At 40.9% G+C, this 57,671-nt stretch carries 60 protein-coding genes (1 of these 60 running past the window's edge); 34 read left to right on the top strand and 26 right to left on the bottom strand.

Features of this window, described 5'->3' with window-relative positions; genetic code table 11:
- Window positions 1–426 carry the 3' portion of a Uma2 family endonuclease gene (locus tag H6G69_RS18205; RefSeq protein ID WP_190690234.1) on the top strand. 153 nt of this gene lie to the left of the window's left edge, so the window shows 426 of its 579 coding nt (coding positions 154–579); the start codon falls outside the window, past its left edge; its stop codon occupies window positions 424–426.
- Between the two features lie 129 nt (window positions 427–555).
- Here H6G69_RS18205 and H6G69_RS18200 read toward each other — a convergent pair whose 3' ends face one another.
- Window positions 556–1,944, bottom strand: coding sequence for a 1-acyl-sn-glycerol-3-phosphate acyltransferase (locus tag H6G69_RS18200; RefSeq protein ID WP_190690232.1), 1,389 nt, complete (start codon window positions 1,942–1,944; stop codon window positions 556–558).
- Between the two features lie 309 nt (window positions 1,945–2,253).
- On the opposite strand from H6G69_RS18200, the gene H6G69_RS18195 reads away from it, so the two are divergent.
- A complete protein-coding gene (locus tag H6G69_RS18195) occupies window positions 2,254–4,068 on the top strand; it encodes a proline--tRNA ligase (protein ID WP_190690229.1) in 1,815 nt (604 codons plus the stop codon).
- 461 nt (window positions 4,069–4,529) lie between these two features.
- Entirely contained in the window at window positions 4,530–5,150 is a 621-nt protein-coding gene (locus tag H6G69_RS18190) for a GerMN domain-containing protein (protein ID WP_190690226.1), read from the top strand.
- Between the two features lie 150 nt (window positions 5,151–5,300).
- Here H6G69_RS18190 and H6G69_RS18185 read toward each other — a convergent pair whose 3' ends face one another.
- The 3 genes from H6G69_RS18185 to efp all read right to left on the bottom strand — a co-directional run bounded on the left by H6G69_RS18185 (window position 5,301) and on the right by efp (window position 7,004).
- Window positions 5,301–5,648 (bottom strand): helix-turn-helix transcriptional regulator, encoded by a 348-nt coding sequence (locus tag H6G69_RS18185; protein WP_190690223.1) that lies wholly within the window; start codon window positions 5,646–5,648, stop codon window positions 5,301–5,303.
- 62 nt (window positions 5,649–5,710) lie between these two features.
- Window positions 5,711–6,232, bottom strand: a complete 522-nt coding sequence (accB, locus tag H6G69_RS18180; RefSeq protein WP_190690218.1) for an acetyl-CoA carboxylase biotin carboxyl carrier protein — start codon at window positions 6,230–6,232, stop codon at window positions 5,711–5,713.
- Window positions 6,233–6,446: 214 nt separating this feature from the next.
- Window positions 6,447–7,004 (bottom strand): elongation factor P, encoded by a 558-nt coding sequence (efp, locus tag H6G69_RS18175; protein ID WP_190690215.1) that lies wholly within the window; start codon window positions 7,002–7,004, stop codon window positions 6,447–6,449.
- 302 nt (window positions 7,005–7,306) lie between these two features.
- On the opposite strand from efp, the gene H6G69_RS18170 reads away from it, so the two are divergent.
- Window positions 7,307–8,413 (top strand): peptidylprolyl isomerase, encoded by a 1,107-nt coding sequence (locus H6G69_RS18170; RefSeq protein ID WP_190690213.1) that lies wholly within the window; start codon window positions 7,307–7,309, stop codon window positions 8,411–8,413.
- 43 nt (window positions 8,414–8,456) lie between these two features.
- On the opposite strand, the gene H6G69_RS18165 is transcribed toward H6G69_RS18170, so the two are convergent.
- On the bottom strand, window positions 8,457–9,026 hold the full coding sequence (locus tag H6G69_RS18165; RefSeq protein WP_190690210.1) for a Uma2 family endonuclease: 570 nt from the start codon (window positions 9,024–9,026) through the stop codon (window positions 8,457–8,459).
- Window positions 9,027–9,195: 169 nt separating this feature from the next.
- On the opposite strand from H6G69_RS18165, the gene thiL reads away from it, so the two are divergent.
- Window positions 9,196–10,194, top strand: a complete 999-nt coding sequence (thiL, locus tag H6G69_RS18160; RefSeq protein ID WP_190690206.1) for a thiamine-phosphate kinase — start codon at window positions 9,196–9,198, stop codon at window positions 10,192–10,194.
- A 30-nt stretch (window positions 10,195–10,224) separates the two neighbouring features.
- Here thiL and H6G69_RS18155 read toward each other — a convergent pair whose 3' ends face one another.
- Window positions 10,225–11,238 (bottom strand): type I glyceraldehyde-3-phosphate dehydrogenase, encoded by a 1,014-nt coding sequence (locus H6G69_RS18155; RefSeq protein ID WP_190690203.1) that lies wholly within the window; start codon window positions 11,236–11,238, stop codon window positions 10,225–10,227.
- Between the two features lie 117 nt (window positions 11,239–11,355).
- A complete protein-coding gene (gene nadD / locus H6G69_RS18150; RefSeq protein ID WP_190690200.1) occupies window positions 11,356–11,979 on the bottom strand; it encodes a nicotinate (nicotinamide) nucleotide adenylyltransferase in 624 nt (207 codons plus the stop codon).
- A 397-nt stretch (window positions 11,980–12,376) separates the two neighbouring features.
- On the opposite strand from nadD, the gene murC reads away from it, so the two are divergent.
- The 4 genes from murC (at window position 12,377) to H6G69_RS18130 (ending at window position 16,109) form a co-directional block, all read left to right on the top strand.
- Window positions 12,377–13,837 carry a UDP-N-acetylmuramate--L-alanine ligase gene (gene murC / locus H6G69_RS18145; protein ID WP_190690197.1) on the top strand — a complete coding sequence of 487 codons (1,461 nt, stop codon included), beginning with the start codon at window positions 12,377–12,379 and terminating at the stop codon, window positions 13,835–13,837.
- An 89-nt stretch (window positions 13,838–13,926) separates the two neighbouring features.
- On the top strand, window positions 13,927–14,928 hold the full coding sequence (gene murB / locus H6G69_RS18140; protein ID WP_190690194.1) for a UDP-N-acetylmuramate dehydrogenase: 1,002 nt from the start codon (window positions 13,927–13,929) through the stop codon (window positions 14,926–14,928).
- A gap of 193 nt (window positions 14,929–15,121) precedes the next feature.
- Window positions 15,122–15,469 carry a YbaB/EbfC family nucleoid-associated protein gene (locus H6G69_RS18135; RefSeq protein WP_190690192.1) on the top strand — a complete coding sequence of 116 codons (348 nt, stop codon included), beginning with the start codon at window positions 15,122–15,124 and terminating at the stop codon, window positions 15,467–15,469.
- Window positions 15,470–15,623: 154 nt separating this feature from the next.
- On the top strand, window positions 15,624–16,109 hold the full coding sequence (locus H6G69_RS18130; protein ID WP_190690189.1) for a low molecular weight protein-tyrosine-phosphatase: 486 nt from the start codon (window positions 15,624–15,626) through the stop codon (window positions 16,107–16,109).
- A gap of 17 nt (window positions 16,110–16,126) precedes the next feature.
- Here the strand turns inward: H6G69_RS18130 and H6G69_RS18125 are convergent, their stop codons facing one another.
- Window positions 16,127–16,810: a response regulator transcription factor gene (locus H6G69_RS18125; RefSeq protein WP_190690186.1), complete on the bottom strand. Its 684-nt coding sequence runs from the start codon at window positions 16,808–16,810 to the stop codon at window positions 16,127–16,129.
- A gap of 481 nt (window positions 16,811–17,291) precedes the next feature.
- Between H6G69_RS18125 and smpB the strand changes: the two genes are divergently transcribed.
- The gene (gene smpB / locus H6G69_RS18120; RefSeq protein ID WP_190690183.1) at window positions 17,292–17,759 is read left to right on the top strand and encodes an SsrA-binding protein SmpB; all 468 of its coding nucleotides are present in this window, start codon (window positions 17,292–17,294) and stop codon (window positions 17,757–17,759) included.
- A 284-nt stretch (window positions 17,760–18,043) separates the two neighbouring features.
- Window positions 18,044–18,325, top strand: a complete 282-nt coding sequence (locus tag H6G69_RS18115; RefSeq protein WP_190690172.1) for a WGxxGxxG family protein — start codon at window positions 18,044–18,046, stop codon at window positions 18,323–18,325.
- 79 nt (window positions 18,326–18,404) lie between these two features.
- On the opposite strand, the gene H6G69_RS18110 is transcribed toward H6G69_RS18115, so the two are convergent.
- Together H6G69_RS18110 and H6G69_RS18105 are read right to left on the bottom strand one after the other, a co-directional pair.
- A complete protein-coding gene (locus H6G69_RS18110; protein WP_190690169.1) occupies window positions 18,405–19,832 on the bottom strand; it encodes an IctB family putative bicarbonate transporter in 1,428 nt (475 codons plus the stop codon).
- 342 nt (window positions 19,833–20,174) lie between these two features.
- Entirely contained in the window at window positions 20,175–21,725 is a 1,551-nt protein-coding gene (locus tag H6G69_RS18105) for a GAF domain-containing sensor histidine kinase (protein WP_190690166.1), read from the bottom strand.
- A gap of 527 nt (window positions 21,726–22,252) precedes the next feature.
- On the opposite strand from H6G69_RS18105, the gene H6G69_RS18100 reads away from it, so the two are divergent.
- From H6G69_RS18100 to H6G69_RS18080, 5 genes are all read left to right on the top strand, one after another.
- On the top strand, window positions 22,253–23,389 hold the full coding sequence (locus tag H6G69_RS18100) for a DegT/DnrJ/EryC1/StrS aminotransferase family protein (protein WP_190690163.1): 1,137 nt from the start codon (window positions 22,253–22,255) through the stop codon (window positions 23,387–23,389).
- 83 nt (window positions 23,390–23,472) lie between these two features.
- Window positions 23,473–24,375 (top strand): cyanoexosortase B, encoded by a 903-nt coding sequence (gene crtB, locus H6G69_RS18095; RefSeq protein ID WP_190690160.1) that lies wholly within the window; start codon window positions 23,473–23,475, stop codon window positions 24,373–24,375.
- 196 nt (window positions 24,376–24,571) lie between these two features.
- Window positions 24,572–25,291 (top strand): cyanoexosortase B system-associated protein, encoded by a 720-nt coding sequence (locus H6G69_RS18090; RefSeq protein WP_190690157.1) that lies wholly within the window; start codon window positions 24,572–24,574, stop codon window positions 25,289–25,291.
- Window positions 25,292–25,417: 126 nt separating this feature from the next.
- Window positions 25,418–26,821: a polysaccharide biosynthesis/export family protein gene (locus tag H6G69_RS18085; protein ID WP_190690154.1), complete on the top strand. Its 1,404-nt coding sequence runs from the start codon at window positions 25,418–25,420 to the stop codon at window positions 26,819–26,821.
- Between the two features lie 324 nt (window positions 26,822–27,145).
- Window positions 27,146–29,302, top strand: a complete 2,157-nt coding sequence (locus H6G69_RS18080) for a polysaccharide biosynthesis tyrosine autokinase (RefSeq protein ID WP_190690151.1) — start codon at window positions 27,146–27,148, stop codon at window positions 29,300–29,302.
- 260 nt (window positions 29,303–29,562) lie between these two features.
- Here H6G69_RS18080 and H6G69_RS18075 read toward each other — a convergent pair whose 3' ends face one another.
- From H6G69_RS18075 to miaB, 4 genes are all read right to left on the bottom strand, one after another.
- Window positions 29,563–29,865, bottom strand: coding sequence for a type II toxin-antitoxin system RelE/ParE family toxin (locus H6G69_RS18075; RefSeq protein WP_190690149.1), 303 nt, complete (start codon window positions 29,863–29,865; stop codon window positions 29,563–29,565).
- Complete coding sequence (locus H6G69_RS18070; protein ID WP_190690147.1) at window positions 29,862–30,131, bottom strand: type II toxin-antitoxin system ParD family antitoxin; 270 nt, start codon at window positions 30,129–30,131, stop codon at window positions 29,862–29,864. The genes H6G69_RS18075 and H6G69_RS18070 overlap by 4 nt, the downstream gene beginning before the upstream one ends.
- Window positions 30,132–30,226: 95 nt before the next feature.
- Window positions 30,227–30,619: a restriction endonuclease gene (locus H6G69_RS18065; RefSeq protein WP_190690143.1), complete on the bottom strand. Its 393-nt coding sequence runs from the start codon at window positions 30,617–30,619 to the stop codon at window positions 30,227–30,229.
- Between the two features lie 69 nt (window positions 30,620–30,688).
- Window positions 30,689–32,053: a tRNA (N6-isopentenyl adenosine(37)-C2)-methylthiotransferase MiaB gene (miaB, locus tag H6G69_RS18060; protein ID WP_190690140.1), complete on the bottom strand. Its 1,365-nt coding sequence runs from the start codon at window positions 32,051–32,053 to the stop codon at window positions 30,689–30,691.
- Window positions 32,054–32,154: 101 nt separating this feature from the next.
- On the opposite strand from miaB, the gene H6G69_RS18055 reads away from it, so the two are divergent.
- The 6 genes from H6G69_RS18055 (at window position 32,155) to H6G69_RS18030 (ending at window position 36,182) form a co-directional block, all read left to right on the top strand.
- Complete coding sequence (locus H6G69_RS18055) at window positions 32,155–32,769, top strand: Uma2 family endonuclease (RefSeq protein WP_190690138.1); 615 nt, start codon at window positions 32,155–32,157, stop codon at window positions 32,767–32,769.
- 43 nt (window positions 32,770–32,812) lie between these two features.
- The gene (locus H6G69_RS18050; protein WP_190690135.1) at window positions 32,813–33,067 is read left to right on the top strand and encodes a hypothetical protein; all 255 of its coding nucleotides are present in this window, start codon (window positions 32,813–32,815) and stop codon (window positions 33,065–33,067) included.
- A gap of 175 nt (window positions 33,068–33,242) precedes the next feature.
- Window positions 33,243–34,367, top strand: a complete 1,125-nt coding sequence (bchI, locus tag H6G69_RS18045; protein WP_190690133.1) for a magnesium chelatase ATPase subunit I — start codon at window positions 33,243–33,245, stop codon at window positions 34,365–34,367.
- Between the two features lie 84 nt (window positions 34,368–34,451).
- Entirely contained in the window at window positions 34,452–34,739 is a 288-nt protein-coding gene (locus H6G69_RS18040; RefSeq protein WP_190690130.1) for a hypothetical protein, read from the top strand.
- A gap of 254 nt (window positions 34,740–34,993) precedes the next feature.
- Window positions 34,994–35,263, top strand: a complete 270-nt coding sequence (locus H6G69_RS18035) for a YciI family protein (protein ID WP_190690127.1) — start codon at window positions 34,994–34,996, stop codon at window positions 35,261–35,263.
- A gap of 493 nt (window positions 35,264–35,756) precedes the next feature.
- Entirely contained in the window at window positions 35,757–36,182 is a 426-nt protein-coding gene (locus tag H6G69_RS18030; RefSeq protein WP_190690124.1) for a hypothetical protein, read from the top strand.
- 209 nt (window positions 36,183–36,391) lie between these two features.
- On the opposite strand, the gene egtD is transcribed toward H6G69_RS18030, so the two are convergent.
- From egtD to egtC, 3 genes are all read right to left on the bottom strand, one after another.
- Window positions 36,392–37,426 carry an L-histidine N(alpha)-methyltransferase gene (gene egtD, locus H6G69_RS18025; protein WP_190690121.1) on the bottom strand — a complete coding sequence of 345 codons (1,035 nt, stop codon included), beginning with the start codon at window positions 37,424–37,426 and terminating at the stop codon, window positions 36,392–36,394.
- A gap of 153 nt (window positions 37,427–37,579) precedes the next feature.
- On the bottom strand, window positions 37,580–38,833 hold the full coding sequence (gene egtB / locus H6G69_RS18020; protein ID WP_190690117.1) for an ergothioneine biosynthesis protein EgtB: 1,254 nt from the start codon (window positions 38,831–38,833) through the stop codon (window positions 37,580–37,582).
- The gene (gene egtC / locus H6G69_RS18015; RefSeq protein WP_190690392.1) at window positions 38,808–39,596 is read right to left on the bottom strand and encodes an ergothioneine biosynthesis protein EgtC; all 789 of its coding nucleotides are present in this window, start codon (window positions 39,594–39,596) and stop codon (window positions 38,808–38,810) included. Before egtC ends, egtB begins: the two co-directional genes overlap by 26 nt.
- Window positions 39,597–39,883: 287 nt before the next feature.
- Here egtC and H6G69_RS18010 point away from each other — a divergent pair, with 287 nt between their 5' ends.
- Entirely contained in the window at window positions 39,884–40,234 is a 351-nt protein-coding gene (locus H6G69_RS18010) for a DUF6717 family protein (protein WP_190690115.1), read from the top strand.
- Between the two features lie 32 nt (window positions 40,235–40,266).
- Here the strand turns inward: H6G69_RS18010 and H6G69_RS18005 are convergent, their stop codons facing one another.
- Both H6G69_RS18005 and H6G69_RS18000 read right to left on the bottom strand, forming a co-directional pair.
- On the bottom strand, window positions 40,267–41,274 hold the full coding sequence (locus tag H6G69_RS18005; protein WP_190690112.1) for an LD-carboxypeptidase: 1,008 nt from the start codon (window positions 41,272–41,274) through the stop codon (window positions 40,267–40,269).
- Window positions 41,275–41,304: 30 nt separating this feature from the next.
- Window positions 41,305–41,691 carry a nuclear transport factor 2 family protein gene (locus tag H6G69_RS18000; protein ID WP_190690109.1) on the bottom strand — a complete coding sequence of 129 codons (387 nt, stop codon included), beginning with the start codon at window positions 41,689–41,691 and terminating at the stop codon, window positions 41,305–41,307.
- A 350-nt stretch (window positions 41,692–42,041) separates the two neighbouring features.
- Here H6G69_RS18000 and H6G69_RS17995 point away from each other — a divergent pair, with 350 nt between their 5' ends.
- The 4 genes from H6G69_RS17995 to H6G69_RS17980 all read left to right on the top strand — a co-directional run bounded on the left by H6G69_RS17995 (window position 42,042) and on the right by H6G69_RS17980 (window position 46,811).
- Entirely contained in the window at window positions 42,042–44,264 is a 2,223-nt protein-coding gene (locus H6G69_RS17995) for a CHASE2 domain-containing protein (RefSeq protein ID WP_190690107.1), read from the top strand.
- A 162-nt stretch (window positions 44,265–44,426) separates the two neighbouring features.
- Window positions 44,427–45,455, top strand: coding sequence for a VOC family protein (locus H6G69_RS17990; protein WP_190690104.1), 1,029 nt, complete (start codon window positions 44,427–44,429; stop codon window positions 45,453–45,455).
- Window positions 45,456–45,516: 61 nt separating this feature from the next.
- A complete protein-coding gene (locus H6G69_RS17985) occupies window positions 45,517–46,122 on the top strand; it encodes a YdcF family protein (protein WP_190690101.1) in 606 nt (201 codons plus the stop codon).
- Window positions 46,123–46,235: 113 nt separating this feature from the next.
- Window positions 46,236–46,811 (top strand): hypothetical protein, encoded by a 576-nt coding sequence (locus tag H6G69_RS17980; protein ID WP_190690097.1) that lies wholly within the window; start codon window positions 46,236–46,238, stop codon window positions 46,809–46,811.
- 343 nt (window positions 46,812–47,154) lie between these two features.
- On the opposite strand, the gene H6G69_RS17975 is transcribed toward H6G69_RS17980, so the two are convergent.
- Window positions 47,155–47,595, bottom strand: coding sequence for a molybdopterin-binding protein (locus H6G69_RS17975; protein ID WP_190690094.1), 441 nt, complete (start codon window positions 47,593–47,595; stop codon window positions 47,155–47,157).
- Window positions 47,596–47,695: 100 nt separating this feature from the next.
- Here H6G69_RS17975 and modA point away from each other — a divergent pair, with 100 nt between their 5' ends.
- Complete coding sequence (modA, locus tag H6G69_RS17970; RefSeq protein ID WP_190690091.1) at window positions 47,696–48,490, top strand: molybdate ABC transporter substrate-binding protein; 795 nt, start codon at window positions 47,696–47,698, stop codon at window positions 48,488–48,490.
- A 290-nt stretch (window positions 48,491–48,780) separates the two neighbouring features.
- Here the strand turns inward: modA and H6G69_RS17965 are convergent, their stop codons facing one another.
- Together H6G69_RS17965 and H6G69_RS17960 are read right to left on the bottom strand one after the other, a co-directional pair.
- Window positions 48,781–49,389 carry a hypothetical protein gene (locus tag H6G69_RS17965; protein WP_190690088.1) on the bottom strand — a complete coding sequence of 203 codons (609 nt, stop codon included), beginning with the start codon at window positions 49,387–49,389 and terminating at the stop codon, window positions 48,781–48,783.
- Window positions 49,390–49,570: 181 nt separating this feature from the next.
- Window positions 49,571–50,158, bottom strand: coding sequence for a thylakoid membrane photosystem I accumulation factor (locus tag H6G69_RS17960; protein WP_190690085.1), 588 nt, complete (start codon window positions 50,156–50,158; stop codon window positions 49,571–49,573).
- A 328-nt stretch (window positions 50,159–50,486) separates the two neighbouring features.
- Between H6G69_RS17960 and H6G69_RS17955 the strand changes: the two genes are divergently transcribed.
- Window positions 50,487–51,824, top strand: a complete 1,338-nt coding sequence (locus tag H6G69_RS17955; protein ID WP_190690082.1) for a MurT ligase domain-containing protein — start codon at window positions 50,487–50,489, stop codon at window positions 51,822–51,824.
- 402 nt (window positions 51,825–52,226) lie between these two features.
- Here the strand turns inward: H6G69_RS17955 and H6G69_RS17950 are convergent, their stop codons facing one another.
- Entirely contained in the window at window positions 52,227–53,006 is a 780-nt protein-coding gene (locus tag H6G69_RS17950; protein ID WP_190690079.1) for a hypothetical protein, read from the bottom strand.
- A gap of 348 nt (window positions 53,007–53,354) precedes the next feature.
- Between H6G69_RS17950 and H6G69_RS17945 the strand changes: the two genes are divergently transcribed.
- The 4 genes from H6G69_RS17945 to H6G69_RS17930 all read left to right on the top strand — a co-directional run bounded on the left by H6G69_RS17945 (window position 53,355) and on the right by H6G69_RS17930 (window position 55,913).
- The gene (locus tag H6G69_RS17945) at window positions 53,355–54,158 is read left to right on the top strand and encodes a type 1 glutamine amidotransferase (RefSeq protein ID WP_190690077.1); all 804 of its coding nucleotides are present in this window, start codon (window positions 53,355–53,357) and stop codon (window positions 54,156–54,158) included.
- A 304-nt stretch (window positions 54,159–54,462) separates the two neighbouring features.
- The gene (locus H6G69_RS17940) at window positions 54,463–55,071 is read left to right on the top strand and encodes a hypothetical protein (protein WP_190690072.1); all 609 of its coding nucleotides are present in this window, start codon (window positions 54,463–54,465) and stop codon (window positions 55,069–55,071) included.
- A gap of 121 nt (window positions 55,072–55,192) precedes the next feature.
- Window positions 55,193–55,447, top strand: a complete 255-nt coding sequence (locus H6G69_RS17935) for a UPF0175 family protein (RefSeq protein ID WP_190690069.1) — start codon at window positions 55,193–55,195, stop codon at window positions 55,445–55,447.
- A complete protein-coding gene (locus H6G69_RS17930) occupies window positions 55,431–55,913 on the top strand; it encodes a DUF3368 domain-containing protein (RefSeq protein ID WP_190690066.1) in 483 nt (160 codons plus the stop codon). The genes H6G69_RS17935 and H6G69_RS17930 overlap by 17 nt, the downstream gene beginning before the upstream one ends.
- A gap of 191 nt (window positions 55,914–56,104) precedes the next feature.
- On the opposite strand, the gene H6G69_RS17925 is transcribed toward H6G69_RS17930, so the two are convergent.
- The gene (locus H6G69_RS17925) at window positions 56,105–56,599 is read right to left on the bottom strand and encodes a DUF3368 domain-containing protein (RefSeq protein WP_190690063.1); all 495 of its coding nucleotides are present in this window, start codon (window positions 56,597–56,599) and stop codon (window positions 56,105–56,107) included.
- A complete protein-coding gene (locus H6G69_RS17920) occupies window positions 56,596–56,844 on the bottom strand; it encodes a UPF0175 family protein (protein ID WP_190690060.1) in 249 nt (82 codons plus the stop codon). Before H6G69_RS17920 ends, H6G69_RS17925 begins: the two co-directional genes overlap by 4 nt.
- Before the next feature lie 266 nt (window positions 56,845–57,110).
- Between H6G69_RS17920 and H6G69_RS17915 the strand changes: the two genes are divergently transcribed.
- Window positions 57,111–57,260, top strand: a complete 150-nt coding sequence (locus H6G69_RS17915) for a hypothetical protein (RefSeq protein ID WP_190690057.1) — start codon at window positions 57,111–57,113, stop codon at window positions 57,258–57,260.
- Between the two features lie 72 nt (window positions 57,261–57,332).
- Here the strand turns inward: H6G69_RS17915 and H6G69_RS17910 are convergent.
- On the bottom strand, window positions 57,333–57,671 hold a 339-nt coding region (locus tag H6G69_RS17910), incomplete at its 5' end, for a DUF58 domain-containing protein (RefSeq protein ID WP_242072100.1).

Raw genomic sequence — 57,671 nt, 5'->3', positions numbered from 1 at the left:
CGCTTGTCTAGAGAATTATTTAAAATAATTGCCGGAAAGGCAACACTGAGAGGACAAGAGCCGATAATTCTGTCTAATAGAAGTGAACCAGAACCAGATTTGGTAATTGTACACAATCGTCCTGATGATTATTTACAAGAACATCCTCTGCCATCAGATGTGTTACTGTTAATTGAAATTTCAGATTCTTCTTTGAAATATGACCAAGAAGAAAAAATATCAGTTTATGCCGAAGCGGGTATTTCAGATTATTGGATATTTAATTTAGTAGATAATTTTTTAGAGTGTTATAGCGAGCCTTATCAAAATCTACAAGGTAAATTTGGTTATCGCCGTAAACTCATATTTCTACCAAATGAATCAGTCAATCTGCCATACTTCAATGATTTAGTTTTAGATTTATCTAAAGTATTCCCAAGTGTGTAATTTATTTAAAATTTAAATAAATTATGAGTGCAGAGCCAGTTTAGTGCTTGTTTAGAATAGAGCCTTTAGATGTAATAAAGCTCACTCAATAATTCTCCGCGCCTCCGCGTGAAAAAAATATTCCCCTCATCAAATCAGACTTTGTATCGCCTGTTGTAAATCATTCGTAAAATTACTAACCGCTTGCTTCGCACCTAAACGACTTTCTTTATATGCAGAATAACGCTCAGATATAGATAGCGGCTGACCGATAGTAATCTTCACTTTTTGCTTACCCAATTGCGGACGTTGAAAAGATTTATCACCTTTGATTTTGGCAATCATCTGCGATAAAATTAAAGTGGTTTCAGCAAATCTTTCAACTGATGGTTTCTCTTTAATATAATTGCCAGAAACTGCCACAAAACTTTCTACTAATCTCATGTGCCACATTCTCGCAGTCGCTTCTTCTGCAACGCGATCGCCTAAAGCTATCTCCACAGAAGATAATGCTTTAATATCCTTAAAATCTTCTCTAAATATATAATTCCAACCAGCTTGTTCTACGCGCCGACAACGGTCAGTTAAAGTGCCTTTGGGTTGCAAGTTAAAATACTGCTCAGATATTTGTAAAGCTGCATTTAATAAAGCTTGTAATCTTAATGCTAAGGCTTCATTTCTATCTTTAATTTCCGCAATAGTTTGAGCATCTGCTAACTTTTGATGATAAAATCGCGTGTAAAATTGCTCCATCAAAGTTAATAAATGCTCTGCTAAACCTAACAATCGCGGATACAGTAACTCCATTGAAGCAATATTATGGGTTTTTCCCGCATTTACAGGCAAACCACTAGCCGCTTCTAAATCACTCAATAATTGCGCGATCGCACTCCAAGGTGCAGCAGTATAACTATATTTAATTCCAACTGGTACAATTAAAACCTGTTCCGAGCGTCCGGCTTTTTGCAAGTCTTCCGCACACCAAAAGCCTAATTGGGCAATACCTGGTTCTAATGGACTCACAATTTCTGATAGTCCATTTGTCGCACCTTCTGGCGCAGCAGCCATCGGGAATTTGCCATTGGCGAACAAATCCCGCGCCGAACGCAACCCTGTCCAGTCAGCCTTACCGCGCTGGATAGGAGTTCCACCCAAGCGCGAAGCCACCCAACCTGCATATTCACCCGCCCACAGAGGAATGCCGCGATCGTAGATAAAATGAGCATGAACGCTTGACTGTAATGTTATACCTTGTTCTCGTGCTACCTTCGGCACAAGTTGAGACAACAAGTAACCCAAACAAAAAGGATCATCTGTTTTAGGATGACGAAACGCCAACAAAAAGCGCACCTTTCCCCCTTGAAACTGACGATAAAGATCCGCCAAAATCTCAACGTTGTCTGCTTCTATCTGGGAAATAGCCGTTCGCCATTGTATCCAACTAGGTAGAAACGTGTGAACAACTCGCAAAAATAAAGGATTAAATGCTGGCTGAATAAATTCTAGGGGTGGCTGCGCTTGATAAATTACGTCTGACAAGGTAAGTTTCTCCTGAAGTATGAAGTGTGAAGTATGAAGTATGAAGTATGTTTGCCTTTGGCGTTCCTGCAGGGTAGTCTGAAAGTTCAGACTTTAGCCTTCTGCCTCTTGCCTTGTGATAAATGACTATTAATCGGCAAAAGAATCAAGGATGAAGAAAGATATTTTTTCTTATTTCAAACCCCATACCTTGATGACTAGGGTAATTTCAGACTTTATACTTTATACTTCAGCCTTTAGTTGACCAACCACTTTTATACTTCATACTTCAGACTTCATACTTTAAAAGATTTGGAAAGGGATTAAACGATGCGACTGTCACAAATGTTATTCGTTACACTCAGGGATGATCCTGCTGATGCGGAAATTCCTAGCCATAAGTTATTACTCCGTGCAGGGTATATTCGTCGCATCGGTAGCGGTATTTATGCTTATCTCCCGTTTATGTGGCGAGTGTTGCAAAAGGTTTCTCAAATTGTGCGGGAAGAAATGAACGCCACAGGCGCACAAGAATGTTTGTTACCCCAGTTACAACCTTCTGAGTTGTGGAAGGAATCAGGACGTTGGGATACTTACACCAAAGCTGAGGGAATTATGTTTTCCCTAATTGATCGCCGTGAGCAACAATTAGGATTAGGGCCGACTCATGAAGAAGTGATTACAGCGATCGCTCGTGATATGATTCGCTCTTATCGTCAGTTACCGTTACATCTCTACCAACTGCAAACCAAGTTCCGTGATGAAATTCGCCCCCGCTTTGGTTTAATGCGCGGCCGAGAATTCATCATGAAAGATGGCTACTCCTTCCACGTCGATGAAGAAAGCCTGAAAAAAACCTACCAAGATATGTACCAAGCCTACAGCAATATGCTGCGGCGTGCTGGTTTAGCTTTTCGTCCTGTAGAGGCTGACTCTGGTGCAATTGGTGGTTCCGGTTCTACCGAATTTATGGTGTTGGCGGAAGCTGGGGAAGACGAAGTTCTCTACACCGAAGATGGTAAATACGCCGCCAACGTCGAAAAAGCTGTGTCTTTACCTGCGGATGCGGAAACTTCACCGTTTACTAGTTATGAAAAGCGGGAAACACCAGGAACAGATACGATTGAAAAACTCTCTTCATTCCTCAAATGTTCTCCCACCCAAATAGTTAAAAGCGTTTTGTATCAAACAGTCTACGATAATGGCGTGACTGTGTTGGTACTGGTAAGTATTCGTGGAGATCAGGAAGTCAACGAAGTTAAATTACAAAATGAATTGACGCGGTTAGCAGCTAACTACGGCGCGAAAGCCGTCATCGCCTTAAATGTACCCAGTGCAGAAACACAACAAACCTGGGCGGCGAAATCTCTACCTTTGGGTTACATTGCACCAGATATTAGCGATGAATATATTGCAGGTAACAAACAAGTCCACGCCAAATTTGTACGGTTAGTAGATAAAACAGCCGTTGATTTACAAAACTTTGTGACTGGTGCAAATGAAACTGGTTATCACGTCGTTGGCGCAAATTGGAATGAGCAATTTAAGCTACCAGAAAGCATAGTAGATTTGCGTAAAGCCAGACCAGGCGATCGCGCCTTGCACAACCCCGAACAAACTCTCTCTAGCGCTAGAGGTATCGAAGTCGGTCACATCTTCCAATTAGGCACAAAATATTCCCAAGCCTTGGGTGCAACTTATACCAACGAACAAGGTGAAGAAAAACCCTTGGTGATGGGTTGCTATGGTGTGGGTGTTTCCCGCTTGGCACAGTCAGCAGTTGAGCAATCTTACGATAAAGATGGGATTATTTGGCCTGTAGCGATCGCACCTTATCACGCCATTGTGACAATTCCTAACATTAATGATGCCCAACAAGTACAAATAGCTGAAAAACTTTACACCGAACTCAATCAAGCCGGGATTGAAACATTATTAGATGACCGTGATGAACGCGCCGGAGTTAAATTTAAAGATGCTGATTTAATTGGCATACCTTATAGAATTGTTACGGGACGCGCAATCGCTAACGGCAAAGTTGAAGTAGTAGAAAGAGCAACTCGTCAATCTCAAGAAATTGCCATTGATGAAGTTATAACTACATTGAAACAATGGGTTACAGCAGCAATAGAAGGTAAAAATTAAATAATAATTCAGGAGTCAGAATGCTAGCAAACTTAGTCAAATTATACTGCTTTGCTTTAAAATTCTGGCTTCTGAGTACTGACTGCTGACAAAATTAACAGCTAAAATGCTCAAATAAACCAGCTTGAGAGTTGTTTACAGTTGAAAAAAATTTAACTTTTAAACTCAGACAAACAGGTACAGGTAATAGAGAAAAATTCTGTTCCCTGTTCCCTAATTCTGAATAATTTCCTAAATCTCACGAAACAATGAGATTTAAAGAATTTGATAGATGACGGATTTAAAGTACAAATTCTAGAATAAAAGAAGGACTATTTTAGTGTCAGCGATCGCATTATTTCAATGTATCGAGTCCTTCAGCAAATCTCGGGAAACTCTTAACTTATTAGTATCGTCCTTAACCAGGCTGCTCTTCACATAAAAATTATTTCAGCCCTCAGTCAGTCAAGAAGGTTTTTAATATGAATGATGAACCAAGAACTAATCGTGTATCTTCGAGTGTAGTTGCAGCCGTTTCCGCAGCGGTGATTGCAGTTAGTGGTGGTGTAGCTTGGTTAACTACCCAGTCCCAAAAAGCACCTATTACAACTAACCCAGCTAACCCCAATCAAACTATTCAACATCAGCCCACACAGCCATCAACTACCCAACAAAACGAACAAACTGCTCAAGTTTACTGGCTAAAACCAAAAGAAAAAAATATTGCTTTAGTACCTAAATCAGTAGAAGTCGCAGCTAATCAGCCTAACCAAGCCCTAGAAAAAGCTTTCCAGGCTTTATTAGAAGGGCCAAGTGACAGTACAGACTCCACCACCATTCCCAAAGGCACAAAGCTGCTAGGCTTGAAAATCGACGGTGATGAAGTCCACGTCAATTTATCTGATAGCTTTACCAGTGGCGGCGGTAGTACCTCAATGATAGGTCGTGTAGGGCAAGTTGTTTACACAGCCTCTAGTATTAACCCCAAAGCCAAAATTTACATTGACGTAAACGGCAAACCTTTAGATGTGTTAGGTGGCGAAGGCGTAGAATTGCAACAACCCCTGACTCGTGAAAGCTTTGATAAAAATTATCCTCTCTAGTCAAAAGGAGCCAGTGCGTTGCTCCCGAGAACTTGCGTGCGCGGGGAACCCGCGTTGAGCAAAGTTCGGGAGATAACCTCCGTTGTAGCAACTAGCGTTCAAAAGTCAAAAGTCAAAATTAACATTGACTATTGACCTTTGACAAATGACCTAAAGTTTTGTGTTCAGAATGCGAAAGTTACGAGCTTGCTGTTCTAACCTTGAAGCGAGGCGATCGCATACCTGATTACATAATTCAAAAATCATTTCGTCTTCCACCCGATAGTAAGCGCAAGTGCCTTCACTGCGACGGCTGAGGATTCCGGCTTGCCACATTACTTTCAGGTGTTTCGAGACATTTGCCTGCGAAGTTTGTGTTGCCTCTACCAATTCTTGTACACATTTTTCTTCATCCCGTAGTAAGTGCAACAGCCGCAGACGCATCGGCTCACTTAACAGGCTGAAATATTCGGCTACTTGTTGCACCACTTCCGGCGGTACAGGCAACGCTTGTTTCATCAGGAATGACCCGTAAAAACAGACAAGGTTAACAATCACTCATTTCATATATAGATTAATACTTAATCAGGGTTAATTCGCATCAAAGGTTGACCATATTCTACAGGTTCTCCATTTTGCACCAAAATTTCCATCACTTGACCGGAAATTTCCGCTTCAATTTCGTTCATCAGCTTCATTGCTTCAATAATACACACCGTTTGTCCCTGACGGACGCGATCGCCAACTTCCACAAATGGTGCTTCCCCTGGCGCAGGTGCGCGATAAAAAGTCCCCACCATTGGCGAAGCAACTTCCACTAATCTTTTGTCAATAGTTGAAGGCGCGTTTCCTGACACCTGTACACCTGCACCAGCCACAGCAGCATCTATACGTTCTGTGGAAAGCGTTGGCACAGTTCCTGCTGCAACTGTCGTTACTGCTGCCACACCACCAACGGCAGCTTGTGGTAAAGCGTGATTGCTAATACTCACAGCTTTACGTACCGTTAGCTCAAAATCATCACTTTTAAGAGTTACTTCTGCAATATCTGTTTGTGCAATAGTTACCAGCAGTTGGCGGATTTCATTAAAGTCCAATGGCACAGCTTTTATTACCTCAACCTGTCCGTAAAATGATTATTTTATGTGATACCAATTGAATCAATGATTGAGACTGATGGATTGACAGAACTAAAACACGAGACAGTTATTCCCAATCCAAAATCTAAAACCTCAAATTCAAAATGGTATGAAGGCAGGGATTTAAACCCTATATAGGGATTTAAATCACAACTAACTCTAAAATTTAAGAGAAAATTTATTCCCTGCCTAAATATTTATCTTCACGCGTATCAATCCGAATCCGTTCTCCTTGAGAAATAAACAAGGGAACCATTACAGTTGCACCAGTTTCTACTTTGGCTGGTTTAGTACCACCTGTAGCTGTATCACCCTTGACACCAGGATCAGTTTCGATAACTTCTAGCACCACAGAGTTAGGTAATTCCACTTCTAGAACTACATCGTCCCAACGAATCACGTTCACTTCCATACCTTCCTTGAGGTATTTGACGCGATCGCCAATTTGTGCAGCACTGAGTCGTCCTTCGTCATAACTTTCCATATCCATAAAGACGAACTCCTCGCCCTCTTTATAGGTATGCTGCATTGTGCTTTTTTCCAAAGTTGCTTGCGGTACAGTTTCCCCAGCCCGGAAAGTTCTTTCGAGAACCTTGCCACTTTGGACGTTTTTCAGCGTAGTGCGGACAAACGCCGAACCTTTACCGGGTTTAACGTGGAGAAAATCAACCACCCGCCATACAGACCCGTCTAATACAATTGAGACACCGGGTCGAAAGTCGTTACTAGAGATCATGAAGCTTTCAAATGTTGGAAGACAATCGGCATTTATTGTACCCTTCTAGCGGAGTAATTGGTTAGTTAGTCAACTGAAGTCTGAAGTCTGAAGTCTGAAGTCTGAAATGTTAAGAATGGTGCAGAAGGTAGAAACAAGGCTTGTACTGATTTGTTGAGCCAAATTTTTATTTTCCAGTCCGAATGACGAAATTTCATCCTTCACACTTCACACTTCACACTTTCTCCGCACTCCTACTATGGGAAGATTATTGATGGGTTCCGCCCAGTCAACAATATTCATGCTGCATTTGAGCCATACTCATGCTTAAGTTAATAAAATCCTGGCTAAAGTCCAGCCTAGTAACAATACTGTTGGTGATTATATTTTTAGGCATCAATACAGCTGGCTGGACTCCCTCCAGTAGTGCCGCCTTGCCCTCTGGCAATGCAATTACCGACGGCAAAGCTTTATTGCGTTATGCACTCCCAATAAAAAATCAACCTGTACGCCAACTGCAAGCCAGTCTAGAAGACATATCAAACCAGTTGCGGGCTAATCGGCGCTGGGGTGCTATCTCCAAAGACCTGAGTAAAGCATCTCGCGTGCTTGATAAGCCTTCACAAATCTTAGCAAGCGTTCCCGAAGAAAGCCAAGCTCAAGCCCAAGCATGGATTGATGAGTTAAAATCTGGTGTAGTGCAACTCCAAGAATTGACACAATCCAAAGATAAAGAACAAATTCTGCAAGGGCGAAACAAATTGCTGAATTTAGTTTCTTTGCTGGAAGAGTCAATGGTCAAGGAATTTCCCTTTGAAGTCCCGCAAGAGTACAGTAATTTACCTCAACTTAAAGGTCGTGCCACCATTGAAATTAAAACCAACAAAGGTGAGTTAACCCTTGTAGTCGATGGTTACAGCGCACCTGTGACGGCTGGGAACTTTGTCGATTTAGTCCAAAGGGGTTTTTATAACGGGTTAGAATTTACTCGTTCTGAAGAATCCTACGTCTTGCAAACAGGCGATCCCCCAGGCAAAGAACAAGGCTTTATTGACCCAACAACAGGCAAATACCGGGCAATTCCGTTAGAAATTTTGGCGGAAGGAGATAAAGCACCAACCTACGGCATTACGTTAGAAGATGCTGGTCGTTATTTGGATATGCCAGTGTTACCTTTTTCTTCCTTTGGTGCATTAGCAATGGCGCGTCCCGAAAGCGAAGTTAATGGCGGTTCATCGCAAGTGTTCTTTTTCTTATTTGAACCAGAACTCACCCCCGCCGGACGTAACTTGCTGGATGGGCGTTACTCAGTATTTGGTTATCTCACAGAAGGCAAAGATATTTTAGATAAACTCAAAGCTGGTGACAAAATCGAATCTGCAACAGTAACTCAAGGCATAGAAAACCTAGTCCAACCCCAAGCAGCCTAAATCAAGTATGAAGTATGAAATTTAACACTTCATACTTCATACTTCACAAATTTCCCGCCGCGAATATTTGATGAGGAGCGATCGCTAATTCGGGAAACGTCTGCGATACAATTTTCTGGTCAGCCGTAAACACTGTCTCTTCGTAAAATCCTTCTTCCAGCAGCAACACAGTAACTTTTAATTCTAAAGGGTCTACAATCCAATATTCCGGCACGCCAACCGCCGCATACTCAGAACGCTTATGGCGATAGTCCCGCTTGATAGAATCTGGACTGACTACTTCTATAACCAGTAATGGTGGTGTCTCAAATACAGCTGAAGCCTTTAGTAAATCTCTTGCTTGCTCCTGTGTTACCACACACAAATCAGTTAACCTAGACTTATTTCTTCCGGTTCTCATCCCAGTTTCCCGAAAAGTTAGCCAAGGTAAACTTAAACGTGCGATTTCTGCATCTAGTGTTTGCTCAAGAAATTTAGATATTAGGAAATGTTCAATAGTCGGAGGGTTCATTAATTCCAACCTTCCATCCACTAACTCGTAGTGAAAACCACTGCCATCATCATAGGTTAAATACTCTTCAAATGTGAGTTTTGTTACTGGTGTAGCGACCATCCCCACAATCTCCTGAACTATACCATTATCGTAACTTGAGGAAGTAGAGAATAGGGAGTAGAAAGTAGGGGAGGTAAAGGTGCAAGGGTGTATGGAAGACAAGGAGAAGGGACAAAACAAAGGATAATTGACAATTAACTATGGACAAATGACAAATGACAAATGACAAATGACCACAGTTAAAGACATTGGCGAACAAGGACTATTAAAAAAATTACAAAGCTTTTGTCCCCCAGAAATTATTGGGGATGACGCAGCAGTTCTAGTAACTGCGCCAGGAAAATCTTTAGTAGTAACAACAGATGTCTTAATTGACGGCGTACATTTTAGTGATGCTACCACATCTCCAGAAGATGCTGGTTGGCGCGCAGCCGCAGCCAATTTATCAGATTTAGCTGCAATGGGGGCTTCACCTGTAGGTATTACTGTTGGTTTGGGGCTACCTGGCGATTTACAGGTAAGTTGGGTGGAGCGACTGTACCAAGGAATGACAGAATGCCTGCAAAAATACCATACCCCAATTGTCGGTGGTGATGTGGTGCGATCGCCAACTGCAACCATCTCTATTACCGCCTTTGGTGAAGTTGATCCTCAGCGAGTTATCCGCCGTTCTGCTGCTAAAGTAGGAATGGCGATCGTGGTTACAGGTGTTCATGGAGCCTCCCACGCTGGCTTAGAACTACTCTTGCATCCCCAATTAGGACAGAACCTCTCTCCAGCAGAAAAGACCCCCCTTATCAAAGCTCACCAACGCCCTCAACCACGCTTAGATGTATTACCCATCCTCTGGGAAATTGTAACTCCCCCATTCCCCGTTGCCGGAATGGACAGTAGCGATGGTTTAGCAGATGCAGTTTTACAAATTTGTCGCGCCAGTAATGTAGGTGCAGTTATAGACAGCCAAAAAATTCCTGTTCCAGGCACTTTTACCAATTGGCTCAAACCAGAACAAGCAATAGAATACGCCCTCTATGGTGGTGAAGACTTTGAATTAGTACTTTGCCTACCATCAACACAGGCAAATACTTTAGTACAGCAACTCAGCCTAGGTGCAGCAATTATCGGTACTATTACATCTGGTTCACAAGTTTTACTCCGTGACCAAAGTCAAAAAAACCCTGACCAAGTTCTCAGCCTTAGCCAGGGATTTCAACATTTTGGTCAATAGTTAACCGTATTTATTATTGGCTATGATAAATTATTGCCACTTCTCGGCTACTAGTTCAGCCAAATCTAGAACGCGTTGGCTGTAGCCCCACTCGTTGTCATACCAAGCCATGACTTTTACCAAGTCACTACCCATGACTAAAGTCAAGCTAGCATCAACAATCGAAGAAGCATCAGTACCTTGGTAGTCAGAAGATACTAATTGGAGTTCACTGTAGTCTAAGATACCTTTGAGTGAACCTTCTGAGGCATCCTTGAGGGCTTGGTTGACTTCTTCAGTAATAGTACGCTTCTCAACCTGAACAACGAAATCTACCATTGAGACGTTCGGGGTTGGTACACGCAAGGCAACACCATTCAGTTTACCTTTAAGTTCTGGAATTACAAGCGCCACAGCTTTTGCTGCACCTGTAGAGGTGGGGACAATGTTGATGGCTGCTGCTCTTGCCCGACGTACATCGCGGTGAGAAGCGTCTAGCAAACGCTGGTCTCCGGTGTAGCTGTGGGTTGTGGTCATTGTGCCTTTAATGATGCCAAATCTATCATTCAGCACCTTGGCAATGGGAGCCAAACAGTTGGTAGTACAGCTGGCATTACTAATAACGTGATGTGTATTGTGATCGTAATCGTGATGATTCACACCGATGACAAAAGTACCATCTTCATTTTTACCAGGGGCGGTAATTAGAACCTTTTTGGCTCCAGCATTTACGTGCTTTAACGCTCCCTCTTTGCTAGTAAATACCCCAGTTGCTTCGATAATTAGGTCAATTTCCCATTCTCTCCAGGGCAAGTTTTCTGGATTGCGATCAGATACGCATTTAATGGTTTTACCGTTAACGATGATAGAGTTATCATCGGCGGAAATGTCAACATCCTTTAACTTCCCAAGCATTGAGTCATACTTCAGGAGGTGAGCATTTGTTCTAGGATCTGATGTGTCGTTGATAGCTACAAGGTCGATATTGCTATTTTGCCGACCTAACCAACAACGTGCAAAGTTACGCCCGATGCGCCCGAAACCGTTGATTGCGACTCTAATCACAGTGTCTTGCCCTCTGTATTTATGCCTATAAGTTGATATCTTTGAACCCAATCATATCGCAAAGGAGGGGAGTATTAATAACTATAAAGTGTTAGATCCAAAAAAAATATATATATTTTATTCAGGTTTTTCTGAATAGAGCTTGTGAGTCGTGATGTAAAATTTAACCGACTCTGGGACTAAATGCTTAATAGATTTGCTTTCACAACAAAGTTTACGAATAAGACTTGACGAAACTCCTACTAAGGGTATATTCAAGAATTGCCAGTGAATGGTGAGTGACTGCTGTCTGAGTTGTTGCTCAACTTGTTGGCAGATAATATCGCTTTGAACTTGATCATTACCTAGCTGCCTAGGCGCAATCAACCAATCACACATTTGTGCTAGTTCGTGTCCTCGATACCAACGAGGTAAGGTTTGGAAGGTATCTAAACCTACAATCCAGTACCAGCGAGCATTTGGATAAATAGTAGATAAGTCAATCAAAGTGTTGATGGCATAGGAAGTTCCAGAGCGACTGGATTCTACTAAGGAGACAGTAAAAGCTGGGTTTTCTTTTGTAGCTAGTTGTAGCATCTGAACTCGATGTTCAAACGCTGCTGCTTGTTTATGAGGAGGATTAAGCGATGGTACCCAAATTATTTGATCTAGGGGTAGTTGATCCAAAGCCTTTTCGGCTATGAGTAAGTGTCCCCGATGAATTGGATCAAATGTGCCACCGAAAATTGCTAGTTGCTGCATCTGATCGGGCCTAGGCTTTATACATTTGAAGCACAATTTCACTATCAATGTATTATTGTACTCAATTCATGCCTTAGCTTGATGAAATTTAAAAGTAATTTGGTTACGAATGTATTATCGTAGCCCTTACCAGTCAGGAATCTAAAAATATGTATTTGTCATTACATGAATTTCTTTCCCGATGCAGTGTAAATTTTCAGAATATTCTTAAAAACAGTTCAGAAATAGCAAAAACCTCCTACAAAGGTAAAATCATTCTCAATCCGCATAACGCAATTGGAAAAGCTCTCAGACAGTAAGCCTAAAAAAGGTGTAGAAAAATTTACGGTAAAAAACAAATTCCTGTTATGATACGCGTGTCATTTGTGAATATGGTGTGGTGTAAGAGGAGTAATCAATGAGTAATGCTGTGGATTTTGGCGGTAGACCATTTCATTTCATTGGAATTGGTGGCATAGGTATGTCTGCTCTGGCATACGTTTTAGCAAAGCGTAAATTGCCAGTATCAGGTTCAGATGTGAGACCAAATCATATTACGCGGAAATTAGAATCTATCGGCACACATATTTTTGGTAAGCAAGAAGCAAGTAATCTTGAATTCTTTCGTCCTCAGCTAATGACGAATGAAACAACATTAAGTTCTCCAGAATCATTAACTGCTGCCAAGTTCTCACTACCTCAAGTAATTTGTTCAACTGCAATTAACACTAATAATTTAGAATACAAAGCAGCTTTGGAATTGGGTTGTCCAATATTACATCGTTCAGATGTACTAGCTGCTTTAATTGCTGATTATAAAAGTATTGCTGTAGCAGGTACGCATGGTAAAACTACAACTAGTAGCATGATTGGTTATATGCTGCTACAAGCTGGTTTAGACCCGACAATTTTGGTTGGTGGTGAAGTTAATGCCTGGGAAGGTAATGCTCGTTTAGGTCAAAGCGAATATCTAGTAGCAGAAGCGGATGAATCTGATGGTTCTTTGGTGAAACACGCGCCTGAGATTGGCATCATCACTAATATTGAACTAGATCACCCTGACCACTACGAAACATTAGATGAAGTAGTTGAGACCTTCCAAACATTTGCACGGGGTTGTAAGACTTTAATCGGCAGTATTGATTGTGCCACAGTACGCGATCGCCTAAAACCCACCATCAGTTATAGTCTGCATCAAGATACAAATGCTGACTATAGTGTGACAAATATTGATTATCGTCACGATGGCACTACAGCCTTAGTTTGGGAACGCGGTAAAGCTTTAGGTGTCTTAAATTTACGTTTACTTGGTCGGCATAACTTGAGTAATGCTTTAGCTGCAGTTGCAGTGGGACGAGGATTAAATTTAGAATTTGGGGAAATTGCTAAAGCGATTGCTACTTTTGAAGGAGCAAGACGACGTTTTGAGTTTCGCGGCGAAGTTGACGGGATTACTTTTATAGATGATTATGCCCATCACCCCAGTGAAATTCGTGCTACTCTTGCAGCTGCACGCCTTCAGGCGAGACCTGGACAAAGGGTAGTAGCTATATTTCAACCTCATCGCTATAGTCGCACACTGACATTTTTAGAAGAATTTTCTGAGTCCTTTGCTCATGCTGATTTGGTTGTACTGACTGATATTTACAGCGCAGGAGAACCCAACTTAGGACAAATTAGTGGTGAACAGTTAGCAACAGAAGTTGGCAAGTTTCATTCACAAGTAGTGTATCAACCAACTTTATCCCAAGTAGGTGAGTTTTTACTCAAAACACTGCGTCCTGGAGACTTAGCATTATTCCTGGGTGCAGGAAATTTAAATCAAATCATTCCTGAAATCATTACCACACTTTGTGAGGCTGCTACAGCCACATCTTGAAACTGTTGAATTAATCGTGTGAGCGATTCATACTGACTGCTGTATTTGTACGGCAGAAAAATGTAAAAATTTCACAAATTGATGTCAAAATGAAAACTTCTCCGGCAGCTGGAAACATCTGCACAGTTTCTGCTACACCTGCACAGAAACACGAAACAGATAAATCATCAGATAGCAAACTAATTTACTTACCTGGTACAGATTGTATTATCAAGCCTCAGGCTGCTCTCTCAGCTTTTACTTCATACCGAGTCGGGGGAGCCGCAGAATGGTATGTTGCACCCCAAAACATAGAAGCATTAAAAGCTAGCTTGAATTACGCAAAAGAACACAATTTAAAAGTAACAACTTTAGGCGCAGGTTCTAATTTATTGGTGAGCGATCGCGGTCTTCCTGGCTTAGTGATTGCAACACGTCATTTCCGCCACACTCACTTTGACCAAGAAACTGGTTTATTGACCGTAGCAGCTGGAGAATCAATTCCCAGCTTATCATGGGAAGTAGCTCAACAGGGATGGGAAGGCTTAGAGTGGGCTGTAGGTATTCCTGGCACAGTGGGCGGTGCTGTAGTTATGAATGCTGGCGCACATAATAACTGTATCGCAGATATCTTAGTTAGTGCCGAAGTTCTGTCAGCAGACGGTAAGTTAGAAACCTTGACTCCCGCCCAATTAAATTACAGCTATAGAACATCAATCCTGCAAGGTAGTGATTGCATTGTCACCCAAGCAACTTTTCAACTGCAACCTGGTGCAGACCCAGCCAAAGTTTTAGCATCAACCAAACAACACAAACAACATCGACTCTCTACCCAACCTTACAACTTTCCCAGTTGTGGTAGTGTATTCCGCAATCCCAAACCTTATGCAGCTGGCTGGTTAATTGAACAAACAGGTCTCAAAGGCTATCAAATTGGTGGCGCGCAAGTTGCTCAACTCCATGCCAATTTCATCGTCAACCGTGGTGGAGCTAAAGCTAGTGATATTTTCTGCTTGATTCGTCACATCCAAGAAAAAGTACAAGAACGCTGGTCGATTTTGTTAGAGCCAGAAGTCAAAATGATGGGCGAGTTTCAGGCAGCTTGTGGCTAGGGAGAGGCTAGAGGTTAGAGACTAGGGGCTAGGGAGGAATTTTATTCATAGCCAGCCAGATTCAATCACAAATATTTCTATTCCCTACTCCCTACTCCCCACCATTAATTATTAGTAACAAAAGTGGCAAATTACCGCCCGCATCTATAATTGAATTTGATTTGTTATTCAAAGCACACGCGGACAATCAACTATGACAGGTAAAGGACAAGGATTTGGCTTTGGCTTAGGCAAAATGAAAGAACTGGCCGAAGCCTTTAAAAAAGCGCAGCAAGTTCAAGAAGGCGCAAAGCGGCTCCAAGAAGAATTGGAGCAAATGGAAATTCAAGGAGAAGCTGGCGGTGGCCTAGTCAAGGTGATTGTCAGTGGAAATCAAGAACCAAAGAGAGTAGAAATTTCTCCTGATGCTTTAGCACAAGGATCAGAATTACTTTCCGACCTTGTAACAGTGGCTATGAAAGACGCTTACAACAAATCCACAGCCACAATGCGCGAACGGATGGAAGAATTGACCAGTGGACTGGAATTGCCTGGATTTTAGTTAAAGGGAGACAGTGCCGTGGGCGGGGTTTCCGACACTGCGCAACTGTCATTAACTGGCGTTCAATAGTCAATAGTCAATAGTCAATGGTCAAAAATTTTGAGACTATAGACTGTGGACTATGGACTTTTGACATTTATTCAGCGCAATATCTATGCCCTATAAGCTGTTGTTTGTCTGTCTGGGAAACATCTGTCGTTCGCCATCGGCAGAAAACATCATGAATCATCTCATAGAGCAGGCTGGATTAAGTAACAGCATTGTCTGTGATTCTGCTGGTACATCTAGCTATCACATTGGTAGTCCGCCTGACCGTCGGATGAGTGCGGCGGCGGCGGCTCAATTAGGAATTCAACTTCGTGGTCGAGCCAGACAATTTGTCAAGTCTGATTTTCAGGAGTTTGATCTAATTTTGGCAATGGATCGAGACAATTACGATAATATTCTTGCCCTTGACCCAACTGGCCAATATCACAATAAAGTGCATTTAATGTGTGAATTCTGCACTCGACACAACCTCAAAGAAGTTCCAGATCCCTACTACGGGGGAATAGAAGGATTCAATCGAGTCATCGATTTACTGGTTGATGCTTGTGAAGGTCTGCTTCAAGAAATTAGCAAGCAACAATTAGAAGCTTGATGGCATAACGCCAGCAGCTATTCTACCAAACCATGTTTAATTGCAAACCGTACCAGTTCAGCCCGGTTGCTGGTGGCGGTTTTTCTTAATAAACTGCTAACGTACTTTTCCACAGTTCTCGGACTCAGGTGTAATTGTTGACCCATTTCAACATTTGATAGACCATGAGTCAATAATTCGAGAACTTCTTGTTCTCTAGTCGTTAGGGATGAGAAAAATTCAGGTTTTTCAAGCTGGGTAAATATAGAGTTTTGCGCTTCTACTGCGGTTGCTGGGGTGGAATTACCGAGATTTTCTTTCTGGGAAACGCGATACTCAGATTGAATAATTTGCGATCGCTCCAACAAATTGCGAATAGCCGCCGCTAACTCCTCTAACTCAAACGGCTTTGGTAAATATAAATCACACCCCGACTGATAACCCAAAATTCTCTCTTGGGTTTTTGTCCGTGCTGTCAATAAAATTACAGGCAATAAACGGAATCCTGGTTGTTGGCGCACCCGACGTACCAGTTCATAGCCATTCATCCGTGGCATCACAATATCAGTGACGATTAAATCGGGATGGTACTCTTCTACCATTGCTAAAGCTTCTTGACCGTCATTAGCCGTAATCACAGAATAGCCAGACAGTTCAAGATAGTCGCTAATAGACAGACGAGTGCCCAGGTCGTCATCCACTACAAGGATCGTCAAGGGCATGGAAAGTACACCCCTACCATTGTTGTTACTTAGAAATTTGCTTCCACGAGCTTTTTCAGTGAACACAGGCAATAAATAGTGTTCTTATGTTTCATACTATGACAGGATTACCAGCTAATGACTGCCCGATAGTTAATTTATAAAGAAAATCTTAAATTATCAGCAGTGGCTTAAGCAGTTTAACGCAAGTTTTATAAATAGTGCTGATTAGGCATAAATACTTTCGTAATTCTTAACAACGCACCATTAGTGCATAGTAATCACTCACCATAATGTAAATATTAATATTGACTTTATCCATAATAATGCAGCAGCTTGTACTGCACAAAACATTTTAATTGATGCTCAGAAAACGATAGATTAATAGGATAACACTGATATTCAGCTAATAATTAATTTATAGTGGTTAAATACGCCTCTATCTATTTACAAGCTAGTCTAAGCAATTTTTGCAACACATTTAAAAGTTATCAAAATATCAATGAGTGACAAGAGCGAAAGTTACAAAGTTATTAGTGACAACCGTCAAGCCCGCTATTTGTATGAAATCTTAGAAACCTATGAAGCTGGTGTTCAGTTGACGGGAACAGAAGTTAAATCAATCCGTGCGGGTAAAGTGAATCTACAAGATGGTTATGCTTTGATCCGCGATGGCGAAATATGGTTAATTAACGTGCATATTTCTCCATATAACGCAAGTGGGCAATATTTTAACCATGAACCGCGTCGGACGCGCAAGTTATTACTGCATCGTCAAGAAATTCGCAAATTAATTGGCAAAGTAGAACAGCAGGGTTTGACTTTGGTTCCCTTAAAGATGTACCTCAAGCGAGGTTGGGTAAAAGTGAGCATTGCCCTGGGGAAAGGTAAAAAAATCCACGATAAGCGCGAAGATATCAAACGCCGGGAGGATCAACGGAATATTCAACGAGCCATGAAAAATTATTAGTTAATCGTTATGAGTTATTTGTGACTTTCCTCGGCTATCCTACTGCCTACGCAATATTTTCCACTCCCTAGTACAGGTTGGCGTAAATAAACAGACCATCTGAACTTGCTAAAAGGCTTGTGGTATCACTATTTTTTCTTTTTACTTTTGCCTTGTGGTACTAGATTGTATACCCTCAGCGTGAAGAAAGAAACAGCATAGTTTATAGCTCAAGATTGATTTTGGCTTTGTTAGGACTCGATACAGTGGTGAGTAACTTTTGGCAGCAAAAAGGAAACTTTACCATGAAAAGCAATATCACTCAAGCACTGGGCATGGGGTTACTGACTGTGGGTATGGCAATTTTGCCTTTAACTGTGCCTGTACAAGCACAGGTTAATTCGACTCCTAGCACGACTGACAATCCCCAAACAAATACAACTGACAATCGCAATGATTTTGATTGGGGTTGGTTAGGATTACTTGGTTTAATTGGTTTGGCTGGTTTAGCTGGTAAAAAACGCAACGACGAAACAACTCGTTATCGTGACCCCAGCACCACAGGTAGTAGTACCTATAGAGAGTAGTGCAACCTAGACAAACCCATGTTTTGTGTTCTCAATTTTTGAGAAGGTTACGTCGTTCAACGTAACCTTCTCAACACGATTAACTAGCAGCAGACTCTTGGTTAGTTGAATTAATTGCTTGAGTGTTGACTTGGTTTAAAGGAGTCCAGTAACTAGCAATTAAGGCAACCATCAGCCACCACAGAGTATTCACCTCTGGACGGAACCAGATGGTATCTACTGTACCGTGGGCTAACATCCCCAATAAACTAGCAAAAGCCCCAATTAACCAAAATCCTTGGATATTTCGAGATTGACGTAATCTCCGTAGTTGTAAAAATGCTGTATTAAACGTCACGATAATCAGCCACAGAAAACAAGCTAAACCAATAAAACCAGTTTCTACAGCTACCTCCAGCAGAATTGAGTAAGCACTCAAAGCACTATAACGAGGACGTTGATATAGGGGGTAGATTTTATTAAAAGAATTATGGCCAGGGCCAATACCGATAATAGGGCGATCGCGAATCATCTCAAACACCGCATCCCAAACATTACGGCGAAAATTATTACTGCTATCTTGGCGATCGGCAAAAATACTCATAACCCGCAGACGCACTGGCTCTACAAAGAGTATTGCTAAAATCAACAATCCCAACAAACCACCTAACATGATGGGTAGCGACCAAGTACGCCAAAAAGGGGGCATCTGCACACCCCACCAATACACTAACAACGTAATTGTGGTGAAAATAGCGACTAATAGTCCTATCCAACCACCACGACTAAAAGTCAAAATTAAGCAAGCACCATTAACTATTAACATAGTTAATGCCAAAGCTTTTTTCACCCAACTCTGCCAAACAAAAATTGCTACTAAACTTAAAATTACCGCTGGCATCAGGTATCCAGCTAATAAGTTAGGATTACCCAAATAACTATAAACTCTAGTAGTCTTAGACAACGGTGATTCTGGATCTACCCAAGTTGCTAATTGTGCAGCACCAAAAAACCATTGCCGTAATCCATAAACACTCACAATCAGCGATACCAACAAATAAAGGCTAATAATCCATGAACGGATACGTGGTGACTTGAGTACTCTGGCACAAAGGGCAAACAACAACAAATAAAGTGTTAATGTCACCAAATCGTTGACAGCCGCCTTTTTTACTGGTGATAATCCTGTAGCGACAACAGCCACACCCCAGTAGAGCAATATCAATAAGTGAATAGGCGTGAAAAATGGAGTATTGGCTGGGACTGGTTCATCAGATAAAGTCAACAACAGCCAAAAACCTACACAGGCTATCAACAGCACGCCAATTAATGTGCTTGATACAAAAGGAGCAAGCGCATAAACTAAGCTGATTAAAGCGGCTGCTATTACATCTCCCCACTGTAGCAAAATGCTGCTTTGTCGCCATGAGTTGAGTAATCCAACCGAAAAACGGCGTAGATAGCTAGTTGCCAAATATTCTTTGAGTGGTAAATCAGATAAAGTAAATCGTTGCCAGACTAAATTCATAAAACACACTGCAATCAATTAGCAGATCCGCACAAGTAGAACTTGCACTCGATCATAATGCGGGTGATTATAAACAGCTAACAACTAAGATTGCAAATTCATACCACTACTGTTTTGCCAAATTATGATTACAGCAGAAAAATAATATTGACAATTTTGGATGTTTTGGACGTTTTATTTTTTTATTATGTTTGTTCGTATAGGAATCCGGTTTGATTTCTGAATCTAGTTGTGTAGTTAGGGAGTAGGGTTGAGGGAATAGGCAAGAAGATTGATCTGGGTGTAATGATTTTTTGCCTAAATCCAAAGATGAGTCCTATATTAGTCATCAAAACTAGCGTGTTATTCGATTTCAGTGGCTTCCGAGTTAGTCGCTATTTGTATAGGTAGAGACAGTACATACCTATGTCCTGATTCTGGTGAACCTTGGATAGAAATTTGTCCACCATGCAATTCTGCTAGTTGATAACTCAACAATAAACCTAGGCTTTCACGAGACAAGTTACCATTACCCTTAGCTAAATCCATTTCCGAACTGACAGTTAATAAATCTGAGTAAGAATCACTCAGGTTTGATGATTTTTCTACTGCTACTGGGTAACTGTTTGACTCGTCTAGATTGTCTTGGTAAGGATTGTAAAACCCTGTTTCATTGCTGAGTTCCAAAAGTGACAATGGATGAAGTCGAAAATAAGGATCAACTTCAGTAATTCCATCTCCCAACCAAGGATGTGAGACCCAAACAGTAATGTTCAAGGTACTTTCTTTGTAAGAAACATGAATCCGAACAATACTACCTGTGGCAGACAGTTGAATCACACTAAAAACCATGTGGTAAAGTATTTGCCGTACTTTATCCTTGTCTAAAGGCCAAATGCGACCACGCCCTGGTTCGATAGAAAGGCGAATATCTTGCTCTCGGCGGTTTGCTGGCTCTTCTAGGCTATTAATAGCTTGCTGACAAAGCATTTCAATGTCTACAGGTGCTAGGTTGAGGACGTTGGAGTGATCATTTACTGTGCCTAGTTCGGTAATTTCGTTAACTAACGATAATAAATAACGGCCGCTGTGTTGAATAATCTCAAGATATTCTCTTTGCTTTGTTGTTAAAGGCCCGTAAATTTCTCGCCCCAAGACACTAGCCATTCCTAGTACTGAGGTCAAGGGTGTGCGTAATTCGTGAGTCAGTTGTTCCAAAAGTTCTAGCTTTAATTGCTTAGTAGATAAGGATTCTTTGTCTACGTTTGTTGGGTTAATTTTGCTGTCGCTTGTGGATTCATCACTGAATAACAAAGCAGCATTTTTATGATTGCTTTTTTCTGGCTTAATTTGTAAGAGTCGGTTGCGCTCAAATTCACTCATGCTCCAACGAGCGATGATTTGTAAAAGTTCAATATCTCGATTTTTAAAATCTCGCGGTACTAAATCCATGACTGCCAAAGTACCCAAGCAATGCCCTGAAGAATCTATCAGCGGTACGCCTAAGTAAGCACGGATGCCGTAATCCTGTACTAACTTACTAGTAGACAACGTAGGATTACTGTATTTATGTGTATCGTTAATAGCTAATTCTCTACAAGATTCTACTACTTGAGTGCAGAAAGATTCTTGGCGCAACAACTGACGACTTTGCGCTAAATTATTCATTAATCCCAGCCTAGATAAACCTACAGCTGATTTAAACCAGTGACGTTCCTGATCTACAAATCCCAAAATGGAAATTGGTGCTTCCAAAAAATGGGCAGCTGTTTGAGTAGCTTCTTCAAAGACTGGGATTGTTTCTGGTTGACGTAAACCTAGCTCTGTCAGTATTTTGAGGCGTTGTTGTTCTCTTGTTTCCTGAGAGATCCAACCATCCTTAAGGGCTAATAATTTGTTTTCAGGCTCTACCATTGCCACCGCTACCTTGATAATTCGTCGATACTGTAATTTATATAACCGCTGTTTCTGCTTGGTTATTATTCGCTATTTTTAAGCATTCCCCAAATTTGCCCTCGACAAACAATAATTGCACAAAATTTTATACCCATACCGTAAATCTAGGTGCATCCTGAGATAATCAAATAACTCAGGGTTGAACACAGAAGTACGTTAGTTTGAGATATTGCCAGGGTAATATAACTTTAAGGTCAGGATAAAAGCTTTTTATCCTGACAATTGATGTCTAGCTCATGAGCGAATCTAGGTTTTTTTCACTCAATTATTGCTTGCTTAATATTACTATGTGATCAAAAATAATGTGATTTATATTAGGTAAAAAAACGGATATTTTTTTAAATTAAATAAATATTTTTCTTGGCTAATTAGTTTTTTAAATTAATTATTCGAGAGGAATTTAAATTATATTTAAAATTTTATCGGTTAATCTTTAAAAGAGGTAAAAAGTGACTTTAATGTTCAATTTTTGAGGATAGAACCCAATGAATCAAGCTACTGTGAGAGTTCCTTTTGTAGACCTGAATTTACAACATCAACCAATTCAAAAACAATTAGAAGCAGCGATTAATGGTGTATTAAGTAAAGGCGATTTTATTTTAGGAAAAGCTGTGGCAGATTTCGAGGCGGCTTTTGCTGCGGCATCTGGGACAGCCTATGGTGTGGGTGTGGCATCAGGTACTGATGCGATCGCTCTTGGTTTACAAGCTTGTAATATTGGTATTGGTGATGAGGTTATTTTACCAGCCAATACCTTTGTTGCCACACTGATTGGTGTGTTAAAAGTTGGTGCTAAACCAATTCTTGTTGATTGCGATCCTCATACAGCATTAATTGATTTAGAGGCGGCAGCTAAGGTAGTAACTGCCAAGACGAAAGCCATTATCCCTGTACATTTGTATGGGCAGATGGTATCACCAAAGCAATTATTAGATTTTGCTACTAGCCACAACCTATTTATTTTTGAAGATGCCGCCCAAGCGCACTTAGCCGAACGTGAAGGTTACAAGGCAGGTTCTGTAGGAATTGCTGCGGCTTTTAGCTTTTATCCTAGTAAGAATTTAGGCGCGTTTGGCGATGGCGGAATGCTGTTGACAAAAAATTTAGAAATATCCCAAAAAATGGCACGTTTGCGTAACTACGGTTCATCGCAAAAGTATGTGCATGAAGAACCAGGGACAAATAGCCGCCTGGATACGTTGCAAGCAGCTATTTTACTAGCAAAACTGCCTTATTTAGCGCAGTGGAATAGCGATCGCCTAACTATTGCACGGCAGTATGATACAGAATTAGCATCGCTCACATCTGCTGGCATCATCCCGATGCAAAATCACAGCGACACCGGACACGTCTATCATTTATACGTGATGAAAGTTGATGAGTCTTGTCGTTTACAACGCCAACAAATTCAGGAAAAACTTTTAGCCGCAGGAATTCAAACAGGTATTCACTACCCTATTCCTTGTCATCTACAACCAGCATACACTTACTTAGGCTATCAGCAGGGCGATTTTCCCCAAGCAGAAAAACTCGCAGGGCAAATATTATCTTTACCTATGTATCCCGGGTTGACAAGTAGCCAAGTTACAGCAGTTGTGAGCGAAATTGCTGCAAATCTTTGATTTTCATGACATGATTTCTGATGTTAGCAGTGGTCACTAGTAAGACAAGCGATCGCTAATCATTTTTTTAATTGCTTATCATCATGGCACTTCCGCAACACATTCAAATCAAAAGCAAACAGCAATTACTAAGCATTGCGATTTTAGGTGTTTTAGGATTGTTGTATGCTCCTTTGTTACTACATTGGCTAGATGGTTGGCTAAACAAAAGTATCAGCATCGAACATGAATATTTTAGTCACGGAATCATCGGTCTACCCTTTGCCGCTTACTTAAGCTGGCTGAACCGCAAACAATGGCAACGTCTCCCAGAAAGCACCCATCCTTTAGGTGCTTTCTTACTAGTAATTGGGGGAGTATTCTATCTCAGTGGTATTGCCGAGTGGGTAAATCTTTCTTTACCTATAATTCTCGCGGGGTTGTGCTTATGGTTTAAAGGCATAGCCGGGTTACGCTTGCAAGGATTTCCGTTGATATTAGTACTATTAGCCACACCAACATCCGTACCTTACTTACTAGTTCCTTACACCTTACCTCTACAAAGTTTTATTGCTGGAACAGCAGGTTTTATCCTCAACCAGATAGGAATGCAAGTTGTTGTTGATGAAATCAATATTTATGTAGGCGGACGAATTGTCGAAGTAGCACCTTATTGTGCAGGGTTGAAAATGCTCTTTACTACCCTTTATGTCGGTTTGATGTTACTTTACTGGACTGGTGGTTTAGCTTCACGCCGCATTAGTACTTGGTTTTTGGCTACTGCTGTGGCAATTAGCATTACTGCCAATATCATTCGGAATACTTTCCTGAGTTACTTCCACGGCACAGGCAATGAAGCTGCTTTTAAATGGTTACATGACAGTTGGGGCGGTGATCTGTACTCTGCTTGTATGCTTTTATTATTAGTGCCATTGCTTAACTGGATGAACGATCATTTTTTACCAGCAGAGCCAGCAATTTCCCAAGCAGTAGATGAGCCAGACTAAACAAAGAGCATCAAAATCTCTTTTAAAGTAACCGTGATGAAGTAGGCACACCATAATTCATAAAAGTCTGCTTCAAGAACAGTTTGACTGTTCCTCAGCACAAGCGCACTTCTAGCTAGAGGAGATGGCTACTTTTACTGAACTCAGAGAGTCATTTTTTAAGTAGAATTTTGCGTAAATATTCCCAATTTTACTAATGCTTTCCTTATCTAAGGTTCTCAAAGAAAAACAATTGTCTTATATAGTAGTACTTGTATTATTACTACTGCTTTTAGGACTAGGAGGAGTACCCGGATACTTCACAGGACGCTGGCAATGGAAACAGCCACCACCTGTCACCACCCTCAAAGAATTAAGAAAAATACGGAAAACGGGATTACCCATTCCTGGTTGGCAAACAGTAGAACAAGTAGAACAGCAAGTTGGCGAACATAAATGGTCATTACAAGTTCTCAAACAAGCAACTTCCCCCACCCAAGCAATCATGCTTTTACTGCCACAAAATGGGCCAAAAGATCAACCTGAAGTAGAATGGACAGAAATTAATGGCTGGGGAAAGTTGCGTTGGGGAAAATGGGATGTAGCCCAAGAACGCACTGTAGAATTTCAAGTTAAATCCCAAAATTCTAGCTTAAATGCCGAAATACCAATCAAAGCTAGGTTTTTTCGGGCTTCTACCCAGCAAGATACCTTTGCTGTTTTGCAATGGTATGCTTTTGCCACAGGTGGAGATCCTTCACCATTACGTTGGTTTGTAGCAGATCAATTGGCGCAATTACAAAAACATCGTGTACCCTGGGTTGCTGTCAGCGTTATGTTACCTATGGAACCTTTAGGAGAAGTGGAAACTACTTGGCCTTTAGCTCAATCTTTGGGTGAAACAGTACAAACTACATTGATGGCAAAACATCTATAGCCTAGTTTAAAACTGTCAACAATTAACTACCGCGAGTAATTCTGCAATCAAAAAAGCATAGAAGTGATTTTCAGAGTAAAATAACGACTCGGCGGAACAAATTATGCATTCAGCTTTACTGCACTAATGTTCATAGCTTCCCATTATTATTTGCGTGCATTCAGCGTCCTGTGTTTTGTGAGTTTTCAGTCCAGTGTTTTCCTCATAAACACTGTGCAGCCTGTCATCGCTCAAACTTTACCAAAACCAGAGACATCGCCAGGGCAACTGCCAACGCAACCACCAATAAATCCCGTCAATCAACTACCCCTACAGCCTCCCTCGCCACCGCCTAACGCTGATGTTCAACCAGGGAGTGATAATAGCGAATCTTCCCAGCTTAACCGTTATCTTCTTGGGCCAGGTGATGGAATTAGTGTTGTGTTTCAAAAGCCTACGGGTGCTTACCGCTTAGGTTCAGGAGATTTGATTAGTGTTGTTGTCCAACGCTTTCCAGATTTAACTTTTCAAGCTTCAGTCAATCCTGAGGGTAACATTATCGTGCCATTGCTAGGTACTGTTTCACTAGAAGGTTTAACTTTGTCGGAAGCCCAGGAAAAGATTCGCTTTTTACTCAATCGTTATGTTATTAATCCTGTGATTGTGTTGTCTTTGACTGGGCCGCGTCCTGATTTGAGTTTTCAAGCCCAAGTCAGTCCCGAAGGAAATATTGTTGTACCACAAGTAGGTGTTGTCTCAATCCAAGGATTGAGTTTAACTGAAGCGCAAGAAAAAATTCGTCTGGCTTTAAGTAAGGTGATGCCAGATCCAGCGATCGCTGTATCTTTGGTTGCGCCGCGACAGGTACAAGTTACAATTAGTGGAGAAGTCTTTCGTCCAGGTATTTATACTATTGGTTCGGCGACTCCCAGAGTGGCGGATGCTTTAATTGTTGCTGGTGGTTCTACGATGAACGCCGACTTACGCCAGGTGCAAGTCCGGCGGAAGTTGCTGGATGGTTCGGTAATTTCCCAAAATATTGATTTGTATGGAGCTTTGCAAAATGGTGGCACAGTGCCGAATTTGCGTTTGCAAGATGGTGATGCTTTAATTGTGCCACGTCGGGAAATTGGCAACGAAGATGGTTACGATCGCAATTTAATATCTCGTTCTACTTTAGCTGTACCCCAAATCAGAGTCCGGGTGTTAAATTATGCTGGTGGTGGCTTAGTCACCCAAACGCTGCCCAATGGAAGTACTTTTGTTGATGCTTTGGGGGGAATTAATTTAGATACAGCTAACCTCCGAGATATTGCTTTAGTTCGTTTTGACCAAGAAAGAGGCCGTGCAGTCACTCAAAAACTAGATGCGAAAAAAGCTCTTTCTGGTGATATTGCTCAAAATGTCCCACTGCAAGATAACGATGTGATTGTGGTTGGACGTAATTTAGTTAGTAGAATTACCAATCTCTTTAGTACAATTACTCGGCCTTTCTTTGATGTCCAAAGTTTTATCCGCTTCTTTGATTTCTTAGGTGGTGGTAGTAGGTAGTTCGGTGTCAATCATATTCTGGGGAGCAGTCAGGGTGTAGGGAGAAACAGAAAAATATCTCCTCTCGAAAATGAGATATTTGATTTTCTGCCAGTCTCTGAGTAAGTAGCAATCAAGGTCATTAGTTCAGGCGATCGTTGGTGATTTGTCATAAGTAACTATTTCAGGTTATCTTGATTACGAAAGACTTATGTATTGGTTTGTAATTGCGGAAAAACTAAAGACTAATTTTTAACAAATAACTAATCATTCTTGACTATTAGCTGTTAAGCGTTGACCATTGAGTATTAACCACAATTTTCTCGCTTTATATGTGCCTCTGCTATGACCCCACCAATTGTTAAGCGTTATTTAATTGCTTTTGAGAAGTACAAATGGATTGGACTAGCTAGTTTTGCTTTAATTGTTGCAGGGTCAACGGTGGTTGCTGTACAGCCAGATCCACCAACTAACTATGTAGCAGATGGCGCACTGACCTACAATCGTCCCCCAGTCTCATTTTCAGCCACAGGAAATGAGATTCAGCAACAAGGACAAGAATTAAGCGAAGCGGCGTTGCTTTCCGATCAAATTATTGAAACTGTAGCGACAAAACTCAGTATTAAACCGAAAACTATTGGCACAAATGTAGCACTAAAACTACCAGAAAAAGGCAAGTCTGGCGAAGTGTTATCTACACTAATTGAATTGAAGTATAAAGATACTGATTATAAGCGGGCTAGAGAGGTAGTGCAGGAATTGATGCAGGCGATGATTAAGCTGAGTGGTGACATTAATACCGCACGCTTAACGTCGATTATCAAAAAAATTGAAGAACGAGTCCCGCAAGCTCGGTTGGAGTTGCAAACAGCTGAGAAAAAACTAGAACAATACGATCGCCGCGAAAGACCTGCAATATTATCAGCAGAGAATGGTAGTTTGTTAGCGGCGGTAACTGCTAGCCAGAACCAACAACGGCAAATTCAATTAAATATTGCTGGGGTAGATGCTCAACTTCGCAGTTTACAAGCAAAGCTGGGCTTAAATGTGGATAAAGCTTATGTTTCTTCCGCGTTGAGTGCTGATCCCATTTTGACAGAATTGCGATCGCAACTGTATCAAACAGAATCACAAATCGCCTTATTACGGAAAGATTTGCGACCAGAACACCCTACTATGATTCAGTTGCAACGTCAAAAACAAGCCACCGAAGAATTGATTCAGCAACGCGCTGGTGAGGTTGTTGGTGGTGGTGGAACTACAGCCCCGCTTGCACGAGATGTATCTGGTATCCGCGCCCAAAGCAACTTAGATCCTGCTAGACAGGCTTTGGCGAATCAGATGGTGACTTTGCAAACTCAACGGGAAACGCTACAACAACAGTTAGCACAGCAAGTCCGGGAAGAGACAAGATTACGTCAAGAGTATTCTTTAATACCTAACAAACAATTAGAGCGATCGCGTTTAGAACAAGAGGTCGCCCTCAAAAAAGCTGTTTACGACCAAATGCAAGCTAAACTGACAGACTCTAAAACCGCCGAAGCAGAAACTGTCAGTAGTTTAACTGTGGCTCGTGCGCCTAGCGTCCTGGCTGAACCAACGAAACCTAAGAGTGTCCCGGCTACTTTAGCTATTGGTGGTTTCCTCGGCTTTTTAGTAGGGGGTGGGGTGATATTTTTGTTAGGTTCTTTGGAAGGTACTTTCAAAACCAAAGAAGATATCCGCGAAAATCTCAAACAGCGAGAAGTCGTTTTGCTGGGCGAACTACCTTTAATGCCAGTGGATGATCTAGCACCTGAGAGGATTCCAGTAGTATTTTCGCCAGATTCTCCGTTTTTGGAGTTTTATGAAAAATTCCGCAGTAATTTACGCCGCTTAGGTGGTAAAGACTTAAAAGTGGTGCTAATTGCTAGCACAGGTAGTCAAGAAGGAAAAACAATCAGTGCTTACAATTTGGGTGTCGCGTCTGCGCGTGCGGGTAAACGGACTTTAATTGTGGAAACAGATTTGCGCTCGCCTTCTCAAGCTGCATCTTTGAAAGTTTCTCCTGACCCTGAAGCCACTATTGAGCCACTGCGTTATTATGCGAGCTTGAGCGATTGTATTCGTCTAGTGCCAGAGGTTGAAAATTTATACATCATTCCAAGCCCTGGGCCTGTACGTCAATCGGCGGCAATTCTGGAATCTAGCGAGATGCGGCGATTGATGGAGGATGCAAGAGAACGTTATGACATGGTAATTTTAGATACGCATCCTTTAAGTTACTCTAATGATCCTTTATTAATTCAACCTTACAGCGATGGGATAGTTTTAGTGGCGCGACCTAACTATACCCAAGAAAATATGCTAGGTGAAGCGATCGACCAATTAATGGAAGCCGACCTGGGATTAGTAGGTGTAATTATTAATGGTGCTGATATTGAAGTAGCCCAACCTCAACCTGTGGAAACTAACACAGTGGAAGATACAGAAGTTGCCGCAAGTGCAAATAATTACAACTAAATAGATGTGGAGTTTGTTTTTAGTATATTATTTCCATCAATTGCGGCGTTTAGTATGACGTTCGTAATCTTCAAAACGCAATTTAGCGATCGCACTTGATGTCAACAATAGGATAAGCGATAATTTCTCGGAGTTTGCCCCATCCATGTTAGTTAGTAATGTTGGTGTGGCTGGGTGATTTGATCAGTGTTGAGCGATCGCTTGTGAAATACTGGAATAAATGAAGCGTTGATTAATGGTGGAGGAATTATTTGCGATCGCTAATCTTCTTGATTTTCAAATAGTGATTTGAGATTTCTTCTACCACTAACAACTCTGACTATTTCAATATTCTCATTCATATTTTGGTAGAAAATTATATAGCCATCTAGTGGAATACCTCGTAAGCCAGCCCGTAAATCTTCATATTTTTTTCCCATCTTAGGAAAATTAACAAGTTGTTTGCATTTTTGATTAAACTCTTGCAGTAATCGTTCTCCTGCTTCAACATTTTCGATGGCGAAGTATTCAGAAATCTGTTGTAAATCACGAGATGCAGGTAATGAAATAATATACTTGCTCATTTCTGAGACTCTTTAATATTTTGTAAATTTGTTAATAAATTATTAACAAAAGTCTCCCCGTCAATTCCTTCACCATTCTCTAATGATGCTATACCTTCATCAATAAGAATACGCGTTTCATCAAGCCATGCTTGATCTGCAATGGTTTCTTGTTCTAAAAGTGACAATGCAGCCTGAATTACTTCGCTGACATTATTAAATTTACCTGTGGCTAGTAAATTTTGAATTAATTGTTCTTGATTGGAGGTTAATGTAATACTATTCATATAACCTTTTTCTAGCTTTTTATATAGTATAATAAATAATAATTATAAAAACCTAATTTCTTTCATTTGTTGAAATTCTTCTTCAGACATAGCTCTTAAAACTTTTTTTTATAATCTTTAATTCCAATTGATGGATCAGGGTTATTTCTCAGTTGCTCCAAACGATGATTTAGGCCTGATGACGCGAGTGTAGAATATACACCGATAAAGCCATCAGCCTTGAAACCTTTAACACGCTCTAAAAGATTTTGTTCATCATTTTCGGTAACGGAACGCTGCGAACCAGCAAAATGTTTACAACTTACAAGCCACCTTAGCCGCACATTGGCTAGAGTACCTGAAAGTGTTTCAGTCACGAGAATATCTCTACCATGATCTGAACCACGATCAGGTGGTGTTTCGATGTGCATACCCATTGACTGAAGAAGATCCCTAGAAAATAGCTCCCAATCATCAGTATCGTGAGGAATCTCGGTAAAGTTAATCATTTAATGTCTATGTGTATTTTCTGCCTAAGTTTCTCTTCACTTGAAATTTTCAGTGTGGTGTACATTCACTTAAACTGTCAAAGCTTGCCGCGCTTCTATCGGTTCACCAGTCAAGCTAAAAGCGCGAACTTCGGTGATTTTTACTTTCACCAATTGCCCTTTTAATTCATTAATATCGCCTGTAAAAAATGTCAGACGATTTCCGCCTGTGCGTCCCATGACTTGAGTTTTATCTTTGGGGTTTTGGTCTTCGACTAATACTTCTTCGATGCGACCAAAATAACGCTGCGATCGCTCGGCTGCTTTAATCGCCACTAAATGATTTAATCTTTGTAGGCGATCGCTTTTCACCTCTTCACTCAGTTGATTTTCCCATAATGCCGCAGGTGTGCCGGGGCGTGGAGAATAGGCGGCTGTATTTAATTGGTCAAAACCAATATCTTCCACCAATTTCAAGGTATTCTCAAACTGTGCTTCTGTCTCACCAGGGAAACCAACAATCGCATCTGCACTAATTGACGCATCCGGCATATACTTGCGAATTGTATCAATGATGCGGCGATATTTTTCTTGGGTGTAACCCCGTGACATCGCTTTTAAGACATCGTTATCCCCAGACTGGAAAGGAATATGGAAGTGTTCGCATACCTTGGGTAACTCAGCACAAGCTTTGATTAACCTTTCCGTAAAATAACGGGGGTGACTGGTAGCAAATCTTAGCCTTTCTACTCCCGGCACATCATGGACGTAATAAAGTAAATCTGTGAAGGTGTGCAGATGTCGTCCTTCTGGTGTGACTCCTGGTAAATCTCGACCGTAAGCGTCAATATTTTGACCGAGTAAAGTTACTTCCTTGTAACCTTGTCTGCCTAATTCTTCCATTTCGGCGCGGATGGCTTCGGGGGTGCGGGACTGTTCTACACCACGCACGTTGGGAACTACGCAATAAGTACAGCGTTCGTTACAACCGTAAATCACATTCACCCAGGCGGTAACTTTGCTGTCTCGGCGCGGCTGGGTGATGTCTTCCATAATATGCACTGGTTCAGTGGCGACAACTTGATTACCGCCAAATACTGATTCCAGCAAATCTTTCAGGCGGTTGGCGTGCTGTGGCCCCATAACCAAATCTAATTCGGGAACGCGGCGTAGTAATGCTTCGCCTTCTTGTTGAGCGACGCAACCAGCCACGACTAAAGTTAAATCTGGTTGTTCGTGTTTGCGCTTGGCTTGTCTGCCGAGGTAAGAGTATACCTTTTGTTCGGCGTTATCTCGAATGGTGCAGGTATTGTAGAGAATTACATCTGCATGATTGGGATCTTCGGAAAACTCAAAGCCCATGTCTTCTAAAATGCCAGCCATGCGCTCTGAGTCGGCTTTATTCATTTGGCAACCGAATGTAGTAATGTGATAGCGGCGTTTAGAAGTGGTCATGGGAATTGTGCTTAATTAGCGTGATTAAATATGCTTGGTTTATATCTCTATTCTATTAAAGTATAGAAAAGACTAACTGATGGAGGAGGCGATCGCTTTATATGGTTCAAGAAGCTGTATCATCAGAAAACCTAGCTCCCGCGCCAGACATCAGCCACATCGTTATTGAAGATGATACCCCTGTGGATAACTTTCGCTTGGAAAAACAACAGCGTTTGTTAACCGAAGTTTTATACACCTCTTGGAATCGTCCCACAGGTTCCGAAAGATTTATTGTAGCTGCTAATGCGGGAGTTTTCTATAGTATTGGTTTACCGCCCTTAGTCCCAGATGTCTTCTTGAGCTTAGATGTGACTATGCCAGATGACTGGCAACAAAAAAAGAACCGGACTTATTTTACCTGGGAGTTTGGGAAAGCCCCGGATGTCGTAATTGAAATTGTCTCCAACCGCGAAGGTAATGAATTAGGTAGTAAGTTACAGGACTATGCCCGGATGGCGGTAGGTTATTACGCTGTTTTTGACCCACTGCAACTTTTAGGAGATGAGATACTACGCACTTATCAGTTAGCAGTGAGGCATTATGTCGAAATGGACACGAGTTGGTTAGCAGAAGTTGGTTTAGGTTTAACTCTCTGGGAAGGTGTGTTTGAGGGTAAACAAGATATTTGGCTGCGTTGGTGTGATATTGAAGGAAATGTTTTGCGGCATTGCTGATTAGTGGGATGTTTTTTGTTTCGCGCAAAGGCAAGGCAGCGCGTTGGGCGGCTCTGCCGACTTGAAGCGACTGCCGCGCAAAGGCGCGAAGAATCAATATTTTATTTTTGTTAAACATCTCAATTCATCCCGCATTGATGCAACGCCTGTTTTGCTTACGGGTGCAGAACGCGCTCAAGCTGCTGAACAACGCGCCTTAATTGCCGAAGAACGCGCCCAAACGGCAGAACAAAGGGCTGAACAATTAGCTGCACAATTAAGAGCGTTAGGAATAGACCCTGACCAATTACCAAATTAGTGAAACGCAGAGTGATTCAATCAGCCTGATATCATCGCCGACAAATCAGAAAAACTCTTTCTCCCCCGCACCCCACACCCCACACCCTACCCCCTACTCCCAATTCCCTATTCTCCCCGCCCCCAACTGTGGCACAATAAAGAACTGTAATAAAAAAAGTTATTAAGGTAGTTTAGTGACTCCAACTGCTCAATCCACGGCAAGTGCGCGTCGCGTGGTATTTCCATTTACGGCAATTGTGGGCCAGGAAGAAATGAAACTGGCGCTGCTGTTGAACGTGATTGATCCCAAAATCGGTGGTGTCATGATTATGGGCGATCGCGGTACAGGCAAGACAACTACTATCCGGGCGTTAGCGGATTTGTTGCCAGAAATCCCTGTAGTTGCTAATGACCCCTTCAATAGTCACCCCAGCGACCCCGACTTGATGAGCGATGAAGTCCGTCAAACAGTAGCACAAGGTGGGGATGTTCCTGTAGACCATAGAAAGGTGCAAATGGTAGACCTGCCTTTGGGTGCTACAGAAGACCGGGTATGCGGTACTATCGACATCGAGAAAGCGTTGTCTGAGGGTGTGAAAGCTTTTGAACCAGGACTATTGGCAAAAGCGAATCGCGGTATTCTCTACGTGGATGAGGTCAACTTGCTTGATGACCACCTCGTAGACGTGTTACTCGACTCGGCAGCTAGTGGCTGGAACACCGTAGAACGCGAGGGTATTTCCATCCGTCACCCAGCGCGGTTTGTGCTTGTCGGTTCGGGAAACCCGGAAGAAGGCGAATTACGTCCCCAGTTACTTGACCGTTTTGGTATGCACGCCGAAATTCACACAGTGAAAGAACCAGCGTTACGGGTGCAAATTGTCGAACAACGCTCGGAATTTGACCAAAACCCACCAGCATTTTTGGCACAGCACAAAACTGAGCAAGAAGCCTTACAACAAAAAGTAGTCAATGCTCAAACGCTGTTACCAGAAGTCAAAATTGACTATGATTTGCGGGTGAAAATTTCCGAAGTTTGTTCAGAGTTAGATGTGGATGGTTTGCGGGGTGATATTGTTACCAACCGTGCAGCCAAAGCATTAGCCGCCTTTGAAGGACGAACCGAAGTTACCCTTGATGATATCCGTCGCGTGATTACTTTGTGTCTGCGTCACAGGTTACGGAAAGATCCTCTCGAATCGATTGATTCTGGTTATAAAGTCGAAAAAGTTTTTGCTCGTGTTTTTGGCGTGGAATTACCAGAAGAAGATTCTGCAAAGAAAAACGGCACAGGACAAATTAAAACGGGTGTGCGCTAATTTAACTGAAAAAAACAACTAGGGACACAAAATTTTGTGTCCCTAAAAATTTGTTGTTTTTGCTTTTCTAACTCGGCAAAGGGTATGAGATATTGGCATTTTTGGTTGAATAGCCTAATTTTATCTAGTGAATATAATCCACCCAGTTTTATAGAAGGGTTGATGTTATTGCTAGCTATGATAGTATTAGCTGCTTGGGGAATTACGCATCAACTAGCATATATAGTATTGTGCCTGAGCTATTCTATCGGAGCCGCCATTTCTATTTTAGTCCGCGAAGCGATCGCACCCTCGCCCCAAACCCGATTAACTCGCATCGCCGCATTATTATTACTACTAATTAGCCTCTACGGTCTTGTCGATTTTCTCTAGATTTTTTTTACTTGGCTTCAGTTTGTTTACTGTAATAACAGTAGATTTTACAAAAGCAGACAGGTAATATATTTAATGCAGTATAAATTAGCAAAATTTCTGAGTTTTTGTTGATTTATACCATTTCACGAAAATTCTGATACAAATACATTGGTTTTTAATTCTTTCTCCCTGCCCCCTGCGACCCATTTGTATCAAACTTAAGTGAAACGGTATTAGACCAAGCCAAATTATGACAGCAAATTTCAAATCTTATGACTAAATATGTAATGTGGGGAACCTACTGCGACGACGTTTTAGAAAAACGCGCACCTCACCGTCAAGCTCATTTAGATGGTTTAGCCGAACAAAAAAAATCTGGCGTGTTGATTACTATCGGCCCTACCAAGGATGTGACTAAAGTTTTTGGTATTTACGAGGCTGACGACGAAGCTACTGTTCGGCAATTAATTGAAAATGACCCTTATTGGCAAAATGGGATTTGGACAGAATATTTTATCAAAGAGTGGATTCAAGCTATCTGAAGTATGAAGTGTGAAGTCTGAAGTCTGAAGTCTGAAGTAGGAAATTTACCAAGCCCTTCTAGCAGGGACGAGGAAACAAGCAAAAGTAACAACGTTGACAACCTGAAAGAAGATTGAAGCGAATTTTTTTAAACTTATTGATTAAGAGAAATCAAAATAAATCTTCGGCAAATCTCCTAATTTTAATTTTAATTATGGGGATTTCCTTGTTGCTGCTTGCCTGTTCCCTGTTTTTTGATGTTTTGACAATTCATCCTTTTAAAATGAATGTGTCAGTTTAATTATTGTCCACTCACTAAATACAACAGGCTGTTAACTACCATGAGAAAGACTAACTTTGAGTAGATACAAATATAAATATACTTGTGCCATTGTAGAAATAGCCGTATACAGCTTAATATTGCTGTTGTCTAAAATCAGAGATAAGAGGATTGGCGATCGCACAGAAAATTTAGTTGTCTACCAATCGTAAGATTTTTTTGAGGGTACTACCATGAAAAATATCCTAAAACGCACATTTCTACCAGGGTTGATGGCGGCTACTCTAGCTGGAACCAGCTTAATTCCCGCTCAACCTGCTTCTGCTGATGACCGAGTTCTCAATAATGCAGCCATTGGTGCTGGTGCTAGTGCATTAACTGGCGCTATAACTGGATGCGGTTCTTTTTTAAATAATGCAGCCGTTGGTGCTGGTGCTGGTGCTGCTGTTAATGCGGCTAATGGTGCAAGAACCAGACAAGCTAGAAGAGCGCGTGGACGTTTACCTGTTCAAGATATCGGTGTAGGTGCAGGCGCAGGTATCTTAACAGGCGCAGTTACTGGTGGTTGTAGAAGCACCTGGAAAAATGGCCTCAATGGTGCGGCGGCTGGTGCTGCTGTTCACCTGTTAGATAAAAGACCCACCTACAGAAGAAGATAATCTGTAATTGGTGATTCCTAATTTAGTCATCCGACGCGAATGATCAATTATTGATTACTAGTCGGGATTTACTGACTGGGTATAAGGGTATAGGGTGTGAGTGTTTTTCTCACTTACACCCTATACTTTAAAACTGCTTCCTTATACTTTTTTTGGTTTGTCTGTGTTGAGGGCTAAGTCAAAATACTAGGGACTAGTTTCTAACTCCTCTATCCTTGCAACTGACACAACAATAAACCAAACCACTGATTTGAATCAGTCCATGTATGAACAGGAACTAAGCCACGGGCGGTAAGTTGTTGCTGTATTTGCTTAAGGTCAAATTTGCGAGAAATTTCGGTGAGAATACTTTCTCCGGCGGCAAAATTGACGGTGAGATTGAGAGCTTTTAATTGGACAGTTTGCGATCGCAGACTTCGCAAATGCATTTCAATGCGACGTTCAGTTTCGTTGTAAAATGACCAGTGTTCAAACTGTGTTGTATCAAAATTACCTTCAAATCGTCGATTTAAATGCTCAAGTATGTTGATATTAAAAGCTGCTGTCACTCCTTGGCTGTCGTTATAAGCAGGTTCTAAAATTTCTTTGGATTTGTGTAAATCTATCCCCAATAAGAAATATTCCCCTGGTTGCAAAGCATTGGTAATTTGCGAAAAGAAAATATCACACTCTTGCGCGTTGAGATTTCCCAAAGAACTACCAATAAAACCTATCATCCGGCTAGGTAACTGAGTTGCCGGGAGTTGGGCTAAAGCCATTTCATAGGTTCCTGCTAGGGCATAAACTTGCAGTTTGGGATAATCTACTAACAACTGCCTAGCACTATTTTCTAGCATTCCAGCACTGACATCTATTGGCAGATAGTGTAGAGGATAGCCTAAGTGCTGATATGCATCTAGCAAAATCCGGGTTTTAGTAGAACTACCACTTCCAAGTTCTACCAATTCACAACTACCGGTGATTTTGGCAATTTCACTGGCGTACTTTTGTAAGATTGCCGTCTCTGTGCGGGTTAAATAATATTCTGGTAACTCACAAATTTCTTCAAATAATTCTGAACCGCGATCGTCATAAAAGTAATATGCAGGTAAAGTTTTAGAAGCTTGCGTTAAACCCCTAACTACGTCTGTTCCCGCCGTGGATGTGACTACTTTGGTTGCTTCTACCAAACGCTGTATTTGCAAACGTTCTTCAATGGTGTTTTGTGAAGTAACTTTGCTGTTCACAGCTTTAGATATTGACATTTAACCTCCACCAAATTGCAGTGTTATAAGTGTGTTTTAAACGTAAACTTGCTCAAGTTAGTGAAACATAGAGCCGTTGCTATTATCATCACGCTAGAGCTAGATAAATCTATACTCCAGGCTAGATTTAAAAATTTTATCCTCAAAATCGCTTTATATGTTTATTAGTCTGATATTTGCAGCACAGCGAAAACCCGCAAAAATTTGCCGGACGCTGGGATAATACCAGTTACGAAAGCTAGAACGCAGTCCCCACGGACGTGTAGCCCAACTACCACCTTTTAAAACGCGGTGTTGGTTGTCAAAATAAACTTGGGAGTAGCCGATATATGGGTAACTTTGGAAACCTGGGTAAGGTGTAAACCATGAAGCTGTCCATTCCCAAACATTACCGAGGGTATCGAATAAACCATAAGCACTTTGCCCAGTGGGATAGGCATTGACTGGAGTTGTCTGACCCACCAGGCGATCGCAATTACAATATTCACTTGTAGGAATTTCTTCACCCCAAGGATAGGTGCGACGACGGTTAGCTTCCCCATCCCAACTCGCCGCTTTTTCCCATTCGGCTTCTGTGGGTAAACGCTTACCCACAAAGTGCGAGTATGCTTCTGCTTCGTACCAACTGACACCACATACTGGATGATTATTATAAGCGCGATCGCTATGCCAATAAAGAGGTTGCTTTACTTGTGCTAATTGTAGCCATTGCCACCCCAAATCTGACCACCACTCACGATTTTCATACCCTCCTGCACTCATAAATTCTTGATACTGTCCACAAGTCACCGGGTAGCGGTCAATAAAGTAAGTATCTAGATATACCCTATGAACTGGAATCTCATTATCCAAAGCATCAATAGAGTTATTTCCCTGCTGAAACTCCCCAGCCGGAATCATCACCATATCATGATGACTGTTATCTGATAACTGATAACTGTTAACTGATAACTGATGACGCTTTGCCATTTCCAACACAAAGCTAAGAATTTCACAGTGTTGGCTTTCGTGTTGAATTAAAAAACGCCACAGACGTTCTTCTGGTTCAATATCAGCCACTTCCAAATGCTCAAGCACCTTTTCTCGAACTGTGTTTAAGTAATAGCGAATTTCTGAACAACTTGGTAATTGAACGCGTTGCGACTTCGGTAAACCATCTGCTGCAAACAATTTGCGGTACTGCGGGAACAAACAGCGCAAACCTGCACTGTGTTCTAACAACCATAAAGACTCGGTGTAAGCAATATGTCCCAAATGCCAACCCACAGGACTAAAATCTGGGTGATACTGACTGCGTAATGTCATATTATCTACACAGTCAAATAGTTTTAGGGTTTTTTGCCGACATTCATTTAAGGCATAAAAAACAGCCTCTTTTGTATTAGATTTGCTCAATTTGGATCTCACAATCTTCTCCTACACTGATAATGCTATTTTCTGGGCAAGGTTTCCAATCACCAGTAAATAATGGCTCAGATGCAATGATTACAGAGTTAGGGAAATTGAGATCATCTCTTAATAAATATAAAGATGGAGCTTGTGAACCCACAGCAAATCGAGAGGCAATTAGGCGTTTACCATCACTCAACACAACATTTGCCAAAACCTTTGCCTGATGGCGTTTTGCCATCTCAGAAATTAATAACAAAGTAGTGCGTAAAGCATACTCAGGAGGACGGTGTTTATTAATTTCTGCCTGAGAAAGTAACAAAGCAAATATATGCTCAGAGTCGGTACTGCCAAAAATTTTGTCGTAAAATTCTGGTTTTAGAGTGCTGCGGATTTTTCTGTGTAAAGTTTGCCGAAAATTTTCAATGTAGCCGTTGTGTAAGAACAACCATTGCTGATGATTAAATGGCTGACAATTAGCAAAATCTAGAGATTGTCCAGGGGTAGCACTACGGACATAAGCTAATACACACTGTGACTCCACATAACGGCACAGATGAGGCAAGTTAATATCATTCCAAATTGGGATTGTATTTTTGTAAATAAAGGGTTCGGTTTCTTTTTGAGTATGATACCAACCCACACCAAAACCATCGGCATTGACTACCCCAGAATTCATTTCTCGTGGTAGATAACTCTGCACAATTAAAGAATGTTCTGGTTTATACAAAAGTTGTTCTAAAGACACAGATGGGCCAAGGTAGGCAAGTAAACGACACATAATGACAGTATTTGCTCCCAATTGCTGTACAGAATAAGCTTGATTGCTGAGAATTGCCTGAATCTTAAATAAATTTGTGCTTTTCTTCCCCGCCTCACCATGTAATTCCAATTTGAAAAATGATGGCGACAGATAAAAGTCTTAAAAGCTGACTAATCAAGCGTTTCATAATCCAAAATGGTAGAAGATGGCTGATGAGCTAAAGTTGTAGATAAACTTATATTATTCTGTCGTAAATTTTAATTTTATCCATAATTATTCCCTAATTAGTTAATCAATAATTCCTCATGACTAACTCAATCATAGTTATTTTCCCTTATAGGCTTAATCAAACATGGGTATTTGATGATGAGCGTTTAGGGTTATTACAAGAACCATTTGTTAGTGGTGTACCAGAGATGATTGATATTTTTGTGCAGGGAATAGCCCATGTAGATGAAGGATTTAAATTGCTGTTTTCTGCTAACCCTTTTCCTACTTATCAAGCAGAACTAATTTGGTTACGAGAAGAATATAGCGGTAATTGGTATCGGTGGAGCGAAAAAAGTCTGGAAGGTTGGCTATGTCCAGCATTATTTAAATATTTTAATCATGCACCCGAAAAAATATATTGTAAAGCTGAAAGTTTATATCTATAGTGATATTTTTTGTCGCTGCACCATTAATAATTTTAGCTCACAGCCGATTCATTGAAACTAATAGTTCCCGCATCCGCATCTATTTCTACATCTAAACCAACTGGCAAAATAAATTTATCTTGAATATGCCCAATCATCGAACCATACCAAGCCGGAATTTTTAATGGCAGAATATGGTCTTGTAATACTTGCATTAAAGTTAGGGATGGCTCATCTCCCATACTACAATCAGTACATTGCCCAAAAATAAACCCAGAAATTCGATTTAGTATTCCGGCGTTTTGTAATTGGGTAAGCATTCTATCTATCCGATAAACATCTTCGTTGGTATCTTCGATAAATAAGATTCGTTGCTGCCAAACAGGGAGGTAGTTAGAACCAAGCATTGCAGCTATAACTGACAAGTTACCACCAACAAGTTTACCTTTGGCTTTTCCTGATACGATTGTTTGTACTTTTCCTTCTTTGGTATTGTTATTTTTTAAAGTTACAGCTTCTGCATTAAATAAAATCTGTTTTAAATAATCCAACATAAACGGAGTCCATGTGGAGGTAGCAACTGGCCCGTGAAAAGTTACAATGCGACTGCGGGCGTTAATTGCAATTAATAATGAAGTGATATCGCTGTATCCCATTAAGATTTTTGGATGAGAACGAATTAAGGGATAATTGAGTAAGGGTAAAATTCGATTACAACCCCAACCGCCGCGCATTGCCAAAATTGCTTTAACAGAATTATCTGCAAACATAGCGTTGACATCTTGGGCGCGATCGCTATCTTTACCTGCTAGATAACCATAATGATCTAAAATGTGGTTGCCAACTTTAGTATTTAACCCGAGTGCGGTAAGATATCCCTTGGCTATTTCTATATATTTGGGATCAAATATACCTGCAGGGGCGATTAAACCTACGGTGTCGCCTGGTTTTAAACGAGGTGGTTTAATAATATTATTGGGAGAGATAGCTAAAGTTTTTAAGGGTATTTGTGTAGCTAAGGTAGCTACACCGCAGGTAGTAAGAAATTTGCGTCTTTCCAAAGTTAGAGTGTCAACAGTAGGGTTTGATATTTAATTGCGTAGTTGCGCTATCATTTGCGCTGGGTTCCAATAAGCGCGAGTAGTTTGAATTTTGGCAGCTGCGTTAATCTCAAAAATTGTAATTCCTGCAAAAGTTACTGATTTACCACTTTTACTCACTCCTTGCATGATCCATTTGACTGCGGCTTCATTACCTGCTACAAAAATATCCTCAGTTGTTGGTGTTAATGTAGCAAATACAGCTTGTAATTGTCCGATAAACTGGCGATAATTTTCTCGAATCTTGACTGGCGGTTCACCGACAGGATCGTGACTGACAGCATCTTCAGCAAAGGTGTCTATCCAGCCTTCTGGATTCATAGCGGCAATGTTGCTAAAGTAGGCGGCAATGATGTTTTCAATGGCTGTGCTTGACATAATTTAGTGATTTAACAAACGGTTATAGATTATACAGGAAGACAGCACTAGGGCGACTGAAGTCACAGCTACACAAACAAAACCCGCCTAGGCGGGTTTCTGTATCCAGTCTTCATGTCAGACTTCACACTACCCTGCGGGAACGCCAAAGGCGAACAGACTTCAGCCTTGTTGAGGCTTGTGAAATCAGTTTCATCGAGACTGCCTTAGCCCAATTACAATTATTGATGTCCACCTAGCAGCTGCAAGTAAATTGCTAGTTTAAATAAAGCGGGGAGTGCAGTATAAAATATAAAGTTTTATCTTTCTGCCTCCAGCATAGCTGCCTTTTGACTCTTAAAACTAACTCTGTGATTAGTGGAATATTACAAAAACTCCGAACGGCTTTAGCACAAGATCAGAATTCTCGTGATTTTTTTGGCAACATTCGCTGGTGGCAAATGGTGATGCTGACTAGCGTAGGGGTGACTGCTGTGGTTTGGGGGATGCGCGAATTGCGGTTTTTACAGTCTTGGGAGTTAAAAGCTTATGACCAATTGTTGCGATCGCGCCCTATAGAACCACCAGATTCCCGCCTTTTATTGGTTAAAATTACGGAAGAGGATATAGCACGCTTCAAATGGCCTTTATCTGATGTCACAATTAATCAGCTATTAGCTAAATTAGAATCTTATCAACCGCGCGTGATTGGGCTAAATATTTATCGCCCAGAACAGCAAAATCTCGCCGCCGATATTAATAAAAATCTGATTATTGCTACTTGTTTATTAAGCAGCCAAGGGAGACATGAAGTTGCACCACCACCTAATTTTCCTATAGATAATATTGGCTATAACGATTTAATTCCTGATAGTCAAGAAGACCAAATTATTCGCCGGGGTTTATTATTCGCTGAACCGACAGATAGCAGTCAATGTACAACAAATTTTTCTTTTGCGGCTTTAATTGCTATTAATTATTTAGAAAAACAAGGCATAAAAATAGACTTTCCTAATAAACATACTTTTAAAATTGGTAATGTAATTTTTCCGATTCTTAAGTCTAATTCTGGCAGTTATCAAGGTCTAGATGCAGCAGGATATCAAATATTATTAAATTACCGTCATCCCAGTCATTTAGCAGAAGAAGTCACTTTAACACAAGTCCTCAAAGGCGAAATCAACCCTAATTTAGTCAAAGACCATTTAGTACTTATTGGGACTACTGCTGCTAGTGTTCATCCTGGGATATATACACCTTATAGTGCTTCTCCCGAACAACCTGCGAGAATGGCGACTGTGTATATCCATGCACAAATAGCCAGTCAAATTTTGAGTACAGTGTTGGATGGTAAACCATTAATTTGGTATTGGCCTAATTGGGCTGAAGTTTTATGGATATGGAGTTGGGCATTACTCGGTAGTATTTTAGGATGGCAAATGCGCCATCCTTTGTTGTTGTTAATTGCTGGGGGGACAACATTAGCGGGTTTAGTGGGAATTTGTGCTGGTTTATTTTTATTATCAGGCTGGATACCGTTGATTCCGCCTGCTTTAGCTTTGATTTTAAGTAGTGTGGGAATGGTGGTATATACGACCTATCAAACACAGCAGCAAACCAAATTAATTATTCTGCAAGTTGAACAACAACAAGAAGCGATCGCCCAATTAAATATACTTTTAAATGAAACTGCTGCGCCTACGCAAGCTAGCATACTGCGTGACCAACATCTGCACTCTGTTTCAGCAGTTTCTCAACTAGAAAAACGCACTGGTGACTTACTTTTAGGTGGACGTTATCAAATTTCTAAAGTGTTGGGTTCGGGAGGATTTGGTCGGACTTATTTAGCTAAAGATACGCAACGTCCAGGTAGCCCCATTTGTGTTGTGAAACAGTTAATGCCAGCACGGCGAGATCCGAAATTTTTACAAGTTGCCCGGCGATTATTTAATACAGAAGCAGAAATTTTAGAAGCTTTGGGAAAACATTCCCAAATCCCAGCATTGTTAGCCTATTTTGAAGACAATCAAGAATTTTATTTAGTTGAAGAATACATTTCGGGACATACACTACACGAAGAATTACCACCTGTGCAAGGTTTACAAAGTGAAAGTTTTGTGATTGAAATGCTCAAAGGTGTGTTAGAAGTTTTAGCATTTGTACATGAACATCGCGTAATTCACCGAGATATTAAGCCACATAATATTATTAGAAGTGCTAAAGATAATCGCTTAGTTTTAATTGATTTTGGTGCTGTCAAATTAATGCAACCCCAAACTAGCGAACAAACAGAATTAGCTACTGTAGCTATTGGGACAAGAGGGTATGCACCCCCAGAACAATTTGCTGGTCATCCTCGTTTATCTAGTGATATTTATGCTTTAGGAATGATGGCAATTCAAGCAATTACTGGTATTGTACCCCAAGAATTACAACCAGACCCAGAAACGGGGAATGTGATGTGGCGACATCTAGTAGAAATTAATGAAGAATTAGCGATGATTTTAGATAAGATGGTACGCTATCATTTTAGCGATCGCTATCAATCTGCTGCTGCTGTTATGCAAGACTTAAATCGAATTACGGAGATTTAAGTGGGATAACAAGAATGTTAGTCTGACGCACAGACGCAGAGGCGCAAAGAGTTATCAAAAGTTCATCTGAGTAATTTGAATGAATATTAATTACGAATTAGACATAACTAATTACGAATTGGTATTGTTTTTTTGGTCAATATCTCAAAAGCGAAATTTAGTATGACTCTGGGACAAGAAACTACAATTGCAGGTATCTATGAAGTATGTATTGGAGTTCCAGACCCAATCTTTGCTATTCAATATTGGGAACAATTTGGTTATCGCATTGGGCAAGTTGGTCAGTTACCTGCGGCTACAGCCTATCAATTATATGGCGTAAATTCTGCGTTGCGATCGATTCGCCTTTACCATCAAAATACAGATCATGGTTTGATTAGGTTGATGGTTTGGCAAAATCCCACGAGTCAAGGCTTGGGACTAGCATCAATGAAAATTAAAGGTAATCGTTGGGCGACTACCTTAACAGCTGATATTTTAACTCTTCTCAATCATGCTGAAGAAGCCAAAGCTGCTGGTTTTTCTATTAGATACAGCTATCCTTATTGGGAAGTCATTTACAATAAAGAACGCAAAAGTCGTCCGTTTATTGACCAGGCGGCAGGAGTGCGAGAAATGTTGTTATTGCAACCTTTGACGCGTCAAGTTTTATTTCAAAGATTTGGCTATACGATACCACATTACGGGCAAATTAACGAAGCCTCTGTGTTTAAAACTAGTCAGTTTACTCACATGGGAATTATTGTTCAAGATGACAGCAAAACCAGCTTGAAATTTTATGAGGATGTTTTGGGTTTATTGCGTGTGCGCGATGATGTGGAAACAAGTTATGAGTCTTCGCCAGCAGGGCGTGATTTATTTGACTTAAAGCCTGGGGAAAAATTTATTGTTACGACTTTTGATGATCCTCGTTCTTCTCAGACTGATTTGATGGCGGCGCGCAGTGGTAGACTTTACGTGATTCGTTTCCCAGAAGCGATGAATATAGAATCTAGATTTGAATTGTCCCAACCAGGAAATTTAGGGATGTCTCTGTATACTTACCGTGTGCGAGGAATTAGCGAATATTGCGATCGCATCAAGAACAGTTCAGTGCTAAATTTTACTAATCTCATCGAAAATGAATTTCGTGAACAAAGTTTTTCTTTCACCGCACCAGATGGTTATTTTTGGAATTTGGTAGAAGGTTAGTTAGAGAGAACAGGGTTTTGAGAATTTTTACTTCATTCGCCTCAATCTGTTGTATATATTTATGCCTAATCAAAAGATTTCCCAAAAATGGTTAATGATGGGATTTATTACTGCAATTTCGACAATAATTGTCGTGTTTTTAACTACAGCATTGAATATATATTTATACGCGAATAACAGTCATCATATTAAAGCAGATGCGGCAATTATTTTAGGTGCAGCAGTATGGAATAATCAACCATCACCCGTGTTTCAAGAACGCATTAATCATGGAATTAATCTGTATAAAAATGCAGATGTAACTAAACTTATTTTTACTGGTGGAGTCGGGGAAATTAATGAACTGTCCGAGGCGGTAGTAGGTAAAAACTATGCTGTGACAAACGGAGTGAAGGTTGCTGATATTTTAATGGAAACGCGATCGCGCACAACATACCAAAACTTGAAAAACGCTTTAGCAGTAGCATCCGGGCAAAATTTAACCAAGTTTTTGATTGTCAGCGATCCTTTACATCTAAAACGTTCCGTATTCATGGCAAAACAGTTAGGAATGGATGCCTATCCATCACCGACACCGACAACACGCTATCGCAGTTTTCGCAGTCAGATAGAGTTTTTGCTGCGAGAAACCTATTTTTATTTAGTATTTTTAGTGTTTAAAATTTAACTATAAATATACTTTCACTTGAGCATTCAAACTTTCTATTTCATCTTGTTTAAACCCGGAGAATAGATGAGAAGATTGGAAGATGTACAAGTAAATGACCAAAAATTTTGCTAATGAGAATTTGGGCTGCAATAGTTGTACTAACTTCTTCTTGGCTGGCCTCTGGGTTGATCGGATCTTCGCCAATCAATGCTACTGTAGCGATCGCTGCACATACCTCAACATCTTCTAGGTCAATTTCTCAAGTAAGCAATACAAAACAAGCGATATCCGTCGATAAAGCTGAATTTGGGGTGGCGAGAGTTGATGCTAGAGGTAAAGTGAACTTCATCCCCACATTCAGAGTACCGCTACAAGAAGGCAGTAAATATGGCTGGCGGATTCAACTAAAAGACTACAAAGGTGAAGTAACATGGCGAGAAGTTCTGCGCCTACCAAAGCCGCCAGAAACTTGGGCTACCGATGATGGTGAAAACTTCACAGTCTCCGCCGACGGGACAGAATCAGTCATGCGGCGCAAAGCGATGGCTACAGACGGCGTAATTGAAAACTTTTGGACAATTGCAGCTGGCGATCCCCCAGGCAAGCATAAAATACAGGTATATGTTGATGATCGTCTAATTGCAACATTTGACTTTGAAGTTTTTCCCGTAGATAGACAAGAGTCAAAAAACCGGAGAAGATTTTAAACTTTTAGGACTGATTTTTTCAGCAATTTTTAACACTTATGGGATAAGTTTCTTCACCCCTGCACCACAGGCGAGAAAACTTATCCCATTTTAATAAAGCACAAAATGTAATAGCAAAGTGCTGAGTGTAAACTCAATATTATCAGGAGTTTCAGCCATCAACATAGTTCTAATTTAGGCTGCCACTATTGTCATAGCAAAAAACGACAGAGGTATACTAGCCTCGAATCCTTAGTCTTGAATCTATATTCCTTTTACGCCACTCAAAAAGCTTTCAAATCATATAGTAGTCCTAAATAAGAGCCAAATAAATTTGTTTCTCCAACTATGTTTCCTGCTATAGCTATTCTTTAGCAATCACAATATCATTAGATTTAATTACTGCATAGGCTTCTTGTCCCTCAGCTAGTTCTAACTCTTCCGCAGAGGTTTTAGTAATCATTGAAGTTAATTCAACTTTGTGAATAACTTCGATTGTCACCTCGCAATTAACAGCCCCAGGAATAACTTTTTTCACAACTCCCTTCAAAATATTACGTGAACTAACTTTTAAAGGTTTCTTTTGAATAGTCATTTCCAACTCAGGTACTTCTTGAGTCGCTTCTTTCTCAACCTTTTTAGTCGGTTTTGATGTTTTTGGTGCTTGGTGCTTATTCAGACCACGCACTAATTCCCGAAGAATCTCGGTTTTGGTGCGCTGAGAGTCTTGACAGAACTCCTCTAAAATTTTTCGCTCCTCTTCCGATGTTTGAAATGTGATCCATCCTTGTTCTTTTCTTGGCATAATGTTACCAATTAGGTTGGTAAATACGGTAATGACGCTTGGTAAAATCCTACCAAGCGCCATCAAATTGCAGAAGAATCTATTACTACACCCTTTCTCTATGAAAAGAAGACAAATTATTGCCTTTCTTGGTACTGCATTTGCTAGTTTGTTGCTAGCTGTTTGCTCACCTTTAATTGTACCTTCTGCGGTCACAGCACAGTCAAACGTCAACTTGCTTGTTTCTGCGGCTGCGAGTTTGAAAGACGCATTGGAAGAAATTAAACCTCTGTATCAACAAAGTAAACCCAATGTCAACATAAATTATAACTTTGGAGCCTCCGGTGCATTACAACAACAAATTGAACAAGGCGCGCCAGCTGATATTTTTATTTCGGCTGGCAAAAAGCAAGTAGATGCTTTAGAACAAAAAGGGCTTTTAGTTCCTGGTACTCGCTCTGTCCTGGCTAAAAACCGCCTTGTTTTAGTCATCCCTAGAAATAAAACTGGTATCACCAGCTTGTTCAACCTGCAAAAACCGGAAATTAAGCGTATAGCTATTGGTGAACCAAGAAGTGTTCCCGCAGGTCAATACGCCCAACAAGTCCTGCAAAAGCTAAAGATTTGGCCGCAAGTGACTGGAAAACTAGTTTATGCCAACAACGTGCGTCAAGTTTTAGCAGCAGTGGAAAGTGGCAATGCTGATGCAGGGTTAGTTTACGCCACAGATGCCAAAATCTCAGACAAAGTAAAAGTAGTTGTAGCGGCGGATGAAAAATACCACTCCCCAATTATCTATCCACTGGCTGTGTTAAAAAGCAGCAAAAATGCCAATGCTGCCAAAGAGTTTACCCAATTTTTAACTAGTCCACCAGCTAAGGCTGTATTGAAAAAGTATGGCTTTATTTTGTCTTGAGGGTACTAAAAATTAGAGCAATAGTTCAAGGGGTGAAAATCGCCTTTAAAGCCAGCTAGATAAAGGTTTGGGCGATACAGATCCCTTGAAACCATTTGTTTTAAACAAAGAAACGGCTTATGTTAGGATAAGACTTTCGTGCCATAAGCAACTATGTAAATATACTTGGTAATCCCCGCCTGGTCGCCTTTAGGTCTTCCTTTGGGAGAAGATTTAGTGATATTGAATTAGTGGCGTGTCAGAATTCCCCAGTAATTGATTCTGAATTCTTCTTCGATGTGAATATTTTTTTAACCAATAGGTGAATTTCCTGGATTGACTGCATGAATATATTCACTACCAGAATGCGGTCTACCACGTTTATAACTAGCTTCTTCAGGATTACCCCATCCTAATTGTAAAATCATCTCTAAAAAATTAGGATTTTCCCACTTCCACAAGCTAGCCCATTCTGTTCTTTGAGCAATTCTTTCAACATCAGATACAGTAATTAATTGATGTTGTTTACTATTATTAAAACTTAAATATAAGTCCATATTCATAGTGACTTCATCCCAAAAATTCAATATAGAATTTTTGGCAGATTGTAATATTGCCAAGTCACTAGCAAGGGCTACTAGTTGGTTATCTACTTCTGGATAGCGCAAAGTTTTACCTTTGACTGTCATCTCGCGCCAGACAATACCTGAGATATCATGTTCTCTTTGATAATTGTGAATAGCCGCCTTGAAATCTTGATAGGCAGTGAACTTTTGGAACCCCTCGGTTCTGATAAACTGGTCTATTACAGGATTGCCAGAGACTGTTACTTCTAACTTCAGACGCTCTCCTTTTAGACAAGCTTGGCGTTCGGCTGCCAAAATTTGGATTAGCTCTTCGGTAGTGTAAACTTTTGACATCAGTGATTAGTCAAGGGTCAAGGGTCAATAGTCAATAGTCAATAGTGTTTAACTTTAGACTATTAATTAATTTCCACAGTTGGGACAACAGGTTTTTTAAAGATTATCCTTTGCTGAATGGGCGATGCAGTAGCAGACGGTACTAAAAATTAAGGTAGACCATCTCGGTCTACCTTGGCAGTTATTTCGTTAACTCACTACTAAATTCGTTAAAGGAACGACGTTTCAATTCCACTGACTCAGAACGTGGTAATAAATCAAACACTTCTCTAAATTTATCGTCGATTTCCTCAAAAGGTACTTGACCTTTTTTGTTTAACATTACCTGTCCTGACTGGTTCAAAACCACAACTTGAGGGACAGCACCAGTATAGTAATATCCTGGTTCGGTGGGATCATATTTTTCTTTGACTGGAATTGTATCAACATCAACAGGAATAATTTCGGCAGCGCGTCCGTAAAATTCCTGGACACGAGAAATTACAATGGCATATTTTTTGCAATCGCTACTGTCATCTACATAAAACGCTAAAAATGTAGGTTTATGTTCTGCTAAAGTCTGTGCTAGCGTCTGTCTGGGTGGAACTAAAGAACCATTGCCAGCATAAACGACAAACATATTGCCATCATAATTATCATCATTAATACCAGCGAAAGCGGGTTTTATACTGAAAATCAGTAGACAAACAAGCAATAACAGGCATTTGGATACCAACCGTCGCCAGTCAGCCATTCGTTTTTGTAAAAAAATCAACTTTGTAATATTCATCAAAAGGAACCTTGCAAGCTACGATTTGTCGTAAGTTTGTGCTGAATTCGGCAACCTGGGCTGGATAAGTAATTACACCCGCGCACTATTTTTTAAGATAACGTCTTAAGGATGAAGTATGAAGTGTGAAGTGTGAAATTGATTTTTCAGCAACCCTTTCGGGTTAGGGTTGTAATTTAAAAAGTATGAAGTCTGTTCCCTATCCTCTTTTAAACTTCAGACTTCAGACTTTCTCAGTGCTGGCTTTTTGAGTCAGGATTCGCTAAACTCACAAGATTAAATTTGCAACTAGATTAATTACCAACCATCAGAAGATTCAGGTAAAGAAGTGGGCAAGAAAATTAAACTGATAGATAGACTGCGCCTTGGTTTGGCGGTATCGGTGGCGAAAACTGTCACATTTGCGGTGCGATCGCTGCGCTTAGGTGCTGCTAGTGTATTACCAGGCTCAATTGCTCGGCGGATTGAACCTCGACTGTTGCAATTGTTGAGTCAGCAGGTAAAAAATGGCGTAATTATCATTGCGGGGACGAATGGTAAAACAACTACGTCGCTGCTGTTAAAAACTATTTTGGAACGTAAAGGCTACCACATCACCCATAATTCTACAGGTGCAAACTTAGAAAATGGCTTGATGACAGCTTTACTAGAAAACACTAACTTGGTGGGGACGCTGAATGCTGACTACGCCATTTTGGAAGTAGATGAAAATATCGTTCCCAAGGTATTAACACCACTCCAGCCACGTATTATTCTGTGTTTAAACTTGTTCCGTGACCAACTCGACAGGTACGGCGAAGTAGATACCATCAGTAAACGCTGGACAAAGGTAATTACGACACTTCCCAAAGAAACAGTCGTAATTCCCAATGCTGATGACCCGACTTTATCGCATCTTGGTCAGCAGTTACCGCAACGAGTGTTATTCTTCGGCTTAAATGAACCAGAACAGTATCTAGAATCAATTCAACACGCGGTAGATTCTATTTATTGCCCTAATTGCGGACATTCTTTAGATTATCAAGGTGTGTACTTGTCTCACTTGGGCGATTTTACTTGTCCCAGTTGCGGTTTTAGCAAGAGTAAACCAACTCTCGAAAGTAGCGAGTGGGGACAAATTCTGGTTGGTTTGTATAACAAATACAATACTTTAGCTGCTGCCACTGCGGCTATCGAATTAGGTGTTGATGAAACCACAATTAAAGATACTATTAATAATTTCCAAGCTGCATTCGGTAGGGCGGAAGATTTAATTATTGATGGGAAAAAGGTCAGAATTTTATTATCTAAAAATCCTGTAGGCACAAATGAAACTATTCGGGTGGTGAATCAAAGTACTGATAAAACTACACTGATGGTTTTAAACGATCGCACCCCCGATGGTACTGATGTATCCTGGATTTGGGATGTAGATACCGAAAAATTAGTCGAACGCGGCGGAACTATTGTGGTGAGTGGCGATCGCGTTTATGATATGGCTTTACGTCTGCGTTATAGCGAAAAGTCTGTGGAGAGTAATTTAAACTTAATTGTCGAGGAAGATTTACGCCAAGCGATCGCAACTGCTCTTAAGCATACACCAGACAATGAAACCTTACACATTCTTCCTACTTATTCCGCTATGTTAGAAGTGCGCGAAGTCCTCACCGGGAGAAAAATTCTTTAGAAAATGGGAAATTGTAAATAGGAAATTGATACCAATTCAATGTTAAGTTGCACATATCTTGATCCCCCTAAATCCCCCTTTTTAAGCTACCGTGTACGCACAAATCTGGGTTGAGTGCATCTATCCCGCCTCGGAATTAATTCCGAGTCTCACAGCACAAGTCCTCTTCAGAGGACTCAACTAGAAATCTATTTCAGTTCACTTAAGTGGACTTTGGCTATGAGCCTGGAACTTTAGTTCAAGGCGGGATGCGGTTTCATACAGCAAATTTTTGACTTGTGTATACACCATAGCCATTTTTAAGGGGGGGTTAAGGGGAATCGAATTCTATGCAGCTTTATAAAAAACTTTTATGAGAAGCTTTTTTATCATCTTTCTCATCTCCCTTATTTTTCTCACTATCTAAACTAAATAACTGGTATTCGGGACAATAGGAAAGAAAGCATATTCATACCAAGCAGTCCAAATAAAACTTCTCAACCACCGTTGACGCTTTTCGGGAGTAAGTTCATATTCAAATACCCCCCTAGATGTATCAATCGAAGATAGGTGAGAATTACAACCACAACCATGTTGATAGGTAAATCCATATTTAGAGGCGATACTTTGCACCTTCATTTGCATCGCAAAAACCTTACCTGCGTGTAATATTGCATCCCAAGAACGCTTATGTTTAATATCTCGCTTATCAAATCTTAGGGCGCGTTCTTCAAACACATGATCGCGGTAAATTGGTGCTAGATGCACATGATAAAAACTTGCTGGTAGTTCATAACCAAATTCTTGAAAAAGTTCTACTCCTATCCGCGCTACTTTTAATTCATTGGCAAACTCTTCGCCCTTAGATTCTAACTCTTCAAGCAGTGTCGCAAAATCTGGATAGCTAGGTTTTAGAAAGTCATAACCGGAAAATTCTAGGGTTTCCCAAGCTAACTTGCCAAATAGTTGGCAGAATGACGATTTAAGATATTCTAATTCTGGACGTTCGTTAAATAAGTCAACATCACCTTGTTCTAACTTATATTGAAATAACTGTGCCATCTCAACATAAATTTGTGGTTCAGGGATGCCTACATCTGCCACTCCGTTAGCAATATCTTGCCACACAGCAGGTAGTTGAGACACAGGAACGGCATTTTCATATGCAATTACCGTCAAATTAGGAGCTTCAATTGCTTGCATATAATCTCCATTTTAGATATTCACAATTTGTCGCTTAGTTAAACAAAGTTAACTTGTTCATACTTGGAAAAAACAGTGTAACTGTTTACCCAAAGATTTAGTAAATTTACAGTGACCTGTGGAGATTATGACTGTCTGACAATTACAAAACTGTGACCTAAAATACTGAAGCTTAGGGATAATTGCTATATGGCAATCCAAAAATTTTAACTACCAAACCCATTACTAAGGACGAATTCACGATATGCTGACCGCAGCATCTCTGGTTTTTGGATATGCACCGGATTCTGTAACCATAGGGAGAAAAAAAGTTATAACTTATCAGTTAACAGTTATAAGTAAAGATTTATGAGTTCTGAACAATTAGAATTAACTATTGGTTGGTTATATCCCACCTTAATGAGTACCTATGGCGATCGCGGTAATGTTATTACTATAGAACGCCGCGCCCAATGGCGAGGATACAGCGTCAAAGTATTACCCTTAGACCAAAACTCTACAGCCGAAGATATTAAATCTGTCGATGTGATTGTGGGTGGTGGCGCACAAGACCGTCAGCAAGAAATCGTCATGCGTGATTTGCAAGGCGCGAAAGCTGACGCAATGCGCGAAAAAATCGCCAATGGCACACCAGGAGTTTTTACCTGCGGTTCACCCCAACTGCTAGGACATTATTATGAACCCGGACTAGGACAACGAATTGAAGGGTTAGGAATCCTCGATTTAGTTTCCATTCATCCTGGAGAAAATACCAAACGTTGCATTGGTAACTTGGTAATTGAAGTTACAGCTTCGCGCCTCGCCAAAGATTTAGCAGAAATGACTGGTAGCAAACCTTATCTCGTTGGTTTTGAAAATCATGGCGGACGCACCAAGTTAGGCAAAGTAGAAGCCTTGGGACGAGTGGTGTATGGTTTAGGCAATAATGGCGAAGATGGTACAGAAGGTGCATTTTATCAGAATGCGATCGCAACTTATTCTCACGGCCCCTTATTACCAAAAAATCCCTTTGTTGCAGACTGGTTAATTCAAACAGCGTTGCGGCTGAAGTATCAACAACCCATCAGCTTGAAACCTTTAGATGATGACCTCGCTATGCAAGCACGAGAAGCTATGCTCAAGCGGTTGAAAGTTGCAGTACCATCTTCTTGATGACCAAGCCCCGTTGGGGCGGGGTGTGGGGTGTGGGGTGTGGGGTGTAAGGATTTTGAACCAGTACACCCCTATACCCCTGAACCCCTAAACCCTCGCCAAAACCCTTGATTTTTCGTTTTGATGCGTAAGTCCTAAGAATGTTGATTGCACAGGCTATTACAGAGGAAATCCCCATTATCAGTGCTGATGTTGCGTTTGATGCCTACTCACTTAGGCGATTGTGGTAAAGATTCTTAAGTGATCAAGAAGTACAATGATTGTAAACATCATTGATTAGTTAGGGTTGGCGATCGCCATTATCATGAGCAAAGCCAGGATTCTCGACCCATCTGAGAGCTATACTTTCAGCAAATACGCCGAATTAGCTTATGATAGTGCCGATATCCTAGCTGAATTTGGTGTTACCCTCAACAATACTTCACTCCAACTTCCACAACAGTTACCAATAGATCCTGAACCACTGAGAATAGAATTACAAGAAAATCTGACTTTGGTAGATCCTGTTTCTGAGATAGCTAGACGTGAAGCACTGATATTTCCAATTCTCAAAACAATTTGTAAATTTATTCAAGTACCACTCAAAATTGAATATCCTGTACGAGTAAATAATTGGCTTAGGGGCAGTTTTGATTATTTCATTCCTACTGCACAAAACTTATTAGTAATTGAAGCTAAAAATGCTGATTTAGCAAGAGGTTTTACACAATTGGCGGTAGAATTAATTGCTCTCGATCAATGGACTGATTCTACCGTTCCAATGCTTTATGGGGCTGTGACAACAGGTGATACTTGGAAATTTGGAGTTTTTCAGCGTCAAGAAAAAATAATTCTCAAAGATATCAATACTTATGCTGTTCCTAGTGATTTGAATTTAGTGCTTTCTGCTCTGTTTGGTATCAGTTTAAGTTAGAAACGCCAGATAATGATATATAATTACATAGTGGAAAATCACAAATGCGTTAAGCTCCCAAGTTTGATTGCTGGATATACCATGATAGTAATAGACAAACCTTTACAACTTGAAAGTAAAGATGGGACTACAAATTTCGATTTCTGACTCTATTGTGCAAGCCCTTCGCCTACCTGAGCAGCGTATTGAACAAGAATTGCGTCAGGAATTGGCTGTTGCTCTTTATGCACAAGATATTCTCTCCTTTGGGAAAGCGCGAGAACTCGCAGAGATGGAAAAATACGAATTTGGGCAGTTGCTTTCTCGTCGTGGAGTTACACGACATTATGGTTTTGAAGAATTAGATGATGATTTAAGCTATGCCCGTAGTGAGTAACACTTCACCAATTCTCAACTTGGCGATTGTGGATCAGTTGGAACTCCTAAGTCGGCAATTCAGCGAAATTCTGATTCCCCGTGCGGTGGTGGATGAATTAAAATTTGATGAAGAACGACCTGGTTCTCATATCATTCGGGAAGCAATTTCATCTGGATGGATTCGAGTACAACAGGTGAGCAATGAATCTCTTGTTCAACTGCTGAAGCAAACACTGGATCGAGGGGAAGCAGAGGCGATCGCGCTTGCTGTTGAACTTAAAGCAGATTGGATCATCCTAGATGAACGTGAAGGGCGCAAAATTGCTAAATCTTTAGGGCTGAAAGTAACAGGGATTTTGGGAGTTTTGCTGCGGGCCAAACAGCTAGGTGAACTGGAATCATTACAGCCTGTTACTAACGACTTGATCAATAAAGCTGGATTTCGGATTTCACCAGAACTATTGGCTCAAATTTTAGCCCAGTAAAATTCTTTGGGTAAATTGTAACAATTATTACTGATTTAATCTCATATTAATCATTTTATTTTAATATTAGTTTAGGCGATCAGCTACGCTGGGCGGTTACGCCATCGCTTCCACAGTCACAGTCTTAAATGCGATCAGCTACGCTGGGCGTTTACGCCATCGCACCTTTAATCAGTGCTGGCAAGGAAAAACTAAGTTTCGTTGACTATAATCAAAATTTGGTTGTACAGTGCTGAAGATACTCGAAACTCTGAGGTAGCAATCAAAGTATCCATCAGAGGTTTCACAGCTAAAATTAAATTTTTTCGTTTTGCCTCAACCAAAATACCCAGTAGCCCAGTAATTTTGATTCCTAAACGGTCGGCTTCTGCTCTACCACGACGCTCATCAATTAGTAGTAAATCGGCTTGAAGTTCCAACGATAGGGTAATTGCTTCAGATTCCCCAGGATCTAATCTCACTTCACTTTGAAGCCGTTCTACAAATTCACGGTTAGCAATTAATTTGACTTCTAACCAAGTAGCTGTTTGGACTTCCACAGTTCCTGGTACGGGTGGGTCGATGTCTACAAGTTCACGATACACTGCCTCTGGAATTATGACTTGCTCGTAGAGAAGAGGCAGAAGCCTTAGCTGGTCTATTGCTGCCAAATTCGTGATTGCTGATGTATCGCTAATGACAATCACAATCGCCCCAACTCTTGTAAGTTTTTCAAATCTAACTCAAAATCTTCAACATCATAGGAATACAGCGCAATTTTTCGCTCTTTCAGCAGTTGGCGAAACGTATTGAGGGGCATATCTGCTAACTGGCTGGCGTAGCCAAGGGTTAAACGACCACTTTGAAACAGATATATGGCAATTTCCTGGCGGAACTCACTTGGTGTCATTTGTGAGGCTTGCAGGATTTCATCTGAGATGACAACGCTCATGAGAAAACTAACTTAAAGATCACTCTTTCATTTTAATCTGGGCGATCGCTTTATCATAGAATATGAAAAAGCAATCTTCATATTGAAACGAAGCTCGAAAATTTACTACATCCCCTGCATTGGGTTTGTTATGCCGTGATCGCTACATCAACCAAATTCAGCTAGTATGTACGCTTGTATTAATTCCATTCACAATCTCTTGGAAAGACGTGGATTCCAGAACAGAGATAAGGTTTACCGCTTTTGCTAATAAGTAAGCTCACATCTTGCACCTAGCCCCAGCGAATGGAATTCGCGGCTATACAAACGAAGTCCGCCTACGCGGACTGACGAGAAATCAAGGGTTTGGAACCCGCGCAGGCGGGTTTTGTCTGTGTAGCCGCGACTTCAGTCGCAGGCGTGCAAGATATGAGTAAGGTCTGTCTTAATATTCATCTTTACTCGGCAGCACAATCTGAATGGGTTTCCCTTGATCGTCAACTCCCTTTTCAAACACAAGCAATCGGGGGTTGGGATGACTGATTGTAATCCAGGGTGAGATAATCAATTAACTTACCCAGATGAGATTGTCCGCGTTCTGGGGAAACCCATGTGTGCATTTGGTGGTCAAATACACCCACCCCGACGCGATCGCCCCGATGTAATCCGGCTAATGCTAATGATAAAGTAGCATTTAAACCCCAATCAAATCGCTGTAAGCCATGAACTCGCGCTGTCATCAAGCGACCGCGATCTAATAAAATAATCAAGGTTTGTTCTTGTTCTGGTTCTAATACCCTGACTAAAGGCGGTGTATTGCCACTAGTTCGCCGGGCAGTAGCTTTCCA

The organism is Nostoc sp. FACHB-110, from assembly GCF_014697425.1.
Taxonomy (GTDB): Bacteria; Cyanobacteriota; Cyanobacteriia; order Cyanobacteriales; family Nostocaceae; genus Nostoc_B.
Note: the sequence above shows the minus strand (reverse complement) of the source record. Positions and strands in the feature narration are given on the sequence as shown.

Bases quoted from the DNA above. Each gene is read 5' to 3' on its own strand.
- murB (WP_190690194.1), top strand. From the start codon at position 13,927: ATGAAAACTTCTCCGGCAGCTGGAAACATCTGCACAGTTTCTGCTACA.
- H6G69_RS18100 (WP_190690163.1), top strand. From the start codon at position 22,253: ATGAATCAAGCTACTGTGAGAGTTCCTTTTGTAGACCTGAATTTACAA.
- H6G69_RS18000 (WP_190690109.1), bottom strand. From the start codon at position 41,691: ATGTCAAGCACAGCCATTGAAAACATCATTGCCGCCTACTTTAGCAAC.
- H6G69_RS17950 (WP_190690079.1), bottom strand. From the start codon at position 53,006: ATGCAAGCAATTGAAGCTCCTAATTTGACGGTAATTGCATATGAAAAT.
- H6G69_RS18165 (WP_190690210.1), bottom strand. From the start codon at position 9,026: ATGGTCGCTACACCAGTAACAAAACTCACATTTGAAGAGTATTTAACC.
- H6G69_RS18125 (WP_190690186.1), bottom strand. From the start codon at position 16,810: ATGCCCTTGACGATCCTTGTAGTGGATGACGACCTGGGCACTCGTCTG.
- H6G69_RS17985 (WP_190690101.1), top strand. From the start codon at position 45,517: ATGCCTAATCAAAAGATTTCCCAAAAATGGTTAATGATGGGATTTATT.
- H6G69_RS17965 (WP_190690088.1), bottom strand. From the start codon at position 49,389: ATGTCAAAAGTTTACACTACCGAAGAGCTAATCCAAATTTTGGCAGCC.
- H6G69_RS18030 (WP_190690124.1), top strand. From the start codon at position 35,757: ATGAAAAATATCCTAAAACGCACATTTCTACCAGGGTTGATGGCGGCT.
- H6G69_RS17945 (WP_190690077.1), top strand. From the start codon at position 53,355: ATGAGTTCTGAACAATTAGAATTAACTATTGGTTGGTTATATCCCACC.
- H6G69_RS18090 (WP_190690157.1), top strand. From the start codon at position 24,572: ATGCTTTCCTTATCTAAGGTTCTCAAAGAAAAACAATTGTCTTATATA.
- H6G69_RS18070 (WP_190690147.1), bottom strand. From the start codon at position 30,131: ATGAATAGTATTACATTAACCTCCAATCAAGAACAATTAATTCAAAAT.
- nadD (WP_190690200.1), bottom strand. From the start codon at position 11,979: ATGCAGCAACTAGCAATTTTCGGTGGCACATTTGATCCAATTCATCGG.
- smpB (WP_190690183.1), top strand. From the start codon at position 17,292: ATGAGTGACAAGAGCGAAAGTTACAAAGTTATTAGTGACAACCGTCAA.
- miaB (WP_190690140.1), bottom strand. From the start codon at position 32,053: ATGACCACTTCTAAACGCCGCTATCACATTACTACATTCGGTTGCCAA.
- H6G69_RS17920 (WP_190690060.1), bottom strand. From the start codon at position 56,844: ATGAGCGTTGTCATCTCAGATGAAATCCTGCAAGCCTCACAAATGACA.
- H6G69_RS17930 (WP_190690066.1), top strand. From the start codon at position 55,431: ATGCCCGTAGTGAGTAACACTTCACCAATTCTCAACTTGGCGATTGTG.
- H6G69_RS18110 (WP_190690169.1), bottom strand. From the start codon at position 19,832: ATGAATTTAGTCTGGCAACGATTTACTTTATCTGATTTACCACTCAAA.
- H6G69_RS18170 (WP_190690213.1), top strand. From the start codon at position 7,307: ATGCTTAAGTTAATAAAATCCTGGCTAAAGTCCAGCCTAGTAACAATA.
- H6G69_RS18105 (WP_190690166.1), bottom strand. From the start codon at position 21,725: ATGGTAGAGCCTGAAAACAAATTATTAGCCCTTAAGGATGGTTGGATC.
- egtD (WP_190690121.1), bottom strand. From the start codon at position 37,426: ATGTCAATATCTAAAGCTGTGAACAGCAAAGTTACTTCACAAAACACC.
- H6G69_RS18085 (WP_190690154.1), top strand. From the start codon at position 25,418: ATGTTCATAGCTTCCCATTATTATTTGCGTGCATTCAGCGTCCTGTGT.
- H6G69_RS17990 (WP_190690104.1), top strand. From the start codon at position 44,427: ATGACTCTGGGACAAGAAACTACAATTGCAGGTATCTATGAAGTATGT.
- H6G69_RS18080 (WP_190690151.1), top strand. From the start codon at position 27,146: ATGACCCCACCAATTGTTAAGCGTTATTTAATTGCTTTTGAGAAGTAC.
- crtB (WP_190690160.1), top strand. From the start codon at position 23,473: ATGGCACTTCCGCAACACATTCAAATCAAAAGCAAACAGCAATTACTA.
- H6G69_RS18130 (WP_190690189.1), top strand. From the start codon at position 15,624: ATGCCCTATAAGCTGTTGTTTGTCTGTCTGGGAAACATCTGTCGTTCG.
- H6G69_RS18010 (WP_190690115.1), top strand. From the start codon at position 39,884: ATGACTAACTCAATCATAGTTATTTTCCCTTATAGGCTTAATCAAACA.
- H6G69_RS18065 (WP_190690143.1), bottom strand. From the start codon at position 30,619: ATGATTAACTTTACCGAGATTCCTCACGATACTGATGATTGGGAGCTA.
- H6G69_RS17980 (WP_190690097.1), top strand. From the start codon at position 46,236: ATGAGAATTTGGGCTGCAATAGTTGTACTAACTTCTTCTTGGCTGGCC.
- H6G69_RS18075 (WP_190690149.1), bottom strand. From the start codon at position 29,865: ATGAGCAAGTATATTATTTCATTACCTGCATCTCGTGATTTACAACAG.
- murC (WP_190690197.1), top strand. From the start codon at position 12,377: ATGAGTAATGCTGTGGATTTTGGCGGTAGACCATTTCATTTCATTGGA.
- H6G69_RS18040 (WP_190690130.1), top strand. From the start codon at position 34,452: ATGAGATATTGGCATTTTTGGTTGAATAGCCTAATTTTATCTAGTGAA.
- H6G69_RS18055 (WP_190690138.1), top strand. From the start codon at position 32,155: ATGGTTCAAGAAGCTGTATCATCAGAAAACCTAGCTCCCGCGCCAGAC.
- H6G69_RS18035 (WP_190690127.1), top strand. From the start codon at position 34,994: ATGACTAAATATGTAATGTGGGGAACCTACTGCGACGACGTTTTAGAA.
- H6G69_RS18185 (WP_190690223.1), bottom strand. From the start codon at position 5,648: ATGAAACAAGCGTTGCCTGTACCGCCGGAAGTGGTGCAACAAGTAGCC.
- H6G69_RS17935 (WP_190690069.1), top strand. From the start codon at position 55,193: ATGGGACTACAAATTTCGATTTCTGACTCTATTGTGCAAGCCCTTCGC.
- egtC (WP_190690392.1), bottom strand. From the start codon at position 39,596: ATGTGTCGTTTACTTGCCTACCTTGGCCCATCTGTGTCTTTAGAACAA.
- H6G69_RS17960 (WP_190690085.1), bottom strand. From the start codon at position 50,158: ATGAATATTACAAAGTTGATTTTTTTACAAAAACGAATGGCTGACTGG.
- H6G69_RS17975 (WP_190690094.1), bottom strand. From the start codon at position 47,595: ATGCCAAGAAAAGAACAAGGATGGATCACATTTCAAACATCGGAAGAG.
- modA (WP_190690091.1), top strand. From the start codon at position 47,696: ATGAAAAGAAGACAAATTATTGCCTTTCTTGGTACTGCATTTGCTAGT.
- H6G69_RS18135 (WP_190690192.1), top strand. From the start codon at position 15,122: ATGACAGGTAAAGGACAAGGATTTGGCTTTGGCTTAGGCAAAATGAAA.
- efp (WP_190690215.1), bottom strand. From the start codon at position 7,004: ATGATCTCTAGTAACGACTTTCGACCCGGTGTCTCAATTGTATTAGAC.
- H6G69_RS18195 (WP_190690229.1), top strand. From the start codon at position 2,254: ATGCGACTGTCACAAATGTTATTCGTTACACTCAGGGATGATCCTGCT.
- H6G69_RS17940 (WP_190690072.1), top strand. From the start codon at position 54,463: ATGAGCAAAGCCAGGATTCTCGACCCATCTGAGAGCTATACTTTCAGC.
- H6G69_RS18190 (WP_190690226.1), top strand. From the start codon at position 4,530: ATGAATGATGAACCAAGAACTAATCGTGTATCTTCGAGTGTAGTTGCA.
- thiL (WP_190690206.1), top strand. From the start codon at position 9,196: ATGACCACAGTTAAAGACATTGGCGAACAAGGACTATTAAAAAAATTA.
- H6G69_RS18115 (WP_190690172.1), top strand. From the start codon at position 18,044: ATGAAAAGCAATATCACTCAAGCACTGGGCATGGGGTTACTGACTGTG.